General features: G+C 69.4%; 52 protein-coding genes, 1 tRNA gene and 2 pseudogenes (1 of these 55 running past the window's edge). 21 read left to right on the top strand and 34 right to left on the bottom strand.

Annotation, left to right across the window (positions count from 1 at the left end; all coding sequences use genetic code 11):
- Nucleotides 1-791: the 5' portion of a cupin-like domain-containing protein gene (locus T398_RS20680; RefSeq protein ID WP_496449245.1), read on the bottom strand. Its footprint begins 16 nt before the window's first position; only the first 791 of its 807 coding nucleotides appear in the window; its start codon is at nucleotides 789-791; its stop codon lies beyond the left edge, outside the window.
- Nucleotides 792-1,187: 396 nt separating this feature from the next.
- Here T398_RS20680 and T398_RS20675 point away from each other — a divergent pair, with 396 nt between their 5' ends.
- Both T398_RS20675 and pyrF read left to right on the top strand, forming a co-directional pair.
- Nucleotides 1,188-1,889 (top strand): spermine/spermidine synthase domain-containing protein, encoded by a 702-nt coding sequence (locus T398_RS20675; RefSeq protein ID WP_496449221.1) that lies wholly within the window; start codon nucleotides 1,188-1,190, stop codon nucleotides 1,887-1,889.
- Entirely contained in the window at nucleotides 1,886-2,635 is a 750-nt protein-coding gene (gene pyrF / locus T398_RS20670) for an orotidine-5'-phosphate decarboxylase (RefSeq protein ID WP_496449219.1), read from the top strand. The genes T398_RS20675 and pyrF overlap by 4 nt, the downstream gene beginning before the upstream one ends.
- On the opposite strand, the gene T398_RS20665 is transcribed toward pyrF, so the two are convergent.
- Together T398_RS20665 and T398_RS20660 are read right to left on the bottom strand one after the other, a co-directional pair.
- Nucleotides 2,632-6,486, bottom strand: coding sequence for a glycoside hydrolase domain-containing protein (locus T398_RS20665; RefSeq protein WP_496449217.1), 3,855 nt, complete (start codon nucleotides 6,484-6,486; stop codon nucleotides 2,632-2,634). The two genes, pyrF and T398_RS20665, sit on opposite strands and share 4 nt — an antisense overlap.
- 153 nt (nucleotides 6,487-6,639) lie before the next feature.
- Nucleotides 6,640-7,437: a class I SAM-dependent methyltransferase gene (locus T398_RS20660; RefSeq protein ID WP_496449215.1), complete on the bottom strand. Its 798-nt coding sequence runs from the start codon at nucleotides 7,435-7,437 to the stop codon at nucleotides 6,640-6,642.
- 161 nt (nucleotides 7,438-7,598) lie between these two features.
- Here T398_RS20660 and T398_RS20655 point away from each other — a divergent pair, with 161 nt between their 5' ends.
- Nucleotides 7,599-8,642 (top strand): sodium:calcium antiporter, encoded by a 1,044-nt coding sequence (locus tag T398_RS20655; protein WP_496449214.1) that lies wholly within the window; start codon nucleotides 7,599-7,601, stop codon nucleotides 8,640-8,642.
- 449 nt (nucleotides 8,643-9,091) lie between these two features.
- Here T398_RS20655 and T398_RS20650 read toward each other — a convergent pair whose 3' ends face one another.
- Genes T398_RS20650 through T398_RS20640 form a run of 3 tightly spaced genes read right to left on the bottom strand, consistent with a single transcriptional unit; the run spans nucleotide 9,092 to nucleotide 11,870 of the window.
- Nucleotides 9,092-11,401: a heavy metal translocating P-type ATPase gene (locus T398_RS20650; RefSeq protein WP_496449212.1), complete on the bottom strand. Its 2,310-nt coding sequence runs from the start codon at nucleotides 11,399-11,401 to the stop codon at nucleotides 9,092-9,094.
- Nucleotides 11,402-11,409: 8 nt separating this feature from the next.
- Nucleotides 11,410-11,637, bottom strand: coding sequence for a hypothetical protein (locus T398_RS20645; protein WP_496449211.1), 228 nt, complete (start codon nucleotides 11,635-11,637; stop codon nucleotides 11,410-11,412).
- 23 nt (nucleotides 11,638-11,660) lie between these two features.
- A complete protein-coding gene (locus tag T398_RS20640; RefSeq protein WP_018818845.1) occupies nucleotides 11,661-11,870 on the bottom strand; it encodes a heavy-metal-associated domain-containing protein in 210 nt (69 codons plus the stop codon).
- 103 nt (nucleotides 11,871-11,973) lie between these two features.
- Here T398_RS20640 and T398_RS20635 point away from each other — a divergent pair, with 103 nt between their 5' ends.
- From T398_RS20635 to T398_RS20625, 3 genes are all read left to right on the top strand, one after another.
- Nucleotides 11,974-12,276: a metal-sensitive transcriptional regulator gene (locus T398_RS20635; protein ID WP_496449209.1), complete on the top strand. Its 303-nt coding sequence runs from the start codon at nucleotides 11,974-11,976 to the stop codon at nucleotides 12,274-12,276.
- A 42-nt stretch (nucleotides 12,277-12,318) separates the two neighbouring features.
- On the top strand, nucleotides 12,319-13,671 hold the full coding sequence (locus tag T398_RS20630; RefSeq protein WP_496449207.1) for a YibE/F family protein: 1,353 nt from the start codon (nucleotides 12,319-12,321) through the stop codon (nucleotides 13,669-13,671).
- Between the two features lie 298 nt (nucleotides 13,672-13,969).
- Entirely contained in the window at nucleotides 13,970-14,986 is a 1,017-nt protein-coding gene (locus T398_RS20625; RefSeq protein WP_496449206.1) for a coiled-coil domain-containing protein, read from the top strand.
- A gap of 124 nt (nucleotides 14,987-15,110) precedes the next feature.
- On the opposite strand, the gene T398_RS20620 is transcribed toward T398_RS20625, so the two are convergent.
- Nucleotides 15,111-15,851: a carbonic anhydrase gene (locus T398_RS20620; RefSeq protein ID WP_496449205.1), complete on the bottom strand. Its 741-nt coding sequence runs from the start codon at nucleotides 15,849-15,851 to the stop codon at nucleotides 15,111-15,113.
- A gap of 223 nt (nucleotides 15,852-16,074) precedes the next feature.
- Here T398_RS20620 and T398_RS20615 point away from each other — a divergent pair, with 223 nt between their 5' ends.
- Complete coding sequence (locus T398_RS20615; protein WP_496449203.1) at nucleotides 16,075-16,611, top strand: C39 family peptidase; 537 nt, start codon at nucleotides 16,075-16,077, stop codon at nucleotides 16,609-16,611.
- A 78-nt stretch (nucleotides 16,612-16,689) separates the two neighbouring features.
- On the opposite strand, the gene T398_RS20610 is transcribed toward T398_RS20615, so the two are convergent.
- Both T398_RS20610 and T398_RS20605 read right to left on the bottom strand, forming a co-directional pair.
- On the bottom strand, nucleotides 16,690-16,872 hold the full coding sequence (locus T398_RS20610) for an antitoxin (protein ID WP_496449202.1): 183 nt from the start codon (nucleotides 16,870-16,872) through the stop codon (nucleotides 16,690-16,692).
- Between the two features lie 99 nt (nucleotides 16,873-16,971).
- Nucleotides 16,972-17,619, bottom strand: a complete 648-nt coding sequence (locus T398_RS20605) for a dienelactone hydrolase family protein (protein ID WP_496449200.1) — start codon at nucleotides 17,617-17,619, stop codon at nucleotides 16,972-16,974.
- A gap of 150 nt (nucleotides 17,620-17,769) precedes the next feature.
- Between T398_RS20605 and T398_RS20600 the strand changes: the two genes are divergently transcribed.
- On the top strand, nucleotides 17,770-17,940 hold the full coding sequence (locus T398_RS20600; protein WP_496449199.1) for a hypothetical protein: 171 nt from the start codon (nucleotides 17,770-17,772) through the stop codon (nucleotides 17,938-17,940).
- A gap of 54 nt (nucleotides 17,941-17,994) precedes the next feature.
- On the opposite strand, the gene T398_RS20595 is transcribed toward T398_RS20600, so the two are convergent.
- The 15 genes from T398_RS20595 to pdxH all read right to left on the bottom strand — a co-directional run bounded on the left by T398_RS20595 (nucleotide 17,995) and on the right by pdxH (nucleotide 35,808).
- Entirely contained in the window at nucleotides 17,995-20,370 is a 2,376-nt protein-coding gene (locus T398_RS20595) for a glycoside hydrolase family 65 protein (RefSeq protein ID WP_496449197.1), read from the bottom strand.
- Nucleotides 20,367-21,122: an HAD family hydrolase gene (locus T398_RS20590; RefSeq protein WP_496449196.1), complete on the bottom strand. Its 756-nt coding sequence runs from the start codon at nucleotides 21,120-21,122 to the stop codon at nucleotides 20,367-20,369. The genes T398_RS20595 and T398_RS20590 overlap by 4 nt, the downstream gene beginning before the upstream one ends.
- 58 nt (nucleotides 21,123-21,180) lie before the next feature.
- Complete coding sequence (locus tag T398_RS20585) at nucleotides 21,181-21,645, bottom strand: DUF4442 domain-containing protein (RefSeq protein WP_180199308.1); 465 nt, start codon at nucleotides 21,643-21,645, stop codon at nucleotides 21,181-21,183.
- Nucleotides 21,646-21,720: 75 nt separating this feature from the next.
- Nucleotides 21,721-23,028 carry an ABC transporter ATP-binding protein gene (locus T398_RS20580; protein ID WP_496449194.1) on the bottom strand — a complete coding sequence of 436 codons (1,308 nt, stop codon included), beginning with the start codon at nucleotides 23,026-23,028 and terminating at the stop codon, nucleotides 21,721-21,723.
- Nucleotides 23,029-23,193: 165 nt separating this feature from the next.
- Nucleotides 23,194-25,389, bottom strand: coding sequence for a bifunctional glycosyltransferase/CDP-glycerol:glycerophosphate glycerophosphotransferase (locus T398_RS20575; RefSeq protein ID WP_496449192.1), 2,196 nt, complete (start codon nucleotides 25,387-25,389; stop codon nucleotides 23,194-23,196).
- Nucleotides 25,390-25,397: 8 nt separating this feature from the next.
- Complete coding sequence (locus T398_RS20570) at nucleotides 25,398-27,380, bottom strand: DUF5941 domain-containing protein (RefSeq protein ID WP_496449190.1); 1,983 nt, start codon at nucleotides 27,378-27,380, stop codon at nucleotides 25,398-25,400.
- Nucleotides 27,377-28,126: an ABC transporter ATP-binding protein gene (locus tag T398_RS20565; protein ID WP_496449188.1), complete on the bottom strand. Its 750-nt coding sequence runs from the start codon at nucleotides 28,124-28,126 to the stop codon at nucleotides 27,377-27,379. Before T398_RS20565 ends, T398_RS20570 begins: the two co-directional genes overlap by 4 nt.
- Before the next feature lies 1 nt (nucleotide 28,127).
- A complete protein-coding gene (locus tag T398_RS20560; RefSeq protein ID WP_496449187.1) occupies nucleotides 28,128-28,955 on the bottom strand; it encodes an ABC transporter permease in 828 nt (275 codons plus the stop codon).
- A 54-nt stretch (nucleotides 28,956-29,009) separates the two neighbouring features.
- Complete coding sequence (locus T398_RS20555) at nucleotides 29,010-30,407, bottom strand: L-serine ammonia-lyase (protein WP_496449185.1); 1,398 nt, start codon at nucleotides 30,405-30,407, stop codon at nucleotides 29,010-29,012.
- Nucleotides 30,408-30,576: 169 nt separating this feature from the next.
- A complete protein-coding gene (locus T398_RS20550) occupies nucleotides 30,577-31,737 on the bottom strand; it encodes an acyl-CoA dehydrogenase family protein (RefSeq protein WP_496449183.1) in 1,161 nt (386 codons plus the stop codon).
- Between the two features lie 35 nt (nucleotides 31,738-31,772).
- Complete coding sequence (locus tag T398_RS20545; RefSeq protein ID WP_496449181.1) at nucleotides 31,773-32,078, bottom strand: type II toxin-antitoxin system VapB family antitoxin; 306 nt, start codon at nucleotides 32,076-32,078, stop codon at nucleotides 31,773-31,775.
- 183 nt (nucleotides 32,079-32,261) lie between these two features.
- Nucleotides 32,262-32,864, bottom strand: a complete 603-nt coding sequence (locus T398_RS20540; RefSeq protein ID WP_018218258.1) for a nitroreductase family protein — start codon at nucleotides 32,862-32,864, stop codon at nucleotides 32,262-32,264.
- A gap of 13 nt (nucleotides 32,865-32,877) precedes the next feature.
- Nucleotides 32,878-33,804, bottom strand: coding sequence for an aldose 1-epimerase family protein (locus T398_RS20535; protein WP_496449179.1), 927 nt, complete (start codon nucleotides 33,802-33,804; stop codon nucleotides 32,878-32,880).
- A 49-nt stretch (nucleotides 33,805-33,853) separates the two neighbouring features.
- Complete coding sequence (locus T398_RS20530) at nucleotides 33,854-35,146, bottom strand: MFS transporter (protein ID WP_496449178.1); 1,293 nt, start codon at nucleotides 35,144-35,146, stop codon at nucleotides 33,854-33,856.
- Entirely contained in the window at nucleotides 35,143-35,808 is a 666-nt protein-coding gene (gene pdxH / locus T398_RS20525; RefSeq protein WP_496449176.1) for a pyridoxamine 5'-phosphate oxidase, read from the bottom strand. Before pdxH ends, T398_RS20530 begins: the two co-directional genes overlap by 4 nt.
- Before the next feature lie 239 nt (nucleotides 35,809-36,047).
- Between pdxH and T398_RS20520 the strand changes: the two genes are divergently transcribed.
- The 3 genes from T398_RS20520 (at nucleotide 36,048) to sepH (ending at nucleotide 39,847) form a co-directional block, all read left to right on the top strand.
- Nucleotides 36,048-37,154, top strand: coding sequence for a citrate synthase 2 (locus tag T398_RS20520; RefSeq protein WP_496449175.1), 1,107 nt, complete (start codon nucleotides 36,048-36,050; stop codon nucleotides 37,152-37,154).
- Nucleotides 37,155-37,462: 308 nt separating this feature from the next.
- The gene (gene serC / locus T398_RS20515; protein ID WP_496449173.1) at nucleotides 37,463-38,590 is read left to right on the top strand and encodes a phosphoserine transaminase; all 1,128 of its coding nucleotides are present in this window, start codon (nucleotides 37,463-37,465) and stop codon (nucleotides 38,588-38,590) included.
- Nucleotides 38,591-38,773: 183 nt separating this feature from the next.
- Nucleotides 38,774-39,847, top strand: coding sequence for a septation protein SepH (gene sepH, locus T398_RS20510; protein ID WP_496449172.1), 1,074 nt, complete (start codon nucleotides 38,774-38,776; stop codon nucleotides 39,845-39,847).
- Nucleotide 39,848: 1 nt separating this feature from the next.
- On the opposite strand, the gene thpR is transcribed toward sepH, so the two are convergent.
- From thpR to T398_RS20485, 5 genes are all read right to left on the bottom strand, one after another.
- A complete protein-coding gene (gene thpR / locus T398_RS20505) occupies nucleotides 39,849-40,421 on the bottom strand; it encodes an RNA 2',3'-cyclic phosphodiesterase (protein ID WP_496449170.1) in 573 nt (190 codons plus the stop codon).
- A 30-nt stretch (nucleotides 40,422-40,451) separates the two neighbouring features.
- Complete coding sequence (locus T398_RS20500) at nucleotides 40,452-40,958, bottom strand: hypothetical protein (RefSeq protein ID WP_496449169.1); 507 nt, start codon at nucleotides 40,956-40,958, stop codon at nucleotides 40,452-40,454.
- Between the two features lie 83 nt (nucleotides 40,959-41,041).
- Nucleotides 41,042-42,322: an MFS transporter gene (locus T398_RS20495; RefSeq protein WP_496449168.1), complete on the bottom strand. Its 1,281-nt coding sequence runs from the start codon at nucleotides 42,320-42,322 to the stop codon at nucleotides 41,042-41,044.
- Nucleotides 42,323-42,383: 61 nt separating this feature from the next.
- Nucleotides 42,384-42,833, bottom strand: a complete 450-nt coding sequence (locus tag T398_RS20490; protein ID WP_496449166.1) for a MarR family winged helix-turn-helix transcriptional regulator — start codon at nucleotides 42,831-42,833, stop codon at nucleotides 42,384-42,386.
- A gap of 115 nt (nucleotides 42,834-42,948) precedes the next feature.
- On the bottom strand, nucleotides 42,949-44,460 hold the full coding sequence (locus tag T398_RS20485; RefSeq protein ID WP_496449164.1) for an NCS2 family permease: 1,512 nt from the start codon (nucleotides 44,458-44,460) through the stop codon (nucleotides 42,949-42,951).
- Nucleotides 44,461-44,510: 50 nt separating this feature from the next.
- On the opposite strand from T398_RS20485, the gene T398_RS20480 reads away from it, so the two are divergent.
- Nucleotides 44,511-44,756 (top strand): DUF2530 domain-containing protein, encoded by a 246-nt coding sequence (locus T398_RS20480; RefSeq protein ID WP_496449162.1) that lies wholly within the window; start codon nucleotides 44,511-44,513, stop codon nucleotides 44,754-44,756.
- Nucleotides 44,757-44,774: 18 nt separating this feature from the next.
- On the opposite strand, the gene T398_RS20475 is transcribed toward T398_RS20480, so the two are convergent.
- Nucleotides 44,775-45,632, bottom strand: a complete 858-nt coding sequence (locus tag T398_RS20475) for a DUF3027 domain-containing protein (protein WP_496449161.1) — start codon at nucleotides 45,630-45,632, stop codon at nucleotides 44,775-44,777.
- An 85-nt stretch (nucleotides 45,633-45,717) separates the two neighbouring features.
- Here T398_RS20475 and T398_RS20470 point away from each other — a divergent pair, with 85 nt between their 5' ends.
- Together T398_RS20470 and T398_RS20465 are read left to right on the top strand one after the other, a co-directional pair.
- Nucleotides 45,718-47,307 (top strand): MFS transporter, encoded by a 1,590-nt coding sequence (locus tag T398_RS20470; RefSeq protein ID WP_496449160.1) that lies wholly within the window; start codon nucleotides 45,718-45,720, stop codon nucleotides 47,305-47,307.
- Entirely contained in the window at nucleotides 47,304-47,954 is a 651-nt protein-coding gene (locus tag T398_RS20465) for a futalosine hydrolase (RefSeq protein WP_496449158.1), read from the top strand. Before T398_RS20470 ends, T398_RS20465 begins: the two co-directional genes overlap by 4 nt.
- A 15-nt stretch (nucleotides 47,955-47,969) precedes the next feature.
- On the opposite strand, the gene T398_RS20460 is transcribed toward T398_RS20465, so the two are convergent.
- Nucleotides 47,970-48,113, bottom strand: a complete 144-nt coding sequence (locus T398_RS20460; protein WP_496449157.1) for a hypothetical protein — start codon at nucleotides 48,111-48,113, stop codon at nucleotides 47,970-47,972.
- A 1,002-nt stretch (nucleotides 48,114-49,115) separates the two neighbouring features.
- Between T398_RS20460 and T398_RS20455 the strand changes: the two genes are divergently transcribed.
- From T398_RS20455 to T398_RS20435, 5 genes and pseudogenes are all read left to right on the top strand, one after another.
- Nucleotides 49,116-50,330 (top strand): nucleotidyl transferase family protein, encoded by a 1,215-nt coding sequence (locus T398_RS20455; RefSeq protein WP_496449155.1) that lies wholly within the window; start codon nucleotides 49,116-49,118, stop codon nucleotides 50,328-50,330.
- Complete coding sequence (locus T398_RS20450; RefSeq protein WP_496449154.1) at nucleotides 50,327-50,920, top strand: GNAT family N-acetyltransferase; 594 nt, start codon at nucleotides 50,327-50,329, stop codon at nucleotides 50,918-50,920. The genes T398_RS20455 and T398_RS20450 overlap by 4 nt, the downstream gene beginning before the upstream one ends.
- Before the next feature lie 137 nt (nucleotides 50,921-51,057).
- A complete protein-coding gene (locus T398_RS20445) occupies nucleotides 51,058-51,354 on the top strand; it encodes a hypothetical protein (RefSeq protein WP_496449152.1) in 297 nt (98 codons plus the stop codon).
- A gap of 363 nt (nucleotides 51,355-51,717) precedes the next feature.
- Nucleotides 51,718-53,139, top strand: a complete 1,422-nt coding sequence (locus T398_RS20440) for an AAA family ATPase (protein WP_496449243.1) — start codon at nucleotides 51,718-51,720, stop codon at nucleotides 53,137-53,139.
- 48 nt (nucleotides 53,140-53,187) lie between these two features.
- Nucleotides 53,188-54,195: pseudogene (locus T398_RS20435) on the top strand (tyrosine-type recombinase/integrase); the annotation flags it as partial.
- Nucleotides 54,196-54,258: 63 nt separating this feature from the next.
- Here T398_RS20435 and T398_RS20430 read toward each other — a convergent pair.
- Nucleotides 54,259-54,342, bottom strand: a tRNA-Tyr gene (locus T398_RS20430).
- Nucleotides 54,343-54,489: 147 nt separating this feature from the next.
- On the opposite strand from T398_RS20430, the gene T398_RS20425 reads away from it, so the two are divergent.
- Nucleotides 54,490-54,984: a YajQ family cyclic di-GMP-binding protein gene (locus tag T398_RS20425; protein ID WP_496449150.1), complete on the top strand. Its 495-nt coding sequence runs from the start codon at nucleotides 54,490-54,492 to the stop codon at nucleotides 54,982-54,984.
- A gap of 270 nt (nucleotides 54,985-55,254) precedes the next feature.
- Nucleotides 55,255-56,013, top strand: coding sequence for a DUF5131 family protein (locus tag T398_RS20420; protein ID WP_496449242.1), 759 nt, complete (start codon nucleotides 55,255-55,257; stop codon nucleotides 56,011-56,013).
- 31 nt (nucleotides 56,014-56,044) lie between these two features.
- Here T398_RS20420 and tcmP read toward each other — a convergent pair whose 3' ends face one another.
- Entirely contained in the window at nucleotides 56,045-57,226 is a 1,182-nt protein-coding gene (tcmP, locus tag T398_RS20415) for a three-Cys-motif partner protein TcmP (RefSeq protein WP_496449148.1), read from the bottom strand.
- A gap of 123 nt (nucleotides 57,227-57,349) precedes the next feature.
- Nucleotides 57,350-57,671, bottom strand: a pseudogene (locus tag T398_RS20410) (ISAs1 family transposase); the annotation flags it as partial.

Genomic DNA, 57,671 nt, shown 5'->3' with positions numbered 1-57,671 from the left:
GTGGGCTGGTAGCTGTAGACACCCTTGAATCGCCGGTAGGCGTACGTGTAGAGGGCGACGCCCAGCACATGTGGCCGGCGCAGAATCTTCTTCGACTTCAACCAGAAGTTGACATTGATGTTGATGGGGTCGAGGGATTCGGCCTGGTGCCACCAGCCGAGCGGCAGGTAGAGCATGTGGCCGGGTTCGAGGACGAAGTCGCGGCGCTGGGCCAGCTTCGGCGCCACTCTCGGATAGCGCCCCAGGTCGACGTTGTCGAGGTCAACCACGTGGGATTTGTCCCCGAAGCCGCGCAGCATCGACCGGGGGTAGTAGTCGCGGGACCCGGGCGGCGCGATGATGAACCGCTTGCGGCCCTCCAGCGCGATGTTGAAGTTCTCGAACTCGTCGAAGTGGTTCTTGGTGAAGACGCCGCGGTGGCTGATCCAGAGGTTGGCCGCGTACAACGAGCTGCCGTAGCCGAAGAACCCGTCGGCGTCGAAGCCGATCACGGCGTTGACGTCGGCCGGGCTGTTCCGGATGTTCGACACCACCCGGTGCCAGGTGTCGGACTCGGTCAGGTGGCGCTCGTCGGCGAAGAAGTCCCGCAGGGTGATGTCCCGGGTCTCCCATCGCCCGGGGTGGTGCTTGTCGCCCGGTTCGGTGAACAGGGTGACGGTCATGTCGGCCAGCCGGGCCGCCACCCCCTCGCGCCCGAGCCCGCGCACGCTCTCCGGCAGTGAGATCACCGTCGGCACGTCGGCCCTGAAGAGGCCGCCGGGGCCGAGCGCCTGGAACTCCTCGAACGTCATACGGGCGACTGGTACGCCAGCCTCCTGCGGAACCGTCACGATCCGTCCTCCGTCTTCTACCACGGGAGCCCCAACGGACCTACCGGAGGAGCGTCCCAAAGTGACGCAATCAGGACACCCTACCGAGCAATGTGAAGGTTGTGAACGTTTGTAATCAGTGCACTTCAGATAGTTACTGGCTGGGGCGAAAGCGGCGACCGGGGTCGGCGCCACCGTGCGCGTAGCCGACGAGGCCGAGCGCGAGCACCCCGCCGGCGGCCCGCCGCACCGCCTCGTTCGGCGCGAGGTTAGGACGCAGAAATCCCGGGGGCGGTTCGCTGACCGGCGCCTATAGTGATGCGACGCGTTGGCCCGCCTGACCCGTCCCGTCTCTCACGTCCCGCGGGGGTACTTACCGTGCACGATTTCCGGCAGCCACCAATCACCCTGGACCGGGTGACGACCGGCCGGGGTGAGCTGGTGCTCCGCGAGGCGAACGGCCGCTACGAGGTCATCAGCAACGGCGTCTTCCTGATGGACACTTCGGACGGCCGGTCCGAGCGGCTGCTGGTTGACGCGGCGATGAGCAGGTGCACGGCATCGGCGCCCCGGCTGCTGATCGGCGGGCTCGGCGTCGGGTTCTCGCTGCTGCGCGCGACCGAGCACGCGCAACTGGCCGCCGTCGACGTGGTCGAGATCGAGGCCACCGTGATCGGCTGGCACGCCCGCCACCTGCACCACCTCACCGGCGCCGCGCAGGCCGACCCACGGGTACGGATCATCGAGGCGGACATCCTCGCCTGGCTGGCCGAGACCGACGACCAGTACGACGCCATCTGCCTGGACACCGACAACGGCCCGAACTGGCTCGTCTTCGAGGCCAACGCCGAGTTGTACGCCCAGCGCGGGCTCGACCTGGTGGCCGGCCGGCTCCGACCGGGGGGTGTCCTGGCGATCTGGAGCGCGAGCCGGGACGCCGCCTTCGAGCAGCGACTCCGGGAGCGCTTCGGCGAGCTGGAGCTGCTGGAGACGCCGACCGCCGCGTGCGCACCGGACGTGGTCTACCTGGTCCGGGCTACCGCGGCGAAGCGGGGAGAGCTACCGGACTCGCGAGCATGAGCGAGGTTCGGCACCAACCTGGTGACCCGGGCCGCCGGATCATCATCGCGCTCGACTTCGACACCGTTCGGGCCGCCGAGGCGACCGTTGACCGGCTGGGCGACGCCGCCAAGTCGTACAAGGTGGGGTTGGAGTTGCTGACCGTCGCCGGTCCGGGGCTGGCCGCCGGGCTGGTCGAGGCGGGCAAGGAGGTCTTCCTGGATCTCAAGTTGTTCGAGATCCCCACCTCGGTCGCGGGTGCCGTCCGCGCAGCGGGCCGGCTCGGCGTGACCATGGTGACCGTGCACGCCATGGGCGGCACCGGAATCATGGCAGCGGCGGTACGGGCCGCCGCTGACTTCCCGGGGCTCAAGGTCCTCGCGCTGACCGTCGTCACCAGCCTCACCGACACCGACCTCGCCGCTGTTGGGCTGAACAGCACGGTCGATGAGCAGGTTGTCCGGCTGGCCCGGCTGGCCCAGCACGCCGGTTGTCACGGCGTGGTCGCCTCGCCCCGGGAGGCGGCGGCACTGCGCGCCGCGCTCGGCCCGGACATGCTGATCGTTACGCCCGGGGTGCGGCTGCCGGCCGACCTGACCGCCGGGGTCACGACCGAACACTCCCGGCCGGCCCACCCGGTGGCGGCGGTCCGGGCGGGCGCGACCCACGTCATCATTGGCCGGTCGTTGACCCGGGCAGCCGATCCGGCCGCCGTCCTTGCCCACCTCGCCGACGAGCTGGGTGGGCAAGGACGGCCCGGGACCTAGGCCGGCTTCATCTTCAGCCCGGCCAGCGCCTTCGCCAGCGCCGCCTCGACCTTGGTCAGCTTCGCGTCGCTCGCCGCCGCGTCAGCCAGGGTGGCCTTGGCCGCATCGAGGGTGTGGGTCAGCGCCGCCCAGGATTTCTTGGTGTACCGGTCTTCGTCGAGCGAGTCCGCCTGCGCGACGGTGTTCTCGAGCGCCAGCCGGGCCCGCGGGACCAACTGCTGGTACGCCAGCCGGAGCGCCCGGGCCTGGGCGTCCACCTCAGCCTGGGTGGCGGTTCCGGAGCCGGCGACCGCGCGGGCCGCATCCAGCTCCTGTCGGAACACTGCGAAGTCGATGCTCCCGTACCGGTCCTCGCTGTCGACGTACTTTTCCGCCTCGGTGATGGCGGCGTCGAGCGCCGTGGTGTCCACCGGCCCGTCTCCCGGGTCGTCGGGCTGCGGACCGAACTGGAACCAGTCGAAGTTCGACACCCAGTCCTGCCCGTCCGGGGCGTGGAAGACGAAGGCCACGTCCCGGGCCTGCACGAGCGCCTCGGGATCGGTGATCTCCGCCTGGGTGGTGACCCAGTTACCCCAGCTGCCGGTGCCGGGCAGCGTCGCCTCGCCCACGACCGGTCCATCCTGCGTACCCGCCCGCACCTGCAGGGAGCTCGGCGCGCCGTCGGGCGAGTACTTGCTCGCGTAGCGAATCGCCAGCGTCGTCGGTGCGACATCGAAGGCGAGATTCTTGTACTGGATCCAGGCCCCGTCCCGCACCCCACCGAGGTTGCCGCTGCCGGAGTTCGCCTCGTTCTTCAGGTCGCCGCCCGACCACTCGTCGGACTGCTCCCCCTCCAGTACGCGCTGTCCACCCTCGTCGATGGCCAACGCGGCGATCATGCCGGTCAGGGACTCGCCGGCGCTGCGCAACGTCGCCGTGCTGGCGGAGGTGTCGGCGAGCGCCGCCTGGGCCCACCGCACCGCGGCGTCGAAGACTCGGTAGGTGGCGTAGGAGTAGTTTCCCTGGCGGACCAGGACCGCCTCGGCAACGAGTTCCTGCAGCTGCTGGCGCTCCGCCGCGGCCACCGAGATCGCCAGCGGAGTACGCGAGGACAGCCCGTCGCCGGTGACCTGAGCGGCGGAGACGCCGCGGGCGAAGGCCGAGTCGGTGAAGGTGAGGAAGAACCGGGCACTGGTCGTGGTCGAGCCGGTCAGCGCCACCCGGATTTTCTTCGCGTTGACGACCTCGACCTTCGCCTTGACGCCGGCCGGCAGCCCGTGGATCGAGGCCGCGCCCGTCTTCAGGTAGTTCGTGCCGGGACGGCCGGCGAACCGGGCGCCCCCCTCCAGGGCGAGCTTGACCGAGCCGTTCAGGTCGCCATCGGCGCGAGCGGCGATCGTCGTGGCCGACGCGCGCACGGTGTAGTCGCTCGGAGCGCCGCCGTCGCCGTCGCCCGCGGTGCTCATCGAGTACGCCGGCTCACTGTCGGCACCCCAGTCAGAGGGGGTGGCCCCCATCCGTACGTCGAGGGCACCGCCCTGGACAAGGGTGTGGTAGTCGAGCCAGGTGTTACCGAAGTTCGCCCCGTTCAACGAGGCGGACTGGAGGTAGTAGTTGTCGGCGGAGACGCCGTCGGCGGAGATGGTGAAGGTGCGCCCGTCCGCGTACGAGATCGTTGTGCGGTCGAAGAACGGCGAGCCGAGCTGGTACTGGGAGGAACCCGAGGTAACCGGGAAGAGGCCGATGGCCGCGGCGACGAACATCGTCGACATCGTGCCGGCGTCGTTGTCCATGGTGGGCAGGAAGCCCCGCGGGTCCAGCTGGTAGACCTTGGTCTTGATCGGCGGGCGGAACTCACCGTCGCTACTCGGGTAGTCGGCGGTGCTGCTGGAGGCGAGGTAGCGGTTCCAGCTCTCCTTCGTGTAGATCGTGCGCACCCACTTCTGGGTCAGGCTCGGCAGCCCCACGTAGTTGAAGAGGTAGGGCGCCTGCAGGTCGACCTCGTTCGCGTTGGAGTGCAGCATGCCGAGGCCGTTGTCCGGGTCGTCCTCGCCGAGGAAGTGCACGGCCCCGCGTCGACCCGCCGCCGGCCCGCCCATCGCGGCGACGACGCCGGCCAGGTCGTAGACCGGGTACCAGTTGTACTGCCAGAGCGTGCCCTGGTAGAGGTTCGCCGCACCGAGCCGCTCGTAGTCGGCCTCGATCCAGTCGCCCTCCTCCGCGCGCGGAGTGAGTAGTCCGACCTGGGTGCCGTCCGCCGCCGTCCAGGCATCCGGCTTGTACAGGTTCGCCATCGGCAGCGCGGCCGCCTCGCGCAGCTGCGTCGCCTCGGCACCGTGGCCGAGCGCGTCGGCGATGATCGCCAACGCCCACTGGTCGTAGCCGCGCTGCACCGAGTCGCCGGGGCGGTCTTTAGGGTGCCCCTGGCCCAGCTGGTCGCCGTCGGAGAAGCCGACGTACTCCTTCAACGCCGGGTACGCCTGGTCGAGCCGTTCGAAGCCGGTGAAGCCCTTCGAGATGGCGTCGGCGATGATGACCGCAGAGCGCTCCCACCGTACGGTCGGCACCGAGTGGGTGAGCCCGCCGATGCTCCTGCCGGTGCTCGCCACGTCGGCGAAGAGGTAGCTGAGCGACTGGATCATGTCGCGGTACAGCTCGGGGTCGAGGTAGGCCAGCACCGAGTACTTGCGGAAGTCGTCCCAGGACGCCCATCCGTCGTAGTAGGTGAAGTCGTCCACCTGGTGCACCACGCCGTCCACGCCCCGGTAGGTGCCCGAGGTGCTGGTCGCGTTCACCGGGAGCGCGAACATGCGGTAGAGGTGGGTGTAGAAGAGGCGGCCCAGGGTGCCGTCCGGGTCCGCCGCCGCCGAGGCGGAGATGTCGACCCGGCCGAGACGCTCGTTCCAGACCGCCTTCGTACGCGCGCGTACCTCGTCGAAGGTCCGGCCGCCGACCTCGGCGACCTGGTCGATCCGCGCCTGCTCCGCGCTGATCGGCGACAGCGTGATGCGCAGGCCGATCTCGTCCGCGTCCTCGGGCGCGAAGGCGAGGATGGCGCCGGTGTCGACGCCCTGCCGGGACGCGGCGTCGCCGAACTCGTCCGCTGCCCACGTCCTGACCGACGTGACCGGCTGCTCGGTCTCGGCATAGTAGTGCAGGGCGTAGGAGGCGCCGTAGAAGCTGCCCCGGAGCTCACCGGTGAGCGCGACCCGACCGTCGCCGAGCTGCGTGACGTCCACTGCCGAGCTGGTCCGGTTCGTGAAGTTGTTATGCAGGTCGACGACGAGTTCCGGGGTGGCTCCGGCGGGGAAGGCGTAGCGGTGCAGCGCGGTACGCGTCGTCGCGGTCACCTCAGCGTTGATCTCGCCCGGGCCGTTCTCCACGGCGCTGTCCGGGCCCGAGATCTCGCCGAGACGCACCTGGTAGTACCCGGGTGCGGCCGTCTCGGCCTCGTGCGTGAACGGATGCGCATAGGATTCGGTCGATGGCCGAGCGCTGTACTCGACCTGGGTCGGCACGACGAGGATGTCACCACCGCCACCGGAGCCGCCGACCCCATCGAGGTTCGTCTGGGTGAATCCGGCGATCTGGGTCTCGTCGTGGTCGTAGCCCGCGTGGTTGCGCTCCGGCGTGGTCAGCGGGCTGACCTTCGCCAACCCGTTCGGCGCCTGCGCCCCGGGCAGGTCGTTGCCGTAGTCACCGGCGGTCGACACGAACGGGTTGACGAACGAGGTGTAGTCAACCGATGAGCCTTCGACCGGTGTGGCCGTCGCTGGCACGGCGACCACACCGGTCGACGCAACGGCCAGGACCGCAGTGATCGCGGTGGTGCGCCAGCGGTTGCGCCCGCGGTTGGCCCGCCGCCTCGGCACGGTGGAGACTCCATCCTGGGGGTCGGGTGAATGTGGTGGCACAGCAGAACTCCTCACGCCGACAACGTTGTCGGCGTTATCTTGCCGGCCCCGGGTGTTCATCCGGTGAACCGCGTGCAGCCACCCCAGAAAGCCGAGGTCACCTGGTCCGGCTTACCGACTCACGCTCGGCCGCCGGCCGAGATGGATGAGGAACTCGTTCTCCTCGACAAAGGTGTCGGTGTCGCTGTGCTGGCCCAGGACGGCACGGACCGCGTCGTCGAACTCATGGAGCCGGTCGCCGAAGAGTTCCGGTTCGGCGAACGTGGTGGAGTGCAGGTAGCCAAGGATGCTGTTGGCCGTCCAGGTCCGGTGCACCGGCACGACGGCCTCCTCGACCCGGTTGAACGGCGAGTCGCGTAGGGCCTGAAGGTCTGGACGGCGCTGCCCGTGGAACGTGCCTTCACCCGCCCGACGTTGATCGCCGAGAAATTCTTGAATGACCGCCCGGACCGCCAGTTCCCACTCGTTGTCGGCGACCCAGAAGCTCTTGTCGGCGAAGATCGCGACGGCACCGTCCCGGCTGACCTGTGCGTCCAGTTGATTCAGGACCCGCACCTGATCGAGCCAGTGGAACGTTCGGCAGATGGTCACCAGGTCGGCCTGCCACCCGGCTGATGGGGTGTACTCCTCCGCGGTGGCCTCCTGGAGGCGCAGCTGGACGTCGGCGGGTAGCCGCGGGCGGAGTGCGTTCTCGGCTGCGGCGAGCATCTCGGCGTCCGGGTCGATGCCGGTGATGTCGTCGAAGCGGTCCCGCAGCGCCTCCACCACGAGGCCGGTACCGGTGCCGATGTCGAGCAGCCGTCGCGGCGAACCGGCGGGGACCGCGGCGTCCAAGACATCGGCCACCGCCGTCGGTATATCCGGCCGGAACTGTCGGTAAAAACCTACAGTTCCATGGAATATGCTCATAGTTAACTCCTTGCGGCAAAATGACCTAAGAACCATAGGCATTCGGCTGTTCCGGCAGCGGCGAAACGCACCAACCCGTTCCGGCCAGCCCGCCATCGGGTTGCGATTCGGACATCCGCCACCGCGGGATTCGATCGGGCAGATCGGGGAATCCCCGGCCGGTGCCGGACGTACTGACCAGCCTGCCGTGGCCGACCGGGCCGAGCATCGCCGTCTTCGGGGTGGCGGGGATCCTCACGGTGCTGGGCAGCATCCGCCTGGTCGCCCTCGGCGACACCCTCGCCGACCGAACCGGCTGGGGTGAGGCGTTCTTCGGCGCGGTCTTCATCGGGCTGGCAACCTCGTTGTCCGGCATCGTGATGACCGCCGTCACCGCGGCGGCGGAGCAGCCGCAGCTCGGTTACAGCAACGCGGTCGGCGGGATCGCCGCCCAGACCACCGCAGTCGCCGTGGCGGACGCCTTCCACCGCCGGGCCAACCTGGAGCACGCCTCGGCGTCGCTGTCGAACGTGCTCTTCGGGGTCCTGCTCATCGTGCTGCTCTCGCTGGTCCTGCTCGGCCGCTACGCACCGGATGTCACCGTGGCCGGTCTGCACCCCGCCTCACTCGCCATGGTCGCCGCCTACCTCGGCGGCCTACATCTGGTCCGCCGCTCCGGAGCCAGTCCGCTGTGGCGAGCCGTAGCCACCGCCGAGACCCTGCCGGACATCAGCCACGAGCACGGCAGCCTCGACCGGACCAGCTCCAGCCGGCTCTGGGTACGCTTCGCGGCGGTGGGTCTGCTGGTCGCGATGGGAGGGTGGGCGATCGCCCGGGCCGCCGAGAGCCTGGTGCTGGGCACCGGCTTGAGCGCGGGCTTCGTCGGGGCGATCCTGATGGGCGCGGTGAACGCCCTCCCGGAGACGGTTACCGCAGTGGCGGCGGTCCGCCGGGGCGCCCCGACCCTGGCCATCGCCGCCGTCCTCGGCGGCAACAGCCTGGACGCCCTCAACCTGGTGGTCGGCGACGTGGCCTACCGGGGCGGCTCGATCTACCACGCTGCCGGCGACGCTCAACTCTTCGTGACTACCAGTGCGCTGTTCATGACCGCGATCCTGCTCGGCGGCCTGCTGGTGCGGCAGGCGTACGGCTGGGGGCGGCTCGGCTTCGAGGGCATCCTGCTGCTGATCAGCTACGCGGTGATGACCGTCATCCTGGCCACCTGACCGGCGCCAGGACAGCCGGATCGTCGACAAGATGCGCAAGCGGCCCGGGTGATGGTGGCGTCGCCGATGCCGGGGAGCGGTGCGGGTCAGCGGCTCGTCGGGACCGGCGGGGGTGGCGCGGCGGGGCTGCCAGCGTCGTGCTGCTCGCCGTGACCGCTCAGTACCAGCACGACTAGCGCCGCTACCGCGGCGGCCCGCCGCGCGATCACCACGCACCTCGACACCCTGACTCACCCCCGTTTCGCACCGCGACATCCCCCAGCTGATGTCAACGCCGCCGGACGGCATTTTCCTGGCAACGAGTGGACTCGACGATGGGACACGTTCCGCCGCACGGCGGGGCGGGCCCGGCGACAACGGCCCCAGCAGCACAGCAGTCCCGGCGGAACGCGTACCCGCCCGGCAGCGCCGCTAACCGCGCTGGCCGGGCGGGCTTGGGATGCCCCTCGCTACCGGGGGTGGCCGGAAGACCGGGGGTGGCCGGAAGCGCGGAGCCCCGCCGGGAGCTGGGGCAGCGGGCGGAAACCCCGCAGCCGGAGACTGTTGGCGACCACGAAGACCGAGGAGAAGGCCATCGCGGCCCCGGCGATCATCGGGTTGAGCAGACCGGCCGCGGCTAGGGGAAGCGCCGCCACGTTGTAGGCGAACGCCCAGAACAGGTTGCCCTTGATGATCGCGAGGGTCCGCCGGGACAACCGGATGGCGTCGGCCGCGGCGGTCAGGTCACCCCGCACCAGGGTCAGGTCGGACGCCTCGATCGCCACATCCGTACCGGTGCCCATCGCCAACCCGAGGTCGGCCTGGGCCAACGCCGCGGCGTCGTTGACCCCGTCACCGACCATCGCCACCACCCGGCCCTCCCGCTGGAGCCGCTGGACCACCGCCACCTTCTCGGCGGGCAGCACCTCCGCGACCACCTCGTCGATCCCGACCTCGACCGCGACCGCCCGGGCGACGGTCTCGTTGTCGCCGGTGAGCAACACCGGGTTCAGGCCCAACTCCCGCAGTTGTCGGAGCGCGAGCGCGCTGGTCGGCCGGACCACGTCGGCGACCGCGAGCAGCCCGCGGGCCCGCCCGTCCCAGGCCACCAGCACCGCCGTCGCACCGGCGGCCTGCGCCGTGGCACCGGCCGTCACCAGCTCTTCCGGTACGTCCAGTCCCCGCTCCCGCAGCAGTCGGAGCCGGCCGACCAGCACGCGGTGGCCCGCCACCACGCCCTCGACGCCCAGCCCTTCGAGGTTGGCGAAGTCGGTTACCGGCGGCAGGGGCCCCGCCTCGGCCGCCCCCGCCGCGACCGCCTGGGCGATCGGATGCTCCGAGGCGGCCTCCAGGGCGCCGGCGAGCCGGAGCAGCTCGGCCCGCTCCACACCGCTGGCCGCGACCACGTCCACCAGGGCCATCCGGCCGGCGGTGACGGTCCCGGTCTTGTCCAGCACGACCGTGTCCACCGTCCGGGTGGACTCCAGCACCTCCGGCCCCTTGATCAGGATGCCGAGCTGTGCGCCCCGACCGGTGCCCACCAACAGCGCGGTGGGGGTAGCCAGGCCCAGGGCACAGGGGCAAGCAATGATCAACACAGCTACCGTGGCGGTGAAGGCCGCGGTCGGGCCGGCGCCACTGCCCAGCCACCAGCCAAGGGTGGCGGCGGCAAGGGCGATCACGACGGGAACGAAGACCCCGGAGATCCGGTCGGCGAGCCGTTGCACGGCCGCCTTGCCGGACTGTGCGGCCTCCACCAGTCGGGCCAGCTGGGCGAGCTGCGTGTCGCTGCCGACCCGGGTGGCCTTCACCACCAGCCGTCCACCCGCGTTGACGGTGGCGCCGATCACGGCGTCGCCGGCCCTGACCTCGACCGGCACGGATTCCCCGGTGAGCATGCTGGCATCGACCGCCGAGCTCCCCGTCACCACCACCCCGTCGGTGGCGACCTTCTCACCGGGGCGCACCACGAACCGGTCCCCCACCACCAGCTGGTCGATCGGGATCCGGGTCTCCACGTCACCGCGCAGCACCGCCACGTCCTTCGCACCCAGCTCCAGCAGGGTGCGCAGGGCGGCACCGGCGGTGCGCTTCGCGCGCGCCTCGAAGTACCGGCCGGCGAGGATAAAGGTGGTGACGCCGGCCGCCGCCTCCAGGTAGATGTGGCCCGCGCCGCCGCCGGAGACGATGGCGAAGCTGAACGGGTGGGTCATGCCGGGAACGCCAGCCGTGCCGAGGAAGAGCGCCCAGAGCGACCAACCGAACGCGGCGAGGGTGCCCAGCGACACCAACGTGTCCATGGTCGCCGCGGCGTGCCGGAGGTTGACCCAGGCCGCCCGGTGAAAGGGCAGGCCACCCCAGACCACCACCGGGGCGGCCAGCGTCAGCGACAGCCACTGCCAGTAGGTGAACTGCCAGGGCGGCACCATCGCCAGCAGGATCACCGGCACGGTGAGCGCGGCCGAGACCCCGAGCCGGGTAGCGAGCCCGCGCAGTTCGTCGGCCGGTTCGGCGGCGGGCGCCGCTGCGGCTGCCGGTGGCGGCGGTACGACGGCGGTGTAGCCGGTCTTCTCGACCGTGACGATCAGGTCGTCCGGGGTCACCCCGTCGACGTACGCGACCCGGGCCTTCTCGGTGGCGTAGTTCACCGTGGCGGTGACGCCGGGCATCCGGTTCAGTTTCTTCTCGATGCGGGCGGCGCAGGAGGCGCAGGTCATCCCGCCGATCGACAGTTCAATCTGGTGGTCGGCCCGCGGTTTCGGGCTGCTCGTGGTGGTCATCGCACTCCCTACCGGTCGGGCCCGCGCTCCGGGGGGTGGGACCCGGTGCCGGGGTCGTCATGCTCAGGGGCATCGTGCTCGGGGTCGTCCCGCTCCGGGTTGGCGTGCCCGGGGTCGTCGTGGTGGGTCTCGACGGCAGGGGTGCCGGGGCCGGTCACCTGACCGACCCCGTACGCCGCGCCGAACACCACCGCGAGACCGAGCAGGAAGGCGGTGAGCTTCGTCGCCGTTTTCATGCGGACCTCGGTCTCGACGCGGGTCAGGCGTCGACGAGGTCGTAGCCGGCCTCGTCGACTGCGGCGCGTACGGTCTCGACCTCGATCGGGTGCTGGCTGGTGACGGTCAGCCGGCCAGCCGCCAGGTCAACCTGAACCTGCTCCACCCCCGGCAGCTCACCCACCTCGGCGCTGACCGCGGCTACGCAGTGCCCGCAGGTCATGCCCTGCACCTGGTATGTGGTGGTGACCATGGAAACCTCCCCTTCCACCTGGCCAACCCCCTGGGAAATACCCCCCAGGGGTAACTGTTCGCGACTTTAGCATACCCCTGAGGGGTACGGTATTCTGATCCGCATGACCAGACCCGAACCCGCCCCGGTCCGCGGCTACACCGCCAGCAAGGACCAGCTACTCACCCGGCTGCGCCGGGTCGAGGGGCAGGTCCGGGGGATCGAGAAGATGGTCGAGGAGGATCGATACTGCATCGACGTCCTCACCCAGATCTCGGCGATCCAGGCCGCGCTGGACAAGGTGGCGCTCGGACTGCTCGACGGACACGCCCGCCACTGCCTGCGCGAGGGGGCGGCCGAGGGGCGAGCCGACGAGATGGCGACCGAGATGATGGCTGCCGTCGGCCGACTGATGAAACGCGGCTGACCGCCCGTCCCGTTACTCGCCCGGTAGTCGTTGGGAGAACAGATGGGCGCCGACCACACCAGAGCCGTTCCGGCCACCCCACCCCGGGTGCGACGGATTCTCGTCGCGACGGTGGTCCCCCTACTCCTCGCCACCCTGGTCACCGCGGTGGCCCTCTGGCCGCGCGACACCCGTACCGCCGAGGCGGGCACCGAGCCACCCCGCTACCACGGCACCGTGACGAAGGTGGTCACCGAGCCCTGTCCCCCCACCCCGGAGCCGGCCGATCCCGGGCTGGGCGCCGACGCCGGCCGCTGCGGCGAGGTGACCGTCCGGGTCGAGCAGGGGCCGGACGCCGGACGTGAGGTCGGCACGCCGATTCCCGCCGGACCGGGCGCCCCCGACGTCACCGTCGACGACGAGATCATCCTGGTCGAGCTGACCGACCCCACCGACCCGACCACGAGCATGTACACCATCGCGGAGCACCAGCGGGGCAAGCCCCTGCTGTGGCTGGTGGCGCTCTTCGCCGCCGCGATCGTGGCGTTCGGCCGCTGGCGCGGGCTCGCCGCGCTCGCCGGACTGACGGCTAGCTTCGCCGTCCTCCTGACATTCGTCCTGCCGGGGATCAGCGCCGGCCAGTCGCCGCTACTGGTCGCGGTGGTCGGCGCCGCCCTGATCATGTTTGTGGTCCTGTACCTCACCCACGGCGTGACCGCGCAGACCTCGGTGGCGGTTCTCGGCACCCTGGGCAGCCTGGTCCTCACCGGTCTCCTCGGCTCACTCGCCACCGCCGCCACCCGGCTGACCGGGTACGGCAGCGAGGAGGCGATCACGCTGTCGATCTTCCAGACCAACGTCGACCTGCACGGCCTGCTGCTGGCCGGAATCATCATCGGCTCGCTCGGGGTACTGGACGATGTCACCGTCACCCAGGCCGCCACGGTGACCGAGCTGGCGAACGCCAACCCGGGGTTGTCCCGTCGCCAGCTCTACCGCTCCGCCACCCGGGTTGGTCGGGCGCACATCGCCTCCACGGTGAACACAATCGTGCTGGCGTACGCCGGAGCCTCGCTGCCGGTGCTACTCCTGCTGACCGCCGACTCACGGCCGGTGAGCCAGATCCTGACCAGCGAATTCCTCGCCCAGGAGATCGTCCGCAGTGCGGTGGCCACGTTGGGACTGATCGCCGCGGTCCCCCTCACCACCGGGCTCGCCGCCATCGTGACCACGGCCGGTCGCACCGCTGGTGGCACCGCTGGTGGCGAGTCGGGCGGGAGCACCGTGCCAGGGCCGCGACCGCGCACCGCTCGGGTCGAGGTGCTGGCGGCGCTCAGCGCCGCCCGCTCCGGCCCGGTCGCCTCCGCCGGCGATCGACGGACCGGCGGGGACCACAACACGGAAGACCCATGGTAAAAGTACGCGGCGTAACGACCAGAACCCACGGGCCGAACAAACGGGGCCCTTATCACCCATCGTGTCGACGATTTGGTGCGATTAGTCGAGTATGGGGCGTAGCTCGACCGGATGAGCGTCAGGTAACCTCGCTGCCGGTCACCGCCAAAGGCGCGTACCGGCACCTGCGGGACCACCGCCCAACCGCCGCGAGGCGAGCCGGGGAGGCGGGCAGCCGGAGTGCGGCTGCCCCGTCAGGGAGCGCTTACCGCCCCAACCCGTCAGCTCGCCCAGCCGGCGGTCAACGGAAGGGATCATTGTGACGGCACCCCCACGCCGCTGGTTGACGCCCGTGGCGGCCGTGCTCACCGCGCTGGCCGTGTTCGCCGGGCCGATCCCGGTGTCCGCCACCCCCACCTCTCCCCCGCAGCCCTCGGGGCACGACGAGGAGCCGGAGCTACTCGGTGATCTCATCGAGGTCCGCAACCGCGAGTACGTGAAGGCAAAGGCGCAGTTGGCGGAGTCCGAGAAGCGCCAAACCGCCCTCGAGAAGGAGATCAAGAAGGCGAAGGTCGAGCTGGACGAGCTCGCCCCCCAGGTGGCGGAGATCGCGACCCAGTCGTACCGGACGGGACGGGTCGGGGCGATATCGACGCTGCTGGAAGCAGACACCCCCGGCTCCTTCATCGCCCGGGCTACCGCGCTGGATGAGCTGAACCGCGTCAACGACCAGCGAATCAAGGAAGTCAACACGATCAAGGTTCGCGCCGAGCAGGCGAAGGTGGGGGTCGACGAAGAGGTACGCAAGCAACAGAAGCTGAAGAGCGACCTCGAACGCGGAAAGCTCGAGGCGGAGAAGGCGCTCCGTCTCGTCGGCGGCACCGGGCTCACCGGCGGCCTGGTTGACGCGGAATCGCCGGTCGCCCGGGTCGCCCCGGGACGCAACTCGGACGGCAGCTGGCAGTCGCTGGGCTGCACCGAGAACGATCCGACCACCAGCGGCTGCATCACCGCGCGGACACTGCACATGTACAACGAGGTCAAGCGAGCCGGTTTTGACCGATTCGTCGGGTGCTACCGCTCGGGTGGGCCGTACGAGCACCCCAAGGGCCGGGCCTGTGACTGGTCGCTCCAGAACAGCGGGTTCAGCCCTTGGCACAACAACGACATGCGCATCTACGGCAACAACCTGACGGCGTTCCTGGTCCGTAACGCCGACCGGCTCGGTATCTACTACGTGATCTGGAACCGGCAGATTTGGTTCCCGGCCACCGGCTGGAAGTCGTACAGCGGCCCGTCGAACCACACCGACCACGTCCACGTGTCGTTGCTGTAGGAGGCCGACGACCGGGGCCGGTACCGCGTTCTGCGCGACACCGGCCCGTTGTCGTTCTTGAGGACCCGGTGCGTTGTCGTTCTCGCGGCACCACCCGTCGCGCCACTCGCCGCCGACGGGTGGTTCAGGCGGGAGCGGGCGGCTCCGCCCCGGCGCCGCCCGCCGGGGGCGCGCTCGACGCCGCGAGCCCGACCTCCGTCACGGTCCGCACCGCGCCGGTGGTGAGCTGGTACGACAGTCCCACGGCCGCGCAGGTACCGGCAGCCACCGCGGCAGCGACCGCCGCGGAGCGGTCCAGCAGCATGGCAACGGTCCGCTCGACATGGTGGTCCACGATCTGGTTGAGGTCGGCAACCCCGGCGGCCTCGGCCCAACGGACGCTCGGCAGCACCGCCTCCACGACCGCCCGAAGGTGCCCGGAGACCGGTGCGCCGGTGGCCTCAGCTGACCGGGCCGCCCGCACCGCGCCACAGGAGTCGTGCCCGAGCACCACCACCAGCGGGGCGCCCAGCGCGGCGACCGCGTACTCGACGCTGCCGAGCACCTCCGGCCCGACGGCGTGCCCAGCCGTGCGTACCACGAACAGGTCACCCAGACCGCGGTCGAAGATGAGCTCAACCGCCAGTCGCGAGTCGGAACAGCCGAGGATCACCGCGAAGGGCTGCTGGCCCTCCGCCAGCGCGATCCGGCGGCCGACATCCTGGTGCGGGCGGTCCGGAGTTCCGGCGGCAAATCGCCGGTTACCGGCATGTAGCTCGGCGACCGCTGCTCGGGGGTCGACCGGGTGCTTCCGCGGATCGCCGGATCCACCGGCGGACAGCTGAGCTGCACCCGCCTGCGTATCGGGCGTTTCGGGGCGATTCATGCCCTTACCTCATCCCTGTGGGAGGCCCAACCTGAAGCCCGGAGTACGGGACCCTGGGCCGTACCCACGCTCACATGAAGCAGAAAGCACGTCAAGGCATGCGTGATCTGTGCTTCATATGTTGGCCGCGAACGGGCCCCCTCGGGCCGAGGAATGCCCACCGCCGCCGGCCCGTTGTGGCTCCGGTACCCGGAAGACTCCGGCCCCCCAGAGGAGCCCGACCATGAACACGATCACCCCCACCGACGGCCGCGCGGTCGCCGGGCTGCTGGTCACCATCGATTATCAGGCCCAGCCCAACTTCTACTACTGCGGGCCCGCAGCGACCCGGATGGCGCTCTCCGCGCTGGGCCGGCAACTCCCGCAGGATGCGGTCGCCCAACGGCTCGGCACCACCCACGCCGGCACGGACTCGACCCTGGACGTCACCCGCGTCCTCAACGAGCTGACCGGGGACGCGTACCGAACCACCGAGATACCGGACACGACGGCCAAACCGGATGAGATTCACCAACTCCGCGAGGACACCCGGCACGCCCTGGCACAGGGACGCGCGGTCGTGGCCAACGTCCGGGGGACCACGGTCGACACCGACGGCACCCCGCACTCGTACGAGGGAGGCCACTACCTGACGCTGGTGGGCTATCGCCCCCAGGACGACCTCCTCCGGGTCGCCGATCCGGCCGCACCCAAGCGCGAATACTGGATGGCCGTACCGAAAGTCGCCAACTGGATCGCCGAACGTGGCTACTCGTCCTGACCGCCTTCGGGCCGGTCTCCCCATCGGGGAGACCGGCCCGTTCGGCGCGTACCGCGCCGAAACTCGGATGCGTCTGCGTCAGCGGTTCTGGTCGCCCTCACCGGTCCGGGACCGCATCATGTCCACGCCGCGATCGACGTGCTCCTTGTACCGGCCGCCGGTGCGCTCGTTGACCATGTCACCGGCCTTCGCTATGCCCCGGTCGACCTGCTCATCCTGCTTCTCGACGTATTCCCTGGCCTGATCCATGAATTTCTTCATGTGTCTCTCCTCGGGTCCGGGTGTTGCACGTACGGCGTTCCCCGGCGCCCGGGAACACAAACAACGGACCGTGCCGGGACAGCACGCGCCGGCCGCGGGTCACCCAAGGTGATCGGTGAACCAGGTCGCCGCCGCTCGAGCCACCTGTTCCAGCGCACCGGGCTCCTCGAACAGGTGCCCGGCGCCGGGGACCACCGTCAGCTCCGCCGGCCCCGGCAGCGCCGCCCGAGCCTGCTCGTTCAGGGTGAGCACCTGGTCGTCGAGGCCACCCACGAGCAGTAGGGTCGGTGCGCGTACCCGGCCCAGCGCCGGGCCGGCAAGATCCGGCCGGCCGCCTCGGGAAACCACCGCGCCAACCCCGTCCGGGCGCTCGGCGGCAGCCACCAGGGCGGCGGCGGCCCCGGTGCTGGCCCCGAAGAGCCCGATCGGCACCGCGCCCACCGGCTCTCCGGTGGCCAGCCAGTCGACGATCGCGGACAGCCTGCCGGCCAACCGGCCGATATCGAACCGCGGCTGCGCGGTGCGCGCGTCGGCCACCTCCTCATCGGGGGTGAGCAAGTCCACCAGGACGGTGCCGAGCGCGCGGCGATTGAGGAATTGCGCCACCGCGACATTGCGGGAACTCCGCCGCGAGCTGCCGCTGCCGTGTGCGAAGAGCACCACTCCGGCCGGCTCCGGCGGCACCCGAAGATCAGCCGTCAGCTGGACGTCCCCAGCCGGAACCGACACCTCACTCCGTACGTCCACAGCACCGGTCCTTCCCACCCGTTCGCCCGCCATGCGTGCGTCTCGGGGCCCGTCCGGTCCCGTTTCGCCGCGGCGGGCTTCGGGTACCCGGCTGGTGCGGGCGGACCGTACCGGCGCGGGCAGCGCCGGTGATGGATCGGGAGGATCGCCATGGCGCAGCAGCAGGAGTCTCGGCAGCAGGCCGCCGAGCGGGAACGACGAAAACGCGACGCGAACCGGGACTGGGCGGACGAGGCGGCGCAGGCGCGTACCGCCGATGATCCGCGGGCGATGGCGCCGCGGGACGCCGCCGGCCGCCCTTCCCAGGGCCGCCAGATGTGAGGTGCTGACCCCCCGGCCGGATCCCGATCCGGCCGGGCCGGGCCGGGCCGGGCCCTACGGTTCCCGCTCCGGGAGGCGGATCAGCGGATCTCGACCGGGCGGCTGCTCCGGGGTCTGGCTCGGCTCACTCACTGGTGGGGTTGGCCGGGTCGCCGGTTCGGCGCCGGTGACCTCGACCCGCTCACCGTGGTGCAGCAACTCCAGCGTCTCCTTCGGGTCGCTGTGCTGCAACGCGTAGGTGGTCTGGTGGGGCTGGATGTCCACCCGAAGCTGGATCCGGCGCCAGTGCAGGGAGAACTCCAGCCGACCCAGGCGGCTGGAGAGCCGGGGCGTGAAGCAGAGGGTTCCGTCGTGCTCGCGCAACCCGCCGAATCCGGCGACCAGGGCGATCCACGCACCGGCCAGGGAGGCGATGTGGACGCCGTCGCGGGTGTTCTCGTTCAGGTCGTGCAGGTCCATCAACGCGGCCTCCCGCAGGTAGGTGTGGGCCAGTTCCGAATACCCCACCTCAGCTGCCAGGACGGACTGGGTACAGGCCGACAGCGACGAGTCGCGGACGGTACGGCGCTCGTAGTAGAGGAAGTTGCGCAGCTTCTCCTCCGGGGTGAACGCGTCCCCCCGCCAGTGCATAGCCAGCACCAGATCGGCCTGTTTGATCACCTGCCGGCGGTACAGATCGAAGTACGGATAGTGCAGCAGCAACGGATACTTCTCCGATGGGGTGTGCACGAAGTCCCACTCCTGGAACCGGGTGAAGCCCTCAACCTGCGCGTGTACGTCGATCTCCGGGTCGTAGGGGACATGCATGGACGCGGCGGCGTCCCGCCACGCCGCTGCCTCCTCGTCGGTGACGCCCAGCTGCTCGGCTTCCTCCCGGTACCGCATCGCCGTCTCCGCGGCGGTGATCAGATTCCGTTGCGCCATCAGGTTGGTGTAGATGTTGTCGTTCTTGATGGCGGTGTACTCGTCCGGGCCGGTCACCCCGTCGATGTGGAACTGCCCGTGCCGGTCGTGGTGGCCCAGCGACCGCCACAACCGCGCGGTCTCCACCAGCAACTCCAGGCCGATCTCCCGCTCCAGGTCGGTGTCCTGGGTGGCCTGCACGTAGCGACGTACCGCGTCGGCGACGCCGGCGGCGATGTGAAAGCCGGCGGTACCGGCCGGCCAGTAGCCGGAGGATTCTGGTCCCTCGATGGTGCGCCAGGGGAAGGCCGCGCCCTCCAGGTTGAGCGTACGGGCCCGTTCCCGCGCGATCGGCAGGGTGTGATGCCGCCAGTGCAGGGCATCGCGCACCGCGGTGGGGTGGGTGTAGGTGAGCACCGGCAGCACGAACATCTCGGTGTCCCAGAAGGCGTGGCCGTCGTACCCCGGGCCGGTGAGACCCTTCGCCGAGATCGGCCGGCGCTCGGCCCGGGTACCCGCCTGGAGCACATGAAAGAGCCCGAAGCGTACCGCCTGCTGCACCTCGGGGTCGCCCTCCACCAGTACGTCGGCGGAGTCCCAGAACTCCTCCAGGTACTCCCGCTGTTCCTTCAGCAACCCGTCCCACCCGTCCAACTGGGCGGCGGCCAGCGCGGCACCGACCTGGTCCCGCAGTGCCGGCAGCGATCGGCGGCTGGACCACCCGTACGACAGGTGTTTCACGACCCGCAGCGTCTCGCCGGGCTTGAGCACGCAGGCGATGGTGGTCCGCACCCAGTCCTCGTACCCCTCGGACTCGATGTTGGTCCGCGCGGTGGTCTGCACCTCGTGCTCCATCGCGGCGGCGAGGCGCAGGCCGGAGACCTTCGTGCGGTGGATCAGCAGGCCACCGTCGTGGGTGGTCAGCTCCTCCTCGGCAGACAGCGGCGACTCCAGCACCGCCGCCACCCGTGGATCCTTGCTCTGGGCCGGCAGGGTTTCGTTGGCCACCAACTCCGACTGGACGATCAGCCGCAGCGGCTTGCCGTCCACCACCTCGACCTCGTAGTTGATGGCGGCGGCGGAGCGCTGCCGGAACGAGACCAGCCGGGTGCTGCGGACGCAGACCTCCCGACCGGCCGGCGAGCGCCAGTGCACCGTCCGGTGCAGCGTGCCCTCGCGTAGGTCGAGCACCCGCTCGTGGGCGAGGAGTTCGCCGTATCGCACGTCGAGTGGCTCATCGTCGACCAGCAACCGGATGATCTTCCCGTTGGTCACGTTGACGAGGGTCTGTCCGGACTCGGGGAACCCGAAGCCGGCCTCCGCGTGCGGCAGGGGGCGTAACTCGTAGAAGGAGTTCAGGTATGTGCCCGGCAGGCCGTACGGCTCGCCTTCGTCGAGGTTGCCGCGCAGGCCGATGTGCCCGTTGGAGAGGGCGAACACTGACTCGGACTGAGCCAACACATCCATGTCCAGCCTGGTTTCTCGGACATGCCACGGCTCGACCGGGTATGCGCGTTCTCGGATCATGCCCCCGGCTCCCGATTCTCGATCAGCTCCACGAGGTCCTGCACCACGATGTCCGCGCCGTGCGCCAAGAGGGCATCGGCCTGCCCGACCCGGTCCACGCCCACCACGTACCCGAAGTCACCGGCTCGACCGGCGGCGACTCCGGCGAGGGCGTCCTCGAAGACGGCCGCGTTCCCCGGAGCCACCCCGAGCCGCTCGGCCCCGGCCAGGAAGGTATCCGGTTCTGGTTTGCCGCGTAACTTCTCGGCGCGGGCGACGAGACCATCAACCCGCACCTCCAGCAGCTCCGCCAGCCCGGACGCGGCGACCACCTCACCGCCGTTGGCGCTGGCGGTGACCACCGCTCGGCGCAGCCCGGCGTCGGTCGCCGCCCGGAGGTACCGCACCGAGCCGGGGTAGGCGTCCACCCCGTGCGTCCGTAACTCCTGGAGCAGCCGGACGTTCTTGCAGTTGCCGAGGCCGTGGACCGTCTCGGCCTCGGGCGGGTCGTCCGGTGTTCCCTCGGGAAGCACGATGTCGCGCGAGGATAGAAAGCTGCGGACCCCGTCGTACCGGGGCCGGCCGTCAACGTATCGCCGGTAGTCCTCATCCGGGTCGAAGGGGGTGAACGGCTCGTCGTTGGCGGCGGCGCGACGACGCAGGAACTCGTCGAACGTCGCCCGCCACGCGGCGTTGTGCACCCGAGCGGTCTGGGTGAGCACCCCGTCCAGGTCGAACAGGCAGGCGGTCACGTGCGCAGGCAGACCCAGCATCGTTCGAATCTATCCAGCCTGGTCGGGACGCAAACCGTTTCGGCGCTCAACGCGCCGATCAGTGCGGACGAAGCGTCCAGACGATGGTCATCTCCCCGGTGGGCTTGCCCTCCTCGGTGGCGATCTCCACGCCGACCCGAAACTCGGGTCGCTCTCCGGCGTCCAGCTCCGCGACCACGTCGGCGACCGGCCGATCGAGCCGCGCGGTCGCCCGCACCGCCCCCATGGCGAGCTTCCGGTACGCGATCTCAGCGCTGACGGCGAGCGGCGTCGCCCGGTCGAGCACCGACGCGAACGCGGCCACCACGACCGCGCCGGAGGCCGTCTCGCCGAGGGTGAACATGGCGCCAGCGTGCGGCCCACCGACATGGTTGTGGGTGGCCGGCGTGTCGGGCAGCCGGACCACCGCGTGGATCGCACCGTCGGCTTCGGGGACCACCTCGACGAATTCGAAGCCCAGCGTACGGGCGAAGGGCACGGCCGCCAGCATGCTGGCGGCCACCTGGCTTGCATCGATGCTCATGCCCGGATATGTTACCGACCGGTAACCGAGGCGACAAGGCACCCCCCGCACCCGGCCGGCACCGGGGCTCCCGCATCAGCGCCAACCGACATCGATCCGGTCGCCGTGCTCGTCGAAGAAGTGCAGCGCCGCCATCCGGACCTGGATCGCCACCTTCTGTCCCGCAGCTACCGCGGGGTAGGGCGCCAACCGCACCGCCAACTCCGCCGGCCGACTGTGGTGCCGGCCCGGATCGCGAAACACGCTGTCCGGCGTTTCGCTCGCCGCGGCCCGCCGCCCCTCGTCCGCCGCACCAGCCCGGCCGGTGATCCGCCGCATCGCCCGGCCGAACGGACGCCGGCCCCGTTGCCCGACCACGCCTCCGTCCGCTGGCACCGCCGTATCGTCCACTACGACGGCGGTGGCGCCGATGTCGAGAAAGGCAAGCGACTCGTGCCCGTGATGCTCCAGGTGACGGAGCCGCCCGTGCAGCACCGGGCCGAGGGCGTTCGGGGCGGTCGGGGTCAGCGCCTCGGCCCGCATGCCGACCACGATCCGCTCACCGTGATAGCGGCCCACCGCCCGGGCGCGCATGTCGTCCCACGGGAGGTGCAGCGTCTGCTCACCGAGGTGGAGCGCGACGTGTTGGTCCAGGTGCACGTGGACCGCGGCCTCCAGCAGGTTCATCCGCGGGGCACCGAGAAACGTGGCGACATAGAGGGTGGCCGGACGGCCGTAGACCTGGGTCGGGGTACCGACGTCCTGCAGGACCCCTTTACGCATGATCGCCACCCGGTCGGCCATGGTCAGCGCCTCGGTCTGATCGTGGGTCACGTAGAGGGTGGTGACCCCCAGTTCCCGGGTCAGTCCGGAAATCTCCGCACGCAGCTCGGAGCGGAGCCCGCTGTCGAGATTGGACAAAGGCTCATCCATCAGGAAGAGCTCCGGCCGACGCACGATCGCCCGCCCCATGGCGACCCGCTGACGCTGACCGCCGGAGAGCCGTCCGGGCCGGCGATCGAGAACGTCGCCGATACCCAACGCTCCCGCGACATCGGCGACCTGCGCACCGCACCGCTCGGCGGCCAAGCCGGCCAGGCGCAGCGGAAAGGCGATGTTGTCGCCGACGCTCAGGTGCGGGTAGAGGGCGAAATCCTGGAAGACCATCGCCACCGACCGGTCCCGGGGCGGCAGGTCGTTGGCGAACTCACCGTTGAGCAGGACCGCACCGGAGGTCGGATCCTCCAGGCCGGCGACCATCCGCAGCACCGTCGACTTGCCGCAGCCGGAGGGGCCGAGCAACACCATGAACTCACCGTCGTTGACGTCAAGGTTCACCCGGTCAACGGCGAGGGTGCCGGAGCGGAAGACCTTGGTCACATCCTTGAGCGCGACGGTGGCCACCGTTCCTCCTCCCCCCACCACCACCTGACCGGACTCGAACCTGAACGACTATGACGAGCCCCACTCCGCATGCCTATCGGATAAACGTTCAATCTTCGCCGCAGGACCGCCGCCCCGGCGGGCCCGTACCGCGCAACGCTGGGGCACGTCCGGCCCGGCCGGACACTAGCTGGCCGGGCTGGCTCCGGCGGCAGTCCCGCCGAAGATCCGCCGGACCACCCGTTCCGCGGCGTGGCCGTCGTCGAGCCGGCAGAACCGATCCCGGAACCGACGCCGCGCCGCCTCCGCCGACGGCGCCCGCAGCGCACCGGAGCGGAAGACGTCGAGCAGACCGGCGAAGTCCGTCGCCACCGCCCCCGGCGGATCGGCGAGCACATCCAGGTAGACACCGCGGGTCAGCCGGTACGCCGCCCAGTCCGGTGCGTACACGACGATCGGCCGATCCAGGACGGCGTAGTCGAACATCGCCGACGAGTAGTCGGTGACCAGCACATCGGCGGCGAGATAGAGGTCCTCGACCCGGGCATGGTCGCTCACGTCGCGCAGTCGGTCCGGACAGGCCGAATCCGGAGCCGGGGCGGCTCGGTCGTCGAAGTAGTGACTGCGCGCCAGCAACCGACCGGCGGGCCCCAACGCGGCGAGGAACCGGTCCGGGTCGAACGGTGGCCGGTACCCCGGCAGGTGCTCCCGGTGCGTCGGCACGTAGAGAACCACCTGCTCGCCGACCCCCAGGCCCAGCTCGGCCCGGATCCGCAGCACCTCCTCGGTGGTGGCGGTGGCCAGCCGGTCGTTGCGCGGATACCCCACCTCCAGCGTGGTGTACGCGGCCGGGTAGGCCCGCTCCCACATCTGGGTGGAGAAGCTGTTCGAGGTGATGCTGTAGTCCCACCGGTCCACCCGGTGCAGCAGCCCCGGGAAGTCCATCAGGGCCCCGACCGGGTAGCGCTGCTGGTCCAAGCCCATCACCTTGACCGGGGTGCCGTGATGGGTCTGCACATGCACGGTGCCAGGTCGTTTCCGGACGAAGTTGGGAAAGTTGACGTTGTTGACCAGCCAGCGGGCCTGCGCCAACGCCCGGTAGCCCGCGGGGGTGCCGGAGACCACGTAGTCCACGCCCGCCGGCAGCGAGTCCACCCGGTCCCGCCGCACGATCCACACCCCCCGCACGTGCGGGGCGAGTCGCCGGGCAGCCTCATAGATGGCCGCCGGATTGCAGGCGTACCCGCGGTACCAGTAGGCGGCGTACACCGCCAGCCGCGGATCAACCGGCCGCAGTAACTCGGCCCGGTAGTACTCGCGCAACCCGGCGTCCCGAACCCGCCGCAGGAGCGGCACGGCCCCGCGCCGGGCCCGTCGGGTGGCGTGGGCGGCGATACCCCGGATCCGAGCGGCACCGCGCAGCGCGTTGTACGTCCGCCACCGGCCGGTGGCGACCAGGCGGTGCTTCAGCCCTTCGACCCCCGGCGGGATCGGCTGGCCCGACGCCGGCCGCCAGCGGGCATGGTCGGTGGCGATCCGGACGAAGAAGGCGGGCCGCAGGTCCGCCGGGATCCGCTCCCCGGTGCCGAGCACGGCCAGGTAGTGCCAGATCATCCGTTCGAAGAGGGCCGGGCGGAGGTCGTCTTCGCCCGCATCCACCTCGTCCAGGAGTGCGAACACCCGGTGCCACTGCGCGAAGACCTCGAAGTGCCGGTTCCCCCGGGTTCGAGTGATCGCGCCGGCCCGGCGCTGCCGATAGTTCACGCAGACCCGATCCAGCACCCCGATCCGCTGGGCGCGGAGGAGCAGCGGGTAGGTGAACGAGACATCCTCGTACCAGCCGGGGGCGAAGCGCAGCCCGTGCTCGAGCAGGAACTCGCGGCGCAGCACCTTGTTCCACGCGGTGTGCAGCAGGCGGATCAGCTCCGGCCGCTCACGCAGCCGGAACGTCGCCGACCCGGGCGAGGACGGAAAGACCTCGCGCATCCCGCTCTGGGTGCTGTCCCCGTTCCACCAGGCCCGTACGTGGTCGACGACGAGGACATCCGGTGTGGTGGCGCGCAGCCGCTCGGCCACCTCGACGAGGCACTCCGGGGCCAACCAGTCGTCGCCGTCGACGAACCACACGTATTCCCCGGCGGCCTGGTCCAGGCCGGCGTTGCGGGCCGGGCCGAGTCCCCCATTCGCCGGGAGCGCGATCGTCCGTACCCGTTGGTCGCGGGCCGCGTACTCGGCCAGGATCTCGCCGCTGCTGTCCGGCGAGCAGTCATCGACACCGATCACCTCGATCCCGGCCACCGGCTGCCCGAGTATCGAGTCCAGGCATTCACGCAGGTAGCCCTGCACCCGGTAGGCCGGGACCACGAAGCTGATCAGTGCCACCCGGCCCCCTAACCCGGTGGGCGACCGCCAACAACACCTGTCGATCCCACCGCCCGTACAGCGCGGGCCGGCCGGATCACCCAGGCGAGGGCCACACTCCCCACGAAGACCACTGAAAGGTATATACCGAGTGTAGCCATGCCAATAGCAGCAATTCCGGTGATCGCGGAGAGCGCCAGCACCGCTGACCGCCCTTCCCAGCCCAGCGTGGCATCGTGCAACGGCGGGGCCAACTTCCGCTTCTCCAGCCGCGCGGTCAGGTCATAGTGGTGCAGGGTCAGCACGAAGACGTACCCGAAGACCAACCCGGCGGGGACACCCCCGAGCACCCCGACCGCGATCGCGAAGAGATACTCCGCCGCGCGTAGCGCCGCCGGCACCAGCCAGTCCAGCGCCCCGCCGTGCCCGGCCCGCGCCCCCGCGGCCGCCAGCAGCAGCCCACCGAGCCCGACCAACACCGTCCACCGCGGCAGGGAATCCGGGCCGAGGAGCGCGAGCCCGAGCAGCACCGCCGACACCAGTACCGCCGACACCGCCAGCCCCAGCGGGCCCGGCCAGCGCGGCGTCGCCCAGGCGCGGGCCAGTGGGCCGTCGTCCCGATGCAGGGAGGTGTCCACCGTGTCCAACACGCCGACCCGCATCGAGCGGGCCCGCAGCAGCCGCAGCGCCGCGGTGTACCCCAGCGCCAGCACCATCCCGGTCAGCACCGCGAACAAGGCGACCCGCTGGTCGAACAAGGCTGCCGCCAGGGCCATCAGCGCCCATCGCTCACCGATCGGGAAGACCACCGTCCGCTTCAGCCAGTACGTCACCGAACCAACGTCGGCCTGCACCCGGTTCGAGGCGGCACTGAGCCGGGCACCGAACCCAGCCCCCGAGATCGTCTGCGGCCGACGGGCTGCCTCGTCGTGCATCGCGCCATACCAGGTGTCGCTCATGTGGCGGACGGTCTGCACGGCCATCGCGGCGATCGCCAGGGCCCACCCGTAGCGGAATCCGGCCTGGGTCGCGCCGTAGCCGAGGCCGGCGTAGACGATGAACTCCTTGGCCCGGTCGGCCATGGTGTCGAGCCACCCGCCCCAGGCACTGAAGGTACGGGTGTAGCGGGCGAGTTGCCCATCCACGCAGTCCAGCACGAAACCCAGGTAGAGCAGCACCGCACCGGCGACCAACGCGGGCCGCCCTCCGGCGCCGAACAGCAGCGCCGCCGCCACCGCGAACGCCACCGAGATCATCGTGACGGTGGTGGGGCTCAGCCGGAGCCGGGCCGCCACCTTCGTCACGTACGGCGACCAGGTGCTCACAAAGAAGGTGGTGAAGAAGTCGTCTCGCTCCTTCACCGACAGCCGCAGCTCGGCCCGGTCCGGATCAACGGCGGCGACGGCCGCCTCGGCCGCCGCCCGGTCGTCCACAGCGGCCGGGTCATCGGCGGCGACCCGGTGCGCGACGAGTAGCCGTACCCGGTGGGCGAAGGTCACCACGTCGCGGGCCACCAGGTTGGCGAAGAGCCGGTCAACGGCGGGCCCGTCGTCCACGACACCGTGTACCGCGGCGGCTCCCACCGGTACGACCTCAGCGGCGATCGCGCGCGCGGCGGCTACCAGGACCGGCAGGTGGGCCGGATCGACCCGCAGCGCACCGCCGAACACCCCGGTGGCCTCGCCGTCCAGGGCCCCCGGCGCTCCAGCGGCGACCACCTGCCCGCGGTCCTCCCGAACCGCCGTCCGACCGGGCACCGGCGGACCGGCGAGCACCAGCGCCACCGTCGACTCCGTCGGGCTGGTGGCGAGGTGCCGCAGGACGGCCGTGTGCGCGACCAGATCAGCGCCGGTGACGAGGACCGGACCGGTTGCCGACTCCGCCAGGTCGGCCAGGGTGGCCAGGTCACTGACCAGCCGTACCTCGTCGATCCCCGCGTGCCGGCACTGTCCGGCCAGGCGGTCGGCGAGGTCCGCTGACCCGTCGGTGGTCAACACCAGCGCGAGCGTCACCGGGCCACCGCCCCGTGGTACGCAGCCAGTGCCTCGGCCATCGTCCCGTCCACCATCATTCGGCCGGCGTCGAGGTAGAAGCCGCGCCGGCAGAATCGAGTCAGGTCCTGTTCGTTATGTGATACCAGCACCAGGGTGCGCCCCTCTCCGAGCAGACGATCGATCGTCGCATAGCACCGCTGGCGGAATTCGGCGTCCCCAACCGCGGTCACCTCGTCCATCAACAAAATGGGGTGCGGCAGGTGCGAAATGATCGCAAATCCGAGCCGGACTTTCATGCCGGACGAGTAATGTCGCACCGTCGTGTCGAGGGCCTGCTCCACCTGCCTGCCCGCGAACGACACGATCTCGTCCACCCGGCGCCGCAGGTAGCTCGGCGTGAGGCCGTGTAGGCCACCGACCAGGTAGAGGTTCTCCCGGCCGGTCAGATCGGCGGAGAAGCCGGCGGAGAGCTCCAGCAGCGGGGCGACCGCGCCGCGCACGGTGATCCCACCCTCGTCGGGGATCAGCACGCCGGCGATGAGCCGCAGCAGGGTGCTCTTGCCGGTGCCGTTGCGGCCGATCACGCCGACCGTGTCGCCGGCCTCGATCGAGAAGGAGAGATCCCGTAGCGGCCAGAACCGACCATCGGTACGACCACCGCGACGCCCCCGGTGCAGGGCGAGGTCCCGCAGCCGCAGTTGCCGACGGCGGTTCCGGACGAAGCGAATGCCGAGCCCCGCTGCTTCGATGATCGGATCGGCCATCTCACAGCTCCTTGAGGACCGCCGGTTCGAGGCGACGGAACGTCCACCAACCAATGGCGAGCACCAACAGACAGCCGGTGATCGTGGTACCGAGTAGCCGGGCGTCGGGGAACTCGTCGGGGTACCAGACCGCGTGGTGCAGTTGGAAGATCCCGACCAGGGGGTTCAGTTCGTACCCGACCTTAAGCCAGTCCGGCAGGCTGGAGTCCCGAACCAGGCCGAAGGGGTAAATGATCGGCGTGGCGTAGAAGAGCACCCGGACGACCAACCGCATGACCCGCTCGACATCGCGCATCAGCACGTTGGCCGCGGAGAGCAGCAACGCCAGGCCGACCAGCAGAACGCCCTGGAGGGTGATGGCCAGCGGGAGGGCGAGCACCGACCAGCCCGGGTCGATCCGCCCCGCCACCGCGTACGCCGCCGCGGCCGCCACCAGGAGGGGCAGGCCGGCCAGGTACTCGGCGACCCGCCCGGCGACCCGCCCGATCGGGAAGAACTGGCGGGGAAGGTTCATCGTGGTGATCAACCTCGCCTGGCCGGTCAGCGCGTTGGTCGCCTCGCCCACCGCCGAGTTGGCCCACATCCAGGCGAAGATCCCGGTGAACAGGAACAACGGGTACGAGTCAGCCGCCTCACCCAGATACCGATCGGTGTCCCGCTCGTACAGCACACCGAAGACGAACCAGTAGATAGCGCCGAAGCCCAGCGGTTCGATCAGGGACCAAAGGTAGCCCAACGCGGACTGCTGGTACTTGACCGCGAGGTCCCGCCGAACGAGGATGCGCAGCGCGCCCCGGTTCGACCAGAGCGTCCCGACGCCAGCGGCCACCGCGTCGCCTCCTGCCCGGTCCGCGCCACACCCCGCCCGGCGGGCCGGTGGCACTCAGCACTCGATCACGTTGACGGCGAGGCCGCCCCGTGCCGTCTCCTTGTATTTGACCTTCATGTCCGCCCCGGTCTCCCGCATCGTCTTGATCACCTTGTCGAGCGAGACGTGGTGCACGCCGTCGCCCCGCAACGCGAGCCGGGCAGCCGTGATCGCCTTGATGCTAGCCACCGCGTTCCGTTCGATGCAGGGGATCTGCACGAGGCCGCCGACCGGGTCACAGGTCAGCCCCAGGTTGTGCTCCATGCCGATCTCGGCGGCGTTCTCCACCTGCTCCGGGGTGCCCCCCAGCGCCTCGGCCAGCCCGGCCGCCGCCATCGAGCAGGCCGAACCCACCTCGCCCTGGCAACCCACCTCGGCGCCGGAGATGGAGGCGTTCTCCTTGAACAGCACACCGATGGCGCCGGCCGCGAGCAGGAACCGCACCACACCTTCCGCGGTGGCACCCGGCCCGAACCGGTCGTAGTAGTGCAGGACCGCCGGAATGATGCCGGCCGCGCCGTTGGTCGGTGCGGTCACCACCCGGCCACCACCGGCGTTCTCCTCGTTGACCGCAAGGGCGAAGAGGGTCACCCAGTCCATCGCGCGCAGCGGATCCACCGCCCCCCGGCCCGCCGTTGACCGCATCGGGTCCGCGTCCATCATCAGGCCGCGGTACAGCTCGGCGGCCCGCCGTCGGACCCGCAACCGGCCGGGGAGCACACCGTCGCGTTCGCAGCCGCGTGCCACACACTCCCGCATCACCCGCCAGATCTCCAGCAGGCCGGCGCGCACCTCCTGCTCGCTGCGCCAGGACAGCTCGTTGGCGAGCATCACCTCGCTGATCGACAGCCCGGTCTCCCGGGTCACGGCCAGCAGCTGCGCACCGGTCGAGAAGGGGTAGCGCACCGGGGTGGTGTCCGAGGTGATCCGGTCCGCCCCCGCCGCCGCCTCGTCCACGACGAACCCACCCCCGACCGAATAGTAGGTACGGGCCCGGAGCTCGGCCCCGGTCAGGTCGTAGGCGGCGAAGGTCATCCCGTTCGGGTGGTACGGCAGCGACCGGCGGCGGTGCAGCACCAGGTCCCGAGCCGGGTCAAAGTCGATCTCGTGGGCGCCGAGCAGCGAAATCCGCTGCTCGGCGCGGATCCGGTCGATCCGGCCCTCGATGGCGTCGGTGTCGACCGTCTCCGGTTCCGCACCGGCGAGCCCGAGCAGGACCGCCCGATCACTGCCGTGGCCGCGGCCGGTCGCCCCCAACGAACCGAACAGCTCGGCGCGGATCCGTACCGTCTCGCTGAGCAGCCCGTCCGCCTTGAGGCCGGCGACGAACGTCCGGGCGGCACGCATCGGCCCGACGGTGTGCGAGCTGGACGGCCCGATACCGACACTGAAGAGATCGAATATGCTGATCATGGCTGCACTTCCTCGCCGTCCTACCCACCGCGCGGATCACCGGCCCGGGGTGACCGCCGGCACGGCGGGCCTTCCGGGGTGCCCGGAACTGTCGGGCCGGCCGGCCAGCCTACCCGCCCCGACCCCGATCGCCACCCGTTACCACAGCCCGCACCTGCGCCGAGAGCGATCAGGCGAAAGCGGACAGGCCGGTCAGCCGCTGCCCGATCACCAGCTGGTGGATCTCCGAGGTGCCCTCATAGGTGAGCACGCTCTCCAGGTTGTTGGCGTGCCGCAGCACCGGGTACGCACCGGAGACGCCGTTGGCCCCCAGGATCGTGCGGCACTGCCGGGCGATCGCCAGCGCCTCCCGAACGTTGTTGAGCTTGCCCACGCTGACCTGGTCGGGGCGGAGCCGGTCGGCGTCGGCGAGCCGACCGAGCTGCAACGCCAACAGGTAGCCCTTGCTCCACTCCACCGCCATGTCGGCGAGCTTCGCCTGGGTGAGCTGGAACCCGGCGAGCGGGCGGCCGAACTGGGTACGGCTGCCCGCGTACTCCAGCGCCGTCTCCAGGCAGTCCCGGGCCGCGCCGAGCGCTCCCCAGACGATCCCGAGCCGCGCCTCGGTGAGGCAGCCCAGGGGCGCCTTCAGCCCGACGGCCTCGGGCAGGCGGGCCGACGCCGGTAGCCGCACGTCGTCCAGGGAGATCTCCCCGGTCACCGATGCGCGCAGCGACATCTTGCGCCGGATCTCGCGCACCGTTACCCCGGACGTCCGGGTCGGCACGACGAAGCCGCGGATCCCCTCATCGGTACGGGCCCAGATCACCGCGACATCCGCGATCGTCGCATTGGTGATCCACATCTTGGTGCCGTGCAGCACCCAGTCGTCGCCGTCGCGGCGGGCCCGGGTGGCCATCGACGCCGGGTCGGATCCGTGGTCCGGCTCGGTCAGCGCGAAGCAGCCGATTGCCTCCCCGGCAGCCATCGTGGGCAGCCAACGCTGCTTCTGCTCCGCGCTGCCGTAGCGCCAGATGGCGTACATCGCCAGCGCCCCCTGCACCGAGACCAGGGAGCGGATGCCCGAGTCACCCGCCTCCAGCTCCAGGCAGGCCAGACCGTAGGCGACGGCGGAGGAGCCGGCGCAGCCGTACCCGGTCAGGTGCATGCCGAGCAGGCCTAGGTTGCCGAACTCCCGGGCCAGCTCACGGGCGGGCACGCGGCCCTCCTCATACCAGCCGGCGACGTGCGGCCGCACCTGGTCGTCCACCAACTGGCGGACGACGGCGCGAATCTGCCGCTCCTCGGCACTCAGTGACGAATCGACGTCCAGCAGGTCGAGAGGGCTCATGGAACCACCTTAACGAAGGCTCAGCCCGCGCCGCTTCAGTCGACCGCCGCGGAAAAGGCGAACACCCGGGCATGGATCTGGTTGCGCTGCTGCAGCGCGGCTCGCAGCGCCCGGTGCAGCCCGTCCTCCAGGTAGAGCCCGCCGTCCCACTGCACCACGTGCGGAAACAGGTCGCCATAGAAGGTCGAATCCTCGGCGAGGAGTTTGTCCAGCGCCAACTCACGCTTCGTGGTGATCAACTGATCCAGGCGTAGCGGACGCGGCGGGATCTCGGCCCACTGCTTGAGCGTCAGGCTGTGCTCGGGGTATGGACGCCCATCCCGGACCGCTCTGAAGATCACGACGGTTAGCTCCCTCCCCGCGACCGGCCGCCCCCGACCCGACACCGCTGCACGCGACGCCGCGAGCAGCGGCGCCAATGACCGTGTCAGCCTAACCGGCCAAGTCACGCCGCGTTCTACCGCTTTATGACAGTTTCTCCCTGAAAGATCGCTTTACCAACTGGACAAACAGCGTTTTTCGGACTAACTCCACCGCCCCCGTCGGACCACCTCCTCCACCGGGCGGCGCCCGCGGCGCAGCGACGATGATCGTTGATCCACCGCACGGTAGCCGACGGTGACCGCACCAACCGGTTCATACTCCAACGGCACCCCGAAAGCCGCTCGATAGTCCGCCAGCCGCTGCGGCGGAATACCGAAAAAGCACGCCCCCAGCCCCTCATCAACGGCGGTGAGCAGCATCAACAAAGCGGCGAAGCCGGTGTCGATGTACCAGTAGGGCATCGACCAACGCTCTGCTGACCGGTCCGCCCACCCCTTGTCCGGCTCCGCGTACCGGTCCAGGTACGCCGACCGGTTGGCGTGCGGCACGATGATCAACGGAGCCTGACGCATTCCGGCCAGCCAACGTTCCCGGCCGCCCGTGCCCGGCGTGGTCGCCGCCCAGAACCGATCCCGATCCTCGGCGGCCTCCAGCACCAGGAAACCCCACCCCTGGGAGAAGCCCGCTGACGGCGCCCGGATCGCGTGCGCCAACAGCCGGTCCACCACCTCCGGCGGTACCGGCCGATCCGGATCGTAGTTGCGGACCATCCGACGCCGCCGCACCACCTCGACGAACTCCATCACACCTCCTCGACTACGCCGGCCGGATGCCCCAGACGCCGCGCCAGGTGTTTCCCGGCCGCAACGTCAGCAGATCCCGGCCGGAGCGGAACGCGTCCGGCGGGCAGGTCATCGGCTCCAGCGCCACCGAACGTCGACGCCGCGGCCCGGATCGGGTGTCCCCGGTAAAGACCTGCCACCAGCCGAACCGCCGGTCCGCCCAGACCCGAATCCGGGTCCCGCCGTCCGGAGCAGCCAACTCCACCACCGAACCACCGTCGCCGTCCCGAACCACGTCACCGAAGGTGTCGTCGAGCACCGCCCGGCCGATCCGACGCGACACGGTCCAGTCGTACTCGGTGCCGACGACCGAGGACTGGGCGATCGGGAGCAGCCGCCCGTCCAACTGCAGCCGGCTCCGCGCCGGCAACCGCAGTAGGACATCGTCAACCGAGCCGCCCGGCACCCGCAGGTACGGGTGCACCGCGAAGCCGAAGGGCGCCGCCTCGCCGCCACTGTTGGTCACCTCGTGCTCGGCGCGCAGCCCGTCCGGGCCGACAGCCCACCGACTCCGCAGCCGCAGCGACCAGGGGTAGCCGGGGGTCGCCAGCAACTCATAGCCGAGCGTCACCGCGTCGGCCGATCGCTCCAACAACTGCCAGGGCACCCAGTTGACCAGCCCGTGCAAGGCCGCGTCGTGCTCCGGATCGCTGATGGCCAGCTGGAGATCGCGGCCCGCGAAGTGGTAGCTACCGTCCCGAAGCCGGTTCGGCCAGGGGGCGAGCACCTGGCCGGCGGAGTCCGGGCACAACTCGGCCGAGGTGTACCCGTCCAGGTGCTCCACCCCACCGGATCGGTAGGTCCGAATTCCGCCACCGACCTCGACGATCACCGCCTCGTGGCCGGCGGCCGCGATGGTCCACTGTGCCCCCGAAGGGGCCCACTGCCCGGGGAAGTCCATCCCCGGACCCTAACCGGTCAAACCCGCTACTCACCGACGACAGCACCGGTCACACCCGCTGCTCGCTGCCGACAGCCGCCGCCCGGTAGCGGATCAGGGCCGGGAAGGCCACCGCCAGCCCGAGCGCGAGTACGGCGGAGAGCAGACCACCGCCGACCCAGGCGACACCGCTGCCGAAGCCACCCGCCATCGCACCGGCCCGCAGATCACCGAGCCGCGGCCCCCCGGCGACGACCACCGTGTTCACCCCCTGCAGCCGGCCCCGCATCCGGTCCGGCGCGTAGACCAGCAGCATCGACTGGCGTAGCACCGCGCTGACCAGGTCGGCCGCACCGGCCACCGCGAGCAGGAGGACCATCAGCCAGAGCTGCTGGGCCAGCCCCGCCGCCGCAACCGCCAGACCCCAGCCGACCACCACCACGACCAGGCCAAGCCCCTGCCGGCGCAGCCGGCTGATCCAGCCGGAGGTGAGGCCGGCCAGCATGGCACCGATCGCGATGGCGCTGAAGAGCCAGCCGACCGCCGCCCCGCCACCGAACCGCTCCTCGGCGATCTCCGGAAACAACGCCCGCGGCATCGCCAGCACCATCGCGATCAGGTCGATGGCGAACGACAGCAGCAGCACCGGTGTGGTGGCCAGGTACCGGAGTCCGTCCCTGATCCCCGCCAACCCACCACGCCGCAGCTCGCCCTCGCCGAGCGGCTCCGGCGGCATCGCCGGCAGCCGCAGCGCGGCCACCACCAACCCGGTGAACAGGAACGCGTCCGCCGCGTACGCGATCGGCAGTCCACCCTCGGTACCGGCGACCGCGAAGATCAGACCCGCGACGAGCGGGCCGACCACCGAAGCCGCGGTGAAGGCGGTGTAGTTCAGGGTGTGCGCCGCCGGGACCAGCCCCGGTGGCAGCAGTCGGGGCAGGGCCGCGGATCGCGCCGGCGAGCTGATCGCGAAGCCGGCCGAGTGGACGGCGACCAGCGCCAGCAGCAGCACCGGGCTACCCACACCGAGCAAGGCCTGCGCCAGCAGGCCGAGCATCGTGGCCCAGAGCAGCGCCGAACCGGCGAGCAGCACCCGACGCCGGTCCCGCGCGTCGGCCACCGCTCCGCCCCAGAGCCCAAAGACCAGCAGGGGCGCGAAGCCGGCGAGGCCGAGCAGGCCGACCCAGTAGGACTCCCCGGTCAGGGCGTACATCTCCACCGGGACGGCGACCGAGGTGAGTTGGAAGCCGACCATCGCCATCGTGTTGCCGAGCCACATCCGGCGAAACGCCGGCACCGCCAGCGGACGCAGGTCGATCGCCCACCGGCCGCTTCGCCGCCGGGCCTCCCGCACCTCGGTCACGGCGCCAGCCGCTCGACGGCCCAGCCGCCCCCGTCGGTGGCGCGGAACCGCAGCCGGTCGTGCAGCCGACTCGCCTGACCCTGCCAGAACTCCACCTCGTCGGGGCGGACCCGAAAGCCACCCCAGTGCGGCGGCGCGGGGATCGGCGCCCCGGCGACGAAGCGCTCCGCCGCTGCCTGGTAGGCGGCGTCCAGCGCGGCCCGGTCCGGGAGCACCCGCGACTGCTCACTCGCCCACGCCCCGAGCTGGGAGCCGCGCGGCCGGCTGGCGAAGTACGCCTCGGTCTCGGCCCGGTCGAGCCGCTCCACCCGACCGGTCACCACCACCTGGCGCTCCAGCACGAGCCAGGGGAAGACCAGGCTCGCGTACGGGCTGGCGGCCAGCTCGGTGCCCTTGCGCGACCCGTAGTTGGTGAACAGGACGAAGCCGTCCGACCCATACCCCTTCAACAGCACCGTACGGGCGCTCGGCCGACCAGCCGCGTCGACGGTGCCGAGCACCATCGCATTCGGCTCGGGCAAACCGGCGGCCACCGCCTCGGTGAACCAGCGGTCGAACTGGGTGTACCAGTCACCGGCCAGGTTCGTCTCGGTCAGGCCCAGGTCCGCGGCGTACTCGTTACGTAGGTTCGCCGGCGGCACTGTGTCGCCTGTCACATCCACTCTCCTCCCGGCTAACGGACCGACCCGTCGTGTCGCTGACAGCCTGCCCGTACACCCAGTGTCACCGACTCCTCGACGGCCGTCCCGTCTGGGGATGTCGGGTGAGGCACAGCGGTCACGGGTCGAAAGTCCCGTAGTCAGCAGGCAAGATGTCACGAACACATCCCTGAGGGTCGCCTAAGGCACCGGGCCCGACGCGGGCCCGGCCCGGGCGCACCGAGCCAGATCCAGGAGACGACATGGCCGACTTCAAACCGGGGCTGGAGGGCGTCATCGCCTTCGAGACCGAGATCGCCGAACCGGACCGGGAGGGTGGCTCGCTGCGCTATCGCGGCGTGGACATCGAAGATCTCATCGGTCAGATCTCGTTCGGCAACGTCTGGGCCCTGTTGGTGGATGGACGGTTCGGCCCGGGTCTACCGCCCGCCGAGCCGTTCCCGGTCCCGGTGCACTCCGGTGACATCCGGGTGGACGTGCAGTCCGCGGTGGCGATGCTCGCCCCGTACTGGGGTCTGCACCAGTTGCTCGACATCTCCGACGAACAGGCCCGCGAGGACCTGGCCCGGGTGTCGGTGACCGCGCTCTCCTTCGTCGCCCAGTCGGCGCGGGGCCTGGGCCTGCCGGCCGTGCCGCAGAAGGAGATCGACAAGGCCGCCACCATCGTCGAGCGCTTCATGAAGCGCTGGCGGGGCGAGCCGGACCCGCGGCACGTCAAGGCGGTGGACGCGTACTTCATCTCGGCGGCCGAGCACGGCCTGAACGCCTCCACCTTCACCGCCCGCATTGTCGGTTCCACCGGCGCCGACGCCGCTGCCTGCATCTCCTCCGGCATCGGTGCGCTCTCCGGGCCACTGCACGGCGGGGCGCCCTCCCGGGTGCTGAACATGCTCGAGGCGGTGGAGCGCAGCGGTGACGCCGAGGGGTACGTCCGGGGCGTACTCGATCGCGGCGAGCGGCTGATGGGCTTCGGTCACCGGGTCTACCGGGCCGAGGACCCGCGGGCCCGGGTGCTCCGCCGCACCGCCAAGGAGTTGGGGGCGCCCCGCTTCGAGGTCGCCGAGGCCCTGGAGAAGGCCGCCCTGGCCGAGTTGCACAGTCGCAAGCCGGACCGGGTTCTCGCCACCAACGTCGAGTTCTGGTCCGCGGTCGTGCTGGACTTCGCCGAGGTGCCCGCCCACATGTTCACCTCGATGTTCACCTGCGCCCGGATGGGTGGCTGGAGCGCCCACATTCTGGAGCAGAAGAAGCTCCAGCGGCTCGTCCGCCCCTCCGCCCGCTACGTCGGGCCCAGCCCCCGCCGGCCGCACGAGGTCGAGGGTTGGGACCAGGTCCCGCACGGCGTCTGACCGTCGCTCGGGCTGGGACCAGGTCCCGCACGGCGTCCGGCCGTCGCTCGGGCTGGGACCAGGTCCCGCACGGCGTCCGGCCGTCGCCCGAACCGAACCGAGCCAACCGCACCGGCGAGGGGTTGTGGTGTACGCCTCAGCCCCGCCGGTGGGACCGGCGGCCGTCGGGGCGGCGATGGGTGTAAGGATGAGGACTGGCAGCGCCGCCGGTCGGAGGATCGGCCGTGCGCGCCGCACGTCGCGCGCCATCGATCCGCCCCGGCACCTCCCCGGCCTCTCCCTCGCCCCTGCGGAAGGATTCCAAGACCGTGGCTGACGCATCGACCATCCGAATTCCCGATGACCTCAAACCCGCCGACGGTCGGTTCGGCTGCGGCCCGTCCAAGGTTCGTCCGGCGGCGGTCTCCGCCCTCGCCGCGGCGGCGAGCGACTACCTCGGCACCTCGCACCGCAAGAGCACGGTCCGCGACCAGGTCGCCCGACTTCGCCGGGGGATCGCTGAGTTCTTCACCCTGCCCGAGGGGTACGAGGTCGTCCTCGGTAACGGCGGCACCACCGCCTTCTGGGAGGTCGCCGCATTCGGCCTGATCCGGGACCGGGCCCAGTTCGCCAGCTTCGGCGAGTTCGGCGCCAAGTTCGCCAAGTCGGTGCAGGACGCACCGTTCCTCGGTGCGCCCACCATTCACCAGTCGCCGGCCGGTAGCGCCCCGAGCCTGGTGGCGGAGGCCGGGGTGGACGTCTACGCCACCCCGCACAACGAGACCTCCACCGGGGTCGCGGTCCCGATCCGCCGGGTGCCCGGCGCGGACGAGGGCGCGCTGCTGTTGGTGGACGGCACCTCCGGTGCCGGCGGTTTGGAGGTCAACGTCGGCGAGACCGACGTCTACTACTTCGCCCCGCAGAAGTGCTTCGGTTCCGACGGTGGCCTGTGGCTGGCCCTGATGTCCCCGGCGGCGCTGGCGCGCGCGGCCGAGGTCAAGGCCGGCGGCCGCTACATCCCGGCCTTCCTCGACCTGGGTACGGCGATCGACAATTCGCGGCTGGAGCAGACGTACAACACTCCGGCCCTGGCCACCATTCTCCTCGCCGCGGAGCAGACCGACTGGATGAACGCGCAGGGGGGCCTGTCCTGGGCAGCCAAGCGCACCGCGGAGAGCGCCGGCATCATCTACGGCTGGGCAGAGCGTTCCCCGGCGACGACGCCGTTCGTCACCGACCCGGCGCTGCGCTCCAACGTGGTCGCCACCGTCGACTTCGTGGCCGAGGTGGACGCCACCGCCGTCGCGAGGGCGTTGCGCGCGAATGGGATCGTGGACACCGAGCCGTACCGCAAGCTCGGTCGCAACCAGCTACGAATCGCCCTCTTCCCGGCGATCGAACCAGCCGATGTGGAGGCGTTGACCGCCGCCATCGACCACGTGGTCGAACGACTCTGAGCTATCGTCACGGTGGGTGACCTGCCACTTTCCGGCAGCCACCCACCGTGATCATCATCGCAGCCCAGTCGGGAACACGGGGTGTCGGTTCCCCCACCTGCGGGCAGATGGGCGTACGGTGGTACGCACGCCCGGGTGGCTCGCCTGTGGCGCGGGGCCAGCGACGCGGGACGGAGGCAGACCATGCGCCCTGTACGCTTCGTCGCCCTCTCCGAGGACGGCCAGGCACTGGTCCTCACCGACGAGGTCGGGCGACTTCTCGCGCTCCCCCTTGACGAGCGTGTCTCCACCGCCCTGCACACCGAGCCCGGGTCCGCACCCTTGGCGGTGGCCGCCACGCCGGGCGCCGACCCGGTCCCGTCCCTGGCCCCACGGGACATCCAGGCCCGGATCCGGGCCGGTGAGTCCGCCGAGGATGTCGCCCGGATCGCGGGCGTCCCCGTTGACCGGGTGTTGCGCTACGCCGGCCCGGTCCTCCAGGAGCGGGCCATGCTCGCCCAGCACGCCCGGCGCACCCGGCTGCGCGGGGCCGAGAAGCCGACCCCGCTCGCCGAGGTGGTCAACGGTCGGCTGTCCCAGCATGGCATCGACGCTGAGAAGATCTCGTGGGATGCGTGGCGTCGCGACGACGGGACCTGGCGGATCGTCGCCACCTGGCCCTCCGGCAAGGCCACCGCCCAGGCCGTGTGGGAGCTGGAGAAGTCCCGGCAGTCGGTCACGCCACACGACGACATGGCGCAGTACCTCTGCGCCGAGCGTCCCATGCCGATCCTCGGGCAGGAACCGACCGCCGAGCGCGGTGGCCACGGGCTGCCCGGCCCGGCGCGGGCCGAGCCCGGCCGCGGTGGGCACGGCCTGCCGGGCCCGGCCGAGCCCAAGCGGCCAAGCCGCGACCCGATCCGCGCCGGTCGGGATGCCCTGCTCGCCACCCTGGACCGCCCGCTCGGTGGCAGTTCCGGCCGCGGCCTCGAGTCCCGGAGCCCGGCCAGCCCGGAGGCACCGCGGCCACGGACAGTCGCTGGCGGTGCGGCGGCGTTGCTCGGCGGCGGCCCGGGTTCGGCCTTCGACGACGACTCGGACGCGCCGAAGGAGGTGCCGGCTGTTCCGTCGCTAGCCGTGCTCCGGCCGCGCCGCACGGGTCCCGCGATGGCGGGCGACAACGAGTCAGGCGAGAGCAGCAGCAAACCGCGCAAGCGGCTACCGAGCTGGGACGACGTGCTCTTCGGCAACGCGCCGGCCGCCCGCGAGTCCTCCTGACTCACAGCTGCCAGGCAGCCAGACGGTGATAGCTGGGGGGCGACCCCGGGTGGCTTCGCGTCAGCACCAGTTCCCGCGCCGGCCACCGGGGTCCCGCGTAGGCATGTAGCGCCGCGACGTCGGCCGCGACCTCGGCCGATGTCAGTCGGTCGCCGGGGCGGGCCACGGTCAGGTGCGGGCGCAACGGCTTCTCGTCGTGGCGCAGGTCGTTGGCCCGCAACCGGGACCGGACGAGTCGACCCAGCCGGTGCAGCTCCGCCACCTCACCCCGCAGGTCCACCCACATGACGGTGGAGCGGCCCTGCCCGAATGTTCCGCCGCCGGCCAGGCGTAGCCGTGGCGGGGCCGGCCACGAGTCGCGGGACCGCCGCGCCGCCTGTTCGAGCGAGTGCTCCACGGCCTCCAGCCGGTCCGCCGCCACCGTTGCGAGGAAGGCGAGCGTGACGTGCGCCTGGGTCGGGTCGACGAGGCGGACACCGGCGCTGGCCGCCCGGCCGACCCGCAGCTCGGTGATCCGCGCCCGGAGGTGCTCCACCGCCGCCGGCGGTGGGTATACGGCGACGAAGAGTCTCAAGCCGGCCGCCGGTGGCTTCCCAGCTGCCACTCAACGGTGGCGCTGTCGGTGCTCGGGCCGGGCGCCGGGCAGGATCAGGCCCGCCCGGTGCAGCAATCCTTCGACTCGTACCCGCTCAAGCTCCCGGTCCACCCCGGTCAGCTCGTCCAGGTGCTGCCTGATTCCGAGGGCCGCGCAGGCCAGCCGAAGTCGATTGTCGTAGCTGGCGAGCGTCGCTTCGTGCCAGACCGTGGCCCGCCCGCCGCCGGCCTGATGCCCCCGGAGCTGGCGTAGCTCCGTGGCGAGCTGTTCCAGCGGCTGCCGATCCGGCCGGTCCAACCGGCTCAGATCAATGTTCCGGGTGAGCGCGTCGGCCTCGACCGCCCGGTCCAGGCGGGCGATTATCCGCCGTTCCCGCTGTCGGCTCCGCCACTGCGCCCATCGACCGGCGAATCGGTCAACGAGTTCGTCGGCGCAGATGAGCAGGGCGATCGCCATGGGCAGGCACACCACGGCAGCGACCATCAGCGGCAGCAGCAGCGCACGTCCCACCTCCACGCCCCGACGCTAGGCCGACGGTGATCGCCCTGCCACCGGTTTACCGCAATAAGCCGTTTTGTCAAGTTCCGCCGCGCGGGGCCTCACACCCGCTCGGTGAGGTAGAAGCGGGGCATTGGCAGCACCCGGAACCGCAGCCGGGCTCCCGAGCGGCGCAGCTGCCAGGCCAGGGCGAGCAGCGAGGCGGTGAGGGAGACCAGCCCGCCCATCCAGATGCTGGCCCCGGCGCCGTACGTCTCGGCGAGCCACCCGATGACCGGCGCGCCGACCGGGTTGGTGCCCAGGAAGACCAGCACCCACAGCGCCATCACCCGGCCGCGGAAAGCGGCATCGGTGCCCAGTTGGATGCGCTGGTTGCAGGCCTGGGCGAAGAAGACCGTGGAGAAGCCGGTCGGCAGGAGCAGGGCCACCACCAGCCAGTACGTGGGGGCCAGCCCGACCAGGGTGCCGAAGGTGGCGCAGACGACGGCCGCAGAGAGCACCAGCCACACCGAAGGGCGGCTGCGGCGCCCGGTCCCGGCCAGGGCCCCGGCCAGGGCACCCACCGCGAGGGCGCTGCTGAACAGACCGAACGACGCGGCTCCGGTGTCGAAGACCGTCTTGGCCAGCGCCGCGAGGGTGAGCTGGAAATTGAAGAGGGAGGTGGCGACGACCGAGATCAGGACCATCGGCAGCAGCAGGTCCGGCCGGCCCCAGACGTAGCGCAGCCCGTCCACGACCCGGGCCGAGGCCCGCTCCTCGCGCGGCGGTAGCGCCTCGCGGTGCAGTTCGGCGGGGCGCATCCGGATCACGTTCACCAGCGGCGCGATCGAGCTGAGGGCGGTGACCAGGAAGACCGGCCCCACGTCAACGGCGGCGATGGCCAGGCCGGCGAGGGCGGGGCCGACGATTCGCGCGGAGTTGAAGGTGGCCGCGTTGAGGGAGAGGGCGTTCGGCAGCAGCGGGGTGCCGACCAGTTCGGAGACGAATGCCTGCCGGACCGGGGTTTCCACCGCGTTGGCGACGCCGAGCAGGGCAGCGAAGGCGAAAACGTGCCAGAGCTGCACCCGACCGGTGATCACCAACAGGCTCATGGCCAGGGAGAGGAGGGTCCAGAACAGGTTGGCGGCGAAGAGCAGGACGCGCTTGTCGTACCGGTCGGCGAGGCGCCCGGAGATCAGCGTGAGCAGCAGAACGGGAGCGAACTGGAGGGCGGTGACGATTCCGAGCGCGGTGGCGGAGTTGTCGGTGAGCTCGAGGACGAGCCAGTCCTGGGCGATGAACATCATCCAGACGCCGATCAGCTTGATCAGCTGCCCGGAGGCGAATAGCCGGTAATTGCGGACCTGTAGGGACTGGAATATCGTGCTCAGCTTCTTCTGCACTCTTGGTGCGCCTCCCTCGCGTACGCGTCATTGCCGTGACGGCGCAGGCGGGGCGGGAGCCTCAGGTACGGGTGAGCTGTTGCAGAATCTCTGCTGCCTGGCGCAGCGTCTCCCGTTCCTCCGCACTCAGTTCGGCCAACCGGTGGGCCAGCCATTGGTCCCGAACGCGCTCGAACTGGTCCAGCACCGCTCCGCCCCCCTCCGTCGCGGCGAGGATCACCTGCCGGCCGTCGGTCGGGTGGGGGGTGCGCTGCACGAGGCCGCGCTCCTCCAGCTTCGCGACGATCTTGGTCATCGTCGGCGGCTGAACCCGTTCGATGTCGGCAAGTTCCCGGGGCGTCAGCGCGCCCGCCAGCCGGAGGCTGGTGAGCGCGGAGAGCTGGGTAACCGTTAGGTCACCAACCGGTCTGGCCTGGCGGACCCGCCGGTTGAGTCGGGTAATCGCATCCCGCAGCTGAACTGCCAGCTGCACCGGTGGCACGCTCTTCGCCGTCACCGTCTGCTCCGTCACTATAGTTAGCCTAACTAATAAGCCTAGCTAACGACATGCGATATGACCAGGCTCACGCGGAGTACGCCCTACGCGGCGCGCAGGGCCGGTCCGCTACCCGGCCCTGCGCTCCGCGTCACAGCAGCACAGACTCGATCGGCCCGCGCAGGAAATACAGCACGAAGAGCGCCGCCACGCCGTACAGCAGCGGGTGGACCTCCCGCGACTTACCGCGAGCGACCTTCATCAACACGTACACGATCACGCCGGCACCGATGCCGTTGGAGATCGAGTACGTGAACGGCATCAACACGATCGTGAGGAACGCCGGGATCGCGATCTCGAAGTCGGTCCAGTCGATGGTCCGCACCGCGGTCATCATCAGGAACCCGACCACCACGAGCGCGGTGGACGCGGCCTCGAAGGGCACCACCAACACCAGCGGCGTAAGGAACATCGCCAGCAGGAAGAGCGCCCCGGTGACCAGGTTGGCCGCGCCCGTCCGGGCACCCTCCGCGACACCGGCCGCACTTTCGATATACGCCGTGTTACTGGACACGCTCGCGACGCCGCCACCGGCCGCGGCGATCGAGTCGACCAGCAGGATCTCCTTCGCCCGGGGCGGGGTGCCCTGCTCGTCGAGCATCCCACCCTCCTGGCCGACCGCCACCATCGTGCCCATCGTGTCGAAGAAGTCGGTGATGATCAGCGTGAAGATGAACATCAGCACGACCAGCCAGCCGGCTCGGCTCCACGAATCCAGCACGTTGAACCGACCGAGCAGCGACAGATCCGGCACGTCCAGGATTCGGCTCGGCAACTCGGGCACGGTCAGCGACCAGCCCTTCGGGTTCGACACCCCGTTGACCATGGACGGGCCGATGTTGCCCAGCGCCTCGATGACGAGCGCCAGCCCGGTCGAGGCGAGGATGCCGATCAGGATCGCGCCCTTCACCCGGCGTACCACCAGCACCAGAGTCAGCAGCAGACCCACCACGAAGACCAACATCGGCCAGCTGACCAGCTTGCCGCCGATGCCCAGGCCGACCGGGACGGTGGTGTTCGCCGCGTCCGGGAGCCGCCGGACGAAACCCGCGTCAACCAGACCGATGATGGTCAGGAACAGCCCGATACCGACCCCGATCGCCGCCTTCATCTGGGTGGGCACCGAACGGAACACCGCGGTACGCAGCCCGGTCAACACCAGCACCGCGATGATCAAACCTTCGATCACCACCAGACCCATCGCGTCCGCCCAGGTCATCTCCGGGGCGATCTCGTACGCGACCAGCGCGTTGACGCCGAGACCGGCGGCGAGCGCCAGCGGGAACCGGCCCACCACGCCCATCAGGATCGTCGCCAGGCCGGCGACCAACGCGGTCGCCGCGGCGAGCGCCGGAATCGGCAGCCGTTCCCCGGCGCCATCAACGGCGGAGCCGAGGATCAGCGGGTTGAGCACCACGATGTAGGCCATCGTGAAGAAGGTCGCCAGCCCACCGCGCACCTCCCGGCCCAGCGTCGAACCGCGCGCGGATATCTCGAAGTAGCGGTCGAAACCGTTCCGCGGTGTCGCGGGCGGCGTGGCATCGTTGGGCGGGGCTACTGCCATCGGGTCCTCGCAGGTGCTCTCTTGTCTCGTCGGCCGCATCGTCGCAGATCGTCGGCCCGCCAGGAAAACTGATCCCGTACGCTTGCTCCGTGCTGAAGCAGCCGCAACGGCGGACCGAATCCCTCGACCCGCCGATGGTGCCGTTCGCCCTCGCCGGGATGGCCGCCTGGGCGATCGCCGGAGTCGTGCTGCTGTTCTTCCGCGACCAGTTGGTGGAAACCGGCCGCGAGGGCTGGCTCTGGACCTGCCTGGCTGGGTTCCTGTGGGGTCTGCCCGGTCTCGCCGTGATGATGCGACACGACTCGCACCGGCGGCGCCGCCGCGCGGGTCACTGACCCACGCCGGCGATCACCTCACGGTTGGCCATTCGACTCCGCCACCTCGGCAACCTCCGCCACCTCGGCAACCTCGGCCGACGCGTCGTCCTCGCGCACCGACACGGCCTCCACCGCGCCGTCGTCGTAGACGGTTGGTAGCTCCTCGGCGGGGGTCTCCGGGGGTCCGGCCAGAATCTCCGAGTGCGCACCGCAGCCGTGGTCGGCGCTGACCACGCGGCCGTCATCCGGAGCGAAGAGGTTGCCACAGGCGCCGAAGGACTGGCACAGCGCGCCGGCGAGCGGCAGATAGAAGCCGCAGGTCCCGCAGCGGGCAGCCACCGGAGCGGCGGTGGCGATCGGTGCGGTTGGCCCGTGGTCGCCGTCGTACCACCGTTGGGCGGCTTCGCCGCGCCCCTCCCGGGACATCACCCGCACCCGGCCGAGACCCAACTCCCAGGCGGCCTCCTCGACCGCCGGGTCATCGGAGAGCAGGTAACCGGGCTGCAGCCGGTCGTCGTCGGGCGGGCTGGGCAGCAGGTCACCCGGGCCGAGGTCACCGGGCTGCAGCCGCTCCTGCCAGGGCAGCCAGCCCGGGGCGAGCAACGCATCCGGGCCGGGCAGCAGCACGGTCTCGCACACGGTGACCGTGCGACTGCGCGGCACCCGGGCGACGGTGACAGCCCAGCGCCAGCCGCGATAGCCCGCGAGCCGACACTCGAAGTAGTGCGTGACGAGGCGATCGCCCTCGGCAACAGTCTGGAGATGGTCGCCGACATCCGCCGGGTCAACGTCGGTGATGGCCTCGCGAGCCACCTCGACGGCGGCGGCACAGACCTGGTCAAGACGGGGGGAACGAGCGGAGGCGGACCTGGTCACCCGACCATTGTTCCCCATGCGTGGGACCACCTGACAGGGACTCCCCGAACCAAACACGGCAGTGGCGGCGCGCACGCCGGGCCGATGGGTGAGACTGGTGCACATGCCGTCCTCCCTCCACCCCGAGCGCTCCTTCCTCGGGTGGACTGTCGGCACCGGCGTCAGGGCCGTCCGCCTGCTGCTGCGCGGTTCGGTCAACAGCGGCCGCTGGATGACCCGGTCAGTGGGGCGGGCCCGCGCCCGGGGCGCCGGCCGGGAAGCCGGCATGATCCGCCTCTTCGACCTGCACGCGCTCTCCTGCGCCGGGGACACCCTGATCGCGATCGGCCTCGCTGGGACGATCTTCTTCAACGTGCCGCTCGGGGAGGCACGCAGCAAGGTCGCGCTCTACCTGCTGATAACCATGATCCCGTTCGCCCTGCTCGCCCCGGTGGTCGGCCCGCTGCTTGATCACTTCCGGCACGGCCGGCGGTACGCCCTGGCCACCAGCATGCTCGGACGGGCGTTCCTGGCGTGGCTGATCTCTGACTACATCCACGGCTTCGGCCTGTACCCGGCGGCCTTCGGAGTGCTGGCGCTCTCCCGCGCGTACGGCGTGGCCCGGTCGGCTGCCGTACCCCGGCTCCTCCCGGACGGGCTCGGGCTCTCCCAGATCGGGGCCAGAGCCAGCGTGTACGGCACGATAGCCGGCGCCCTGCTCGCGCCGATCGGCCTGGCCGCCTTCTGGTTCGGTCCGCAGTGGCCACTCCGGGTCGCCTCGGTGATCTTCCTGGTCGGCATGGTCATCGCTCTACGACTGCCACCCAAGGCGGACTCGGAGCCGCCCGAACGGGTACCGCGCCCGCTGCGGGCGCTCCGGCGAAATTCCAGCGACCGCCCTCTCGGCCGGGGTGGTCCGCACGGGCGGCTGGTCATCGCCACCCTGATCGGCGCCGCCACGCTACGCGCGGTCTACGGCTTCCTGTTGCTCTTCCTGGCCTTCGCGATCAAGGCCGGCGACCTGACCACCGTTCTCCTCGGCCGGGACCTGAGCGACGAGGCCGCCCTCGGGCTGGTCGGCGGGGCCCTGGCGATCGGCAGCTTCCTGGCCACCGCGATCGGCACCCGGCTGCGGATCCATCGCCCGGCGGCGCTCCAGTCCAGCGGCATGGTGATCATTGCTGGGGTGGCCGTCCTCGCCACGCTCAAGTTCTCGCTGCTGATGGTCGCCCTGCTCTGCCTGGTCACCGCGCTGACCAGCGGCATCGCCAAGCTCGCGGTGGACGCCTCGATCCAGGAGCGCATCCCCGAACGGCTGCGGGCGAGCTCGTTCGCCCACTCGGAGACGGCGCTGATGCTCGCCTTCGTCGCCGGCGGCGGGCTGGGCCTCGTCCCCTTCGACGGCCGGCTCGGCATCGCCGTCTCCGCCGGGGTGGCGATACTCGCCACGGCCCGCGGCATCCTGGTCGCGGGCCGGCTGCGGGCGGAGCGGCTGGCTGGTCGGCCGTTGGCGGACAACGAAGTCGCCCAGGACGAGTCGCCCCTGGTCGAGCCCGCCGCCGACGACCCGACCCCCACCTCGCCCGCCCCGGGGCCCGGCACCGGGGGCGACGATGACCCGGCGCCACCGGGTTTCCACCTCTACCGCCCGTCGTCGGCGGTGGGCGGGCCGGGCAGCAGCGATGAGGAGAGCCGTCCGGGGCCGATCCCGTGACCGGGGTCCTGGTCGTCACCGCGGTTCCCGCCGAGGCCGAGGCGATCCGTGCGGGGCGGGGACCAACGGTCGCGGTAGCGCCGGTCGGGGTCGGCCCGGCGGTGGCCGGGGCCGGCACCGCCCGGCTACTGGCCCTGGCGGAGGCCGCTGGCCGCCCGTACCGCCTGGTCGTCAGCGCGGGCGTGGCGGGCGGCTTCCCGGATCGGGTGGAGGTCGGCGGAACGGTCGTCGGCACCAGTGCGATCGCGGCCGACCTGGGTGCCGACTCCCCGACGGGCTTCATCCCCGTGGACCAGCTCGGGATGCCGGCCGAGTTGCTGGGCGCCGGCCCCACCATCACCGCGGACCCGAACGTGGTCGCCACCCTCCGGGCCGCGCTTCCGGCCGCCGCGGTGGGTCCGGTGCTGACTGTAAGCACGGTCACCGGGACGGTCGCCGGGACCGAGGCGCTCCTCCGCCGGCGCCCCGACGCGGTGGCCGAGGCCATGGAGGGCTACGGGGTGGCCGTCGCCGCCGCGCACGCCGGCCTACCCTTCGTCGAGTTACGCACCATCTCCAATCCGGTCGGGCCGCGCGACCGCGACGCCTGGCGCCTCCGCGAGGCCCTCGCCGCCCTCACCGAGGCCGCCGGGGCCCTGCCCGACTGACGCCGCACCACCCACTCAATGACGGGTCTCGGCCCTGCGCCGGTCCGCGTCCGCGATGGCGTGACGCACGGCCAACCGGATTACCAGGTAGAGGACTGCCAGCCCGAAGCTCCAGGCGGCTAGAGCGAACAGCAGTTGGGTAAGCGAAGCGAACACCATGGAGTGCAGCCTAGGCGGCGTGCGCGCCCGGCCCGCGCCATGATCGTCTCAGCGGCACAGTCCCAATACGACCAGTTAGCTAGAGGGCATCGCTCTTGCCGGCGACTTTCGCGACGTGACGGGCTGATCCCTTGAATGCCATGCCGTCGACGGCGACTACCAGCAGCCGCCTGGACGTCGGCGGCGCCCTGGGCGGGCTCGGGGACGGCGCGATGCTGGTTCGCCGAGGTAGGCGCACGGCAGCAGGACGGCGGTCAGCGAGTACCACCGGCCACGCCGGGAACACGGGTCGGGCACCGAATCAAGGTAGGGGTGCAGGACAGAGGCCGTACTCGGCCTTCCCCCGGCCGCGGCGGCACCCCTCTGAGAGTACGGTTGGGCCGCGCAGCCGGGAGTACTGACGCCAGCGGGCCACAGCACGACACCGACACCTTCGCGCCGACCGGTCACCACACGACGTCGGCGCCCGATCGAAGTGCCGCCACGCGCAGTCGGCGTTGACCGCGACCACAAAGTGCGGCAGCTGGGACGCTTCTCCTCCCCTCCGAATATCAAATCACCGAGCGGTAGGGCGACACAGACGCCATCGACGAATGCGGCAACAGATGGCACCTAGAACGTCATTTACAAATCTTTCGATGATGCGCCGCGCCCGCCAGTCCATCGCGTCAGATGTGGTCGTTCCAGACGTCACCCGAGGCGGCAGAACAGTGGGGAGGCTCACGACAAACGGATGTATGTATCATCGTTGCCCAAGCCGGCCGGGCGTGCAACGCCCAGCCATACCACGTCGAGGGTACCGTCATCTCGATCGACGCTGCTCTCGATTGTTACGGAGGCGATCGGAAAGGTGACTCGACGCCCAACTGGGCACCGGAGCGAGTGACCGACCGCCAGCCTTCGTCGCCTCAACAAGGAACTTTGACGGCGACCAGAAAACCCTTTGAGAGGACAGGAAGCGTGTCTCGCTTTATTGCGTACCTAAGAAGTGCCTCGACACTGATGGGCTACTTCGCAGGCGCACTGATGTACTTCGCATACGCATTTCCAAATCAGGATTGGCTAAATCCAGGTCTGATAGTAACGATTTTCGTAGGCATATTCCTTCCATTCTACTCTCGTATCAGCAACAAGATTGACGAATGGCTGTGCTTCAAGACCGCCTTCGTGACACCAGGAAGGCTGGGCCGATTCTTGGCCCAGTGGCTCTTCAATCTGGGCGTCTTCTACATATTCCTCCACACTGACGTTATCGCATTGGCCAACACTGACGCACTTGGCGGCATTTGGGGAATCTCACTCCTGACCACCGCCGCATCCCAGGGCATACAGTACGTTGCCATCACCCTTGCCAACCGGGAAATCGGCAACGTCAACCGCAATGTGGCGTGGGGTCTCGCATCTAATATCTTGGTGACTGCGGTCGCAGCTGTCGGCGTGGGCTGGATGCAACCGATCTTCATCCTCTCCGGACTACTGTTCGGCGGACTGGTTATCGGAATTGGAATTCTCTCCGACGTTCGCTCGGCACGGCCACGCACCGGGGGCGTGGGCATCTTCTTCGGTACGTTCAACCCGTTCCACAACACCCACCTGGCCATAGTCAAACAGACGCTCATCGAACGCGGGTTGGATAAGATCATTATCCACTCCACCATCATTCCGAAGCTTCATGCGGATGCGTTGAGCAAGGGTGAGATCACTATTGCGGAGCGCCACAACGGCATGCGGGTTTATGGTCGAACCAATAAAGCCGATGTGCATGTGAACTACTTCCCAACAGGGAACCGCTTTTACGAGTTCGAAACTCGAAAGCAAATGATGCAGTGGGCGCTCGAAGAGGAGGGACTAGCAGACAAGGTAGAGGTACTGTCGTTCCCGGACACATACCTCAACAGCGGCTTCTACGGCGTGATCCGAAAGATAAGGGAGCAGAATCCGGGTAAACGACTGCACGGCATCCATGGCAGCGACCTTGGCGGAATGTGGATCAGGCGAATCTACGACGAAGCTGGCTGGATCTACCCCTATTCGGTTCGCCGCGTGGATCAGGTATCGGCAACCGCCATCCGCAATGGCAAGCAGGGCACCGCTCCCCGGGTAATTGAAGAAATTCTTCGCGCTTTCCGTGAGTCCTCAGCCACCGTCCAGGTGGGCGATCGTGCATACCAGATAAATGAGGGCCTACTCGAGGAGACAGCGGAAGTTTCGCCATGACCACCCTACCCGTAAAAACAGCGGAAGACCGGCTTCTCATCAAGGTGGTGGAAAACGAGGAGGAGAAGCAGAAGTCCTTCCTGGTCCGCGCGATTGTGTACATGCATGAGCAGCGCTGCCCGTACCATGAAGAGTTCGACCTGAACGACTACTCGGCCACCCATATAGTTGGGCTACTGAAAGAGGAGCCGGTGCTCGCCGCCCGGATCCGGTACCTGCCAGGCATGGCCAAGTTCGAACGCGTGGCCATTCGTACGGAGCACCGAGGAAAGGGCTACGGGCACCACCTTTTCCGTTTTATGATCGACTTCAGTAGACAGAAGGGCTATCACCGCCTGTACCTGCACGCCCAGTCGCGGCTACAGCACTTCTACGAAGACTACGGCTTTCACGCTGTCGGCAATCCTTTCATGTTCTCCGATCACGAATACGTTGAGATGCTGGCGGATTTGGCCGAGTCGGAGCCAGACACGCACGAAGCGATCCCAACCTCTTTTATCGGATCAGATCCAATGCGTCTGAACCGCCCAGAAGGGCGACTTCACCAGCCGGGGCCCTTGGATGAATCTCTGGCCCGCACTGGAAGGTAGGAGAAAGGCAGGGCTCCGGGTCGGGACAACGGTTCACCGAATCGTAGTCTCGCCTGGAGCCCCGCCGCATCCATCCTCGTGGCCCACCGCCCCCAACCGCCGATCGGGGCGTCGCGGCGGCCATCTCACCCATACTGATGATCACGGCATCCGCCCCCAGCGTGCCGCAAGGCGCGAGCCGCCGCGTTTACACCGGTCGAGCAGGCCTCGCCGCTGGCACGCCGGCCTACGACCTGCGGGCCGCGTGCGTGCCCTACTGGCTCTCCCGTGGGATCTCCCCGGCGCTGGTGGCCCGGTGGGCGGGGCGCAGCATCAAGGTTCTGCCGGAGATCTACGCGAGTTGGATCTTCGGCGAGGAGGCGGCAGCGATGAAGCGGATCGAGGAGGGGTTCGAGCTCTTCCCCGACGACGATGGGGACATCCGCCCCACCTGATCAAGCCTCCGAATTTCGGGGGACGTATGGGGGACAGATAGCGAGATCAAGCGGCACCGCATGAGACCGAATGAGACTCACGAAGAAGGCCCCTGACCGGCGTTTGCGCTGGTCAGGGGCCTTCTTTTGCACCTGGTGGCGGGTGAAGGATTCGAACCTTCGAAGCTTTCGCGACGGATTTACAGAGCGCCACTCGCACGCGCTTGACCTGCGCAAACAGTCAAGATGGACTAGTTCGTGACACATCCGCGACACATGCGGGTGGCCGGGGCCCACCCAGCATGATCCACCCGCCGCAAGGTCAGGCTTGCCGCGCGGCATCGAGAAGGTTACACACGTCTAACGTATGGTCGGACCGTGACGATGCGCCTACCAGCTGGTCAGGTCTTCAAGGCCGGCGGCCTGCCCGAGATCACCTACAACCCCCGGACTCAACTAGGGCTTGAAGAGATGGTGCAGGACTATCTCGACGAGAGACACCGAATCCTGTCCATCTCTGGACCCACGAAGACCGGCAAGACGGTCTTGGTCCGCAGGGTGCTGCGAGATCTTGACGCCATCAGAGTGTCCGGCGGCGACATCAAGAGCGCGGCGGACCTGTGGATCAACGTCGGTGACGACCTTGGTCTACAGACCGTCTATGAGAGCAGTCGCCAGTACACAGACACCGAGACTCGCACCCTAACGGGCGAACTGCAGGTGCCCGCCATTGGCAAGGCGTCGAGATCGGGTCAAGATTCAACGGCCACGGCCCTAGCCGACAAAACTGGCAGAAACCGACCAATCGAGGTAGCGGCACGGAGAGCCCTCCGAGAATCGCTGACACCCCTGGTGATCGACGATTTCCACTACATTCCGGTAGAGGTTCAGACGGAAATCGTTCGCTCCCTCAAAGATTTGGTTTTCGATGGGCTACCCGTGATCGTCATTGCGGTGCCGCATCGGGCATACGACGTAATCCGAGTCGAGCGAGAGATGACCGGCCGCGTCCAGCAGATGAAGATTGACTTCTGGTCCCAAGACGAATTGCGGGGCATTGCAAGTAAAGGGTTCGACGCCCTTAATGTAATTGATGAATCTGGGGTTATTGGCGAGCGCCTGGCTAGAGAATGTTTTGCCAGCCCCCACCTGATGCAAGATTTTTGCCTCCAAGCTGTGAAGCAGAGTGACGTTAGAGAGCGCCAGGAGAGTCCGAGGCTCCTGCAAGAGCCACTATGGGAGTCCTTTTTCCAGGAGCGCTCAACTGCCGCCTCGAAGACCGCGTTCGACATGCTTGCCAGAGGTCCCCGCCAGCGAACGGACCGAAAGCCGAGGCGCCTCAAGAACGGCATGGTCGTGGACATCTACGGCGCTGTGTTGATGGCGATCGGCCGCACTGGTCCGCTGACAAGCATTACGTACGAGACTCTCCGTGCTGCCATGCGAGATGTCGCAGGAGAGGAAGCCCCTCGCGGACAGGAAATTGCACGGATCCTCGACGAGATGTCGAAAATCGCGCGAGATCAAATCGATGGCGAACCTGTGGTCGATTACGACGCCAAACTCACCACCCTGCATATCTCCGACCCGTATTTCGCCTTTTTCCTCCGCTGGAGAGCGGCGACCGAACTAGCCGAGCGGGCTGGCACGGTTCAAACCATGTTTCCCGAGTCGGAGACGAAGGACGGCAGCCCAGCTACCCAAATTGCTGCCCTCAAGAAAGTTCCGGCACCCGGCAAGGTCAAGCCGAACCCGACATCCAAGTTCAAGGGCATTGGCAATAGGCGACGCAAAGGCCGCCGATAGGCGCCTATGCAGGCATGAGCATCGCGGCACCTCAGCCATTGGCGAGGTGCCGCGAGCGTTACAACTCTGGTGGCAGCAAAGCCTGAGCTAAATCGCCCATGCTCGCTTGCCGACGCTGCCTTGGTGCGAAAGGCGCTCGACACGCTCGCCCTGCGAATGAACGGTGCCGCCGCGTCAGCCAGCACGATCGCCCGCAAGCGGGCCGTCTTCTCCGGTGCCCTCAAGTACGCGGTTGAGCTGCGGCTACTCGACGCGCACCCAATGTCGCTGGTGAGCTGGACCGCGCCGAAGACGGCCGATGAGGTCGGCCGAGGGGCGGTGGTCAACCCCGATCAGGCGCGAGCGCTGCTCGCCGAGGTGGGGCGCACCGTGCCCGAGTTGGAAGCGTTCTTCGGGTGCATGTACTACGCTGCGCTGCGGCCCGAAGAGGTACTTCATCTTCGGAAAGACGAGTACGAGCGGCCCGCCCAGCCTGAGGGGTGGGGCGTACTGCACCTGACCGGCTCGACGGTGGCCGTGGGCCGGGACTGGGGCGACGGAGAAGACACCGCCGAGGACCGAGAGCTCAAGCACCGGGCAAAGGCAGCGACCCGGGACGTACCCGTGCCGCCGCCGCTCGTGCGGCTGCTCGATCACCACATCAAGGAGTACCCGCCCGGATCGAACGGCAAGCTGTTCGTCACCCGGCGCGGCCCCGGCGGGCGGTACGTGCCCACCGCCGGCCAGCCGATCCCGAACAACACCTACGGCAAGGCGTGGCGCGACGCGCGGACAAAGGTGCTCACCCCGGCTCAGCAGCGCTCACCCCTCGCCCGACGACCGTACGACCTGCGACACGCCGCCGTGTCGCTCTGGCTCAACGCGGGCGTACCGGCGACCCAGGTCGCCGAGTGGGCCGGGCACAGCGTGCACGTCCTCATGCGGGTCTACGCGAAGTGTGTCTACGGACAGGAGGAAGCCGCCCGCCGCCGGATCGAGGCCGCGCTAGGAATCGCGGAAAACGCCGACGCGAATACGACGCGACCCGCGAGATCGAGCGGGCTGAAGCGGGACTGAGTGAGACTCACGAAAGAGGCCCCTGACCGGCGTCTGCGCTGGTCAGGGGCCTCTTTTTGCACCTGGTGGCGGGTGAAGGATTCGAACCTTCGAAGCTTTCGCGACGGATTTACAGTCCGCTCCCATTGGCCGCTCGGGCAACCCGCCAGGGCACCCGCCGCGTCGCGACGCGGCGGCGAGAGCAAGGATAGCGGCTCGCCCCGACATGGCTGCAACCGGGTACCGTCAGGGGGCGCACGGCTGGCCCGTAGTGCACGTAACAGGACAGACCGCCAGGACAACAGGAGTATCAGCATGGCAGCCAACCCGTCGTTCGACATCGTGAGCAAGGTCGACCGTCAGGAGGTTGACAACGCCCTCCGCCAGACGGAGCGGGAGCTCTCGACGCGGTTCGACTTCCGGGGCACCGGCGCCGAGGTCTCCTGGTCTGGCGAGGAGGCGATCAGCCTTCGGGCGGAGACTGAGGAGCGGGTCCGAGCCGCGCTCGATGTCTTCAAGGAGAAGCTGGTCAAGCGGAACATCTCGCTGAAGTCGCTGGACGCCGGGGACCCTCGCGCGTCGGGTAAGGAGTTCAGGGTCGACTGCAAGGTGATCCAGGGCATCGAGACCGACAAGGCCAAGGCGATCAGTAAGAAGATCCGCGACGAGGGTCCGAAGGGCGTCCAGGCGCAGATCCAGGGTGACCAGCTCCGTGTGACCGGCAAGAAGAAGGACGACCTGCAGGCCATCATCGCCATGCTGAAGGGCGAGGACTTCGGCGTAGCACTCCAGTTCACCAACTACAGGTGAGAAGAAGGCGCGCTGGCCTGGTTGCCGGGCCGGCGCGCCTTGTCACCCGTGCAGACGTCGTCACCAGTGGTTGTCGTTGATCACCCAAGATCACCCTCTGGCGGCCTGGTGACGGCCTAGCCGCGTCCCACTCTGGGCCTTGTGCGTTGGTCGATTCGGGCATGGGCAACTGCTGGCCCCGTGTTGCTCGTCCGGCAGAAAGATCGCCTCCACGCCTTTCAATACGTACGCACGTTCGACAGAATCGTTCCAACCGGCCGGGGAGTGGTGATGGCAGACAAGAGTTCTATCGAGTGGACCGAAGCCACATGGAACCCGACAACTGGCTGCGATCGCATCTCGCGCGGCTGCGACCACTGCTACGCGTTGACCCTGGCGAAGCGACTGAAGGCCATGGGGTCCGGCAAGTATCAGACAGACGGTGACCCTCGTACGTCAGGACCGGGCTTCGGAATCGCAGTACACCCCGGTGAGCTGACGTTGCCTCTTCGATGGCGAGAGCCCCGCGTCGTGTTCGTCAACTCGATGAGCGACCTGTTCCACGCAAAGGTTCCCTTCGACTTCGTCGAGCAGGTCTTTGGAGTCATGGCGGCGACCCCGCAGCACACCTACCAGGTACTCACCAAGCGGGCCGCGAGGCTTGCAAAGCTCGCTCCCCGACTGACCTGGCCAGCCAACGTCTGGATGGGTGTCTCCGTCGAGGACGACGAACAGACGGAGCGCATCGATCATCTCCGCCGAGTGCCCGCTGCCGTCCGGTTCGTCTCGGCCGAACCGCTACTCGGCCCGTTGGACGACCTGAACCTAGAGAGCATTGACTGGCTGATCGCCGGTGGTGAGTCTGGTCCCGGCTGCCGGCCGGTCGATCCCGCTTGGGTACGGTCCCTGCGCGGCCAATGCATTGCAGGCGGTACGGCATTCTTCTTCAAGCAGTGGGGCGGCAGAACGCCAAAGGCCGGCGGTCGTGAGTTGGACGGCCGGACATGGGACGAAATGCCGACAGCACGGGAACTCACACCGATCGGGTAGGAGATAGCCTGCGGACAGTGGACCACAACCCCTACGAGCGTCGCAGCTGCTCCTTCCAAAAATCGCCCTTGCCGGTATTGGCCACAGATATTCCGCTCAGTTGCTTCACGGCGCTCCGGACGTGAGGGGTGCTCGCCTGACCTAGGGTCGCGCCGTAGACATCCGGCACGTAATCGGCAGGGCAGAAGGGTCCCAGCTCGTCCAGCAGCCGTTCGAGGTTCCCCGCTATGATCCTCGTCCACTCGGAGCCGTGATTGCTGCTGTGGCTCTCCGGAGTCGGCAACTCGTCATCGCCAAACAACGAGCTCTGCCCGTACCTCTCCCCCTTACGGAGCATGTCCGCCTGCCACGCCACCGACCACTCCACGCCAGCCTTGCCCAGCGAGTCCGCGAAGTGCCAGGCTCCCTCGCTGCTGGCCGTGAACAGCGCCAGCACGTACTTCGGTAGAAGATCGGGCCTGGGCCGCACCGGCATCTTGACCGCTCGGTATCTCGTTCCGGCTGTCAGGAGCTTCTCGTACCTGTCACAGACCTCCAAGGCAATCTCGGTAGCTCGCTGCTCGTCGCCTTCGTCCCGAACACCGACAAAGTGTTCTTGCCACCAGTCGCCACCGAGGAAGCGGTCCAGGCGGCCGGCGGTCTTCTGATCTGCCGGCGAAAGCTCCCCGCGCCTGGAACGAGCCACATGTACAGCACGGCCCATCCGAGCGACGCTCAACACGCTGAAGTGGAGCAAGACCTCAGTAGGCGGCCACGAGGGCCGACCGAGCAGGGCAGCCTTGAGGAGGTCAAAATCCAACGCAGGGCCGAACGGATCGAGAAAGACGAACAGCGACGCGCCCTGGGCTCGCCTTAGGACTTCGGGAAGGTGCTCGTCAACCGAGCCGGGCCGGAGAACCCGCTCAGCGTCGCCACCCTTCTCGTCGAGCACGCGCTCCAGGTTGGCGAAGTTGTTCGGATTCTGCTCGATGAAGAACCCGAGGACATTGCGGTAGCCTCTGACGAACTCAGCACACCTCGACAGCAGCAGCGGCGAACCCGGCTGCCCGTCGCCGTACTCGCCTCTACCAGCGTAGCCATCGAGGAACACAACCCGGTTGCCATCGACGCCTTTGCCCGTCTTCGACGCGAAGACGACCGGGTAACGACTCAATATGCCATGCTTGAAGACTGCAGCCGCCTTCTTTGACGCGAAGAAGTCAGTCCCGGCCACAAGCCCTCCCCGGCGACTACCGCTGGTAGCGCCACGCTAGCGGAAGGTTGCGATAGACGGAAGGCGATGACCTGCCCAAGGCGATCTGCAAGAAGATCCGTGACCGGTACATCGGCCACAGGGCTATTGCGTAGTGCCGTTTAGCCTGTTCACGGTCGGTTTTCCGGTGGTCACAGCGGTGATGAGGTCGTGGGGACGCTGGCTGGCTTCGCGGGTGGCTTCGGCGATGTTGGTGGCGCCGTTGAGGCGGTGGTGCCCGATCGAGGTGTTACGGAGGGTGGCGAAGACAGCGGGTCCGTTCCCGGTCCGGGCTTGATGCGCATCTTCACGTAACGTGACATCTCGTACATAGTGCACCCTGTTTTCGATCTGCCACTCCGCCCGAGCCCAGGCGCCCAGATCGACCGGCCGGGCCTGACCGGCGGGCAGGGAGATCGTCAGGTAC

Source organism: Salinispora goodfellowii (assembly GCF_059570675.1).
This window is presented reverse-complemented; position numbering and strand designations above follow the sequence as displayed.

Coding starts and splice junctions, on each gene's coding strand:
- T398_RS20520 (WP_496449175.1), top strand. CDS start 36,048: ATGGCCGACTTCAAACCGGGGCTGGAGGGCGTCATCGCCTTCGAGACC.
- T398_RS20630 (WP_496449207.1), top strand. CDS start 12,319: ATGGGCGCCGACCACACCAGAGCCGTTCCGGCCACCCCACCCCGGGTG.
- T398_RS20550 (WP_496449183.1), bottom strand. CDS start 31,737: ATGAGCCCTCTCGACCTGCTGGACGTCGATTCGTCACTGAGTGCCGAG.
- T398_RS20620 (WP_496449205.1), bottom strand. CDS start 15,851: ATGAATCGCCCCGAAACGCCCGATACGCAGGCGGGTGCAGCTCAGCTG.
- T398_RS20635 (WP_496449209.1), top strand. CDS start 11,974: ATGACCAGACCCGAACCCGCCCCGGTCCGCGGCTACACCGCCAGCAAG.
- T398_RS20640 (WP_018818845.1), bottom strand. CDS start 11,870: ATGGTCACCACCACATACCAGGTGCAGGGCATGACCTGCGGGCACTGC.
- T398_RS20455 (WP_496449155.1), top strand. CDS start 49,116: ATGGGCTACTTCGCAGGCGCACTGATGTACTTCGCATACGCATTTCCA.
- T398_RS20660 (WP_496449215.1), bottom strand. CDS start 7,437: ATGAGCATATTCCATGGAACTGTAGGTTTTTACCGACAGTTCCGGCCG.
- T398_RS20565 (WP_496449188.1), bottom strand. CDS start 28,126: ATGGCCGATCCGATCATCGAAGCAGCGGGGCTCGGCATTCGCTTCGTC.
- T398_RS20555 (WP_496449185.1), bottom strand. CDS start 30,407: ATGATCAGCATATTCGATCTCTTCAGTGTCGGTATCGGGCCGTCCAGC.
- T398_RS20590 (WP_496449196.1), bottom strand. CDS start 21,122: ATGCTGGGTCTGCCTGCGCACGTGACCGCCTGCCTGTTCGACCTGGAC.
- pyrF (WP_496449219.1), top strand. CDS start 1,886: ATGAGCGAGGTTCGGCACCAACCTGGTGACCCGGGCCGCCGGATCATC.
- T398_RS20470 (WP_496449160.1), top strand. CDS start 45,718: ATGCCGTCCTCCCTCCACCCCGAGCGCTCCTTCCTCGGGTGGACTGTC.
- T398_RS20595 (WP_496449197.1), bottom strand. CDS start 20,370: ATGATCCGAGAACGCGCATACCCGGTCGAGCCGTGGCATGTCCGAGAA.
- T398_RS20650 (WP_496449212.1), bottom strand. CDS start 11,401: ATGACCACCACGAGCAGCCCGAAACCGCGGGCCGACCACCAGATTGAA.
- T398_RS20645 (WP_496449211.1), bottom strand. CDS start 11,637: ATGAAAACGGCGACGAAGCTCACCGCCTTCCTGCTCGGTCTCGCGGTG.
- T398_RS20535 (WP_496449179.1), bottom strand. CDS start 33,804: ATGGACTTCCCCGGGCAGTGGGCCCCTTCGGGGGCACAGTGGACCATC.
- T398_RS20460 (WP_496449157.1), bottom strand. CDS start 48,113: ATGGTGTTCGCTTCGCTTACCCAACTGCTGTTCGCTCTAGCCGCCTGG.
- T398_RS20475 (WP_496449161.1), bottom strand. CDS start 45,632: ATGGGGAACAATGGTCGGGTGACCAGGTCCGCCTCCGCTCGTTCCCCC.
- sepH (WP_496449172.1), top strand. CDS start 38,774: ATGCGCCCTGTACGCTTCGTCGCCCTCTCCGAGGACGGCCAGGCACTG.
- T398_RS20425 (WP_496449150.1), top strand. CDS start 54,490: ATGGCAGCCAACCCGTCGTTCGACATCGTGAGCAAGGTCGACCGTCAG.
- T398_RS20610 (WP_496449202.1), bottom strand. CDS start 16,872: ATGAAGAAATTCATGGATCAGGCCAGGGAATACGTCGAGAAGCAGGAT.
- T398_RS20600 (WP_496449199.1), top strand. CDS start 17,770: ATGGCGCAGCAGCAGGAGTCTCGGCAGCAGGCCGCCGAGCGGGAACGA.
- T398_RS20450 (WP_496449154.1), top strand. CDS start 50,327: ATGACCACCCTACCCGTAAAAACAGCGGAAGACCGGCTTCTCATCAAG.
- T398_RS20485 (WP_496449164.1), bottom strand. CDS start 44,460: ATGCGGCCGACGAGACAAGAGAGCACCTGCGAGGACCCGATGGCAGTA.
- T398_RS20540 (WP_018218258.1), bottom strand. CDS start 32,864: ATGGAGTTCGTCGAGGTGGTGCGGCGGCGTCGGATGGTCCGCAACTAC.
- T398_RS20585 (WP_180199308.1), bottom strand. CDS start 21,645: ATGAGCATCGATGCAAGCCAGGTGGCCGCCAGCATGCTGGCGGCCGTG.
- T398_RS20440 (WP_496449243.1), top strand. CDS start 51,718: ATGCGCCTACCAGCTGGTCAGGTCTTCAAGGCCGGCGGCCTGCCCGAG.
- T398_RS20615 (WP_496449203.1), top strand. CDS start 16,075: ATGAACACGATCACCCCCACCGACGGCCGCGCGGTCGCCGGGCTGCTG.
- T398_RS20420 (WP_496449242.1), top strand. CDS start 55,255: ATGGCAGACAAGAGTTCTATCGAGTGGACCGAAGCCACATGGAACCCG.
- T398_RS20445 (WP_496449152.1), top strand. CDS start 51,058: ATGATCACGGCATCCGCCCCCAGCGTGCCGCAAGGCGCGAGCCGCCGC.